Source organism: Mesorhizobium sp. C120A, from assembly GCF_030323105.1.
In the GTDB taxonomy this organism is placed as follows: Bacteria; Pseudomonadota; Alphaproteobacteria; order Rhizobiales; family Rhizobiaceae; genus Mesorhizobium.
Genome location: NZ_CP100476.1, coordinates 6290098 through 6347768 on the forward strand (window position 1 = coordinate 6290098; position 57671 = coordinate 6347768).

38 protein-coding genes and 9 pseudogenes (2 of these 47 only partly in view) are annotated in these 57671 nt (G+C 60.2%); 10 read left to right on the forward strand and 37 right to left on the reverse strand.

Features of this window, described 5'->3' with window-relative positions:
- Window positions 1-64, forward strand: a pseudogene (locus NL532_RS30520) (IS256 family transposase) (its annotated part extends 137 nt beyond the left edge of the window); the annotation flags it as partial.
- Between the two features lie 318 nt (window positions 65-382).
- A complete protein-coding gene (locus tag NL532_RS30525; RefSeq protein WP_031203655.1) occupies window positions 383-1675 on the forward strand; it encodes an ATP-grasp domain-containing protein in 1293 nt (430 codons plus the stop codon).
- A gap of 91 nt (window positions 1676-1766) precedes the next feature.
- Here the strand turns inward: NL532_RS30525 and NL532_RS30530 are convergent.
- Both NL532_RS30530 and NL532_RS30535 read right to left on the reverse strand, forming a co-directional pair.
- Window positions 1767-2964: pseudogene (locus NL532_RS30530) on the reverse strand (IS256 family transposase).
- Between the two features lie 444 nt (window positions 2965-3408).
- The gene (locus NL532_RS30535) at window positions 3409-4053 is read right to left on the reverse strand and encodes a hypothetical protein (protein WP_286487855.1); all 645 of its coding nucleotides are present in this window, start codon (window positions 4051-4053) and stop codon (window positions 3409-3411) included.
- 590 nt (window positions 4054-4643) lie between these two features.
- Between NL532_RS30535 and NL532_RS30540 the strand changes: the two are divergent.
- Window positions 4644-5551, forward strand: a pseudogene (locus NL532_RS30540) (IS110 family RNA-guided transposase).
- Window positions 5552-5840: 289 nt separating this feature from the next.
- Complete coding sequence (locus NL532_RS30545) at window positions 5841-6011, forward strand: hypothetical protein (RefSeq protein WP_155923865.1); 171 nt, start codon at window positions 5841-5843, stop codon at window positions 6009-6011.
- A gap of 508 nt (window positions 6012-6519) precedes the next feature.
- Here NL532_RS30545 and NL532_RS30550 read toward each other — a convergent pair.
- From NL532_RS30550 to NL532_RS30660, 22 genes and pseudogenes are all read right to left on the reverse strand, one after another.
- Window positions 6520-6801 carry an exopolysaccharide production repressor protein gene (locus NL532_RS30550; RefSeq protein ID WP_245270374.1) on the reverse strand — a complete coding sequence of 94 codons (282 nt, stop codon included), beginning with the start codon at window positions 6799-6801 and terminating at the stop codon, window positions 6520-6522.
- A gap of 65 nt (window positions 6802-6866) precedes the next feature.
- Window positions 6867-7184 (reverse strand): ferredoxin III, nif-specific, encoded by a 318-nt coding sequence (gene fdxB / locus NL532_RS30555; protein WP_023829740.1) that lies wholly within the window; start codon window positions 7182-7184, stop codon window positions 6867-6869.
- A 10-nt stretch (window positions 7185-7194) separates the two neighbouring features.
- Complete coding sequence (locus NL532_RS32345; protein ID WP_502881991.1) at window positions 7195-7443, reverse strand: CCE_0567 family metalloprotein; 249 nt, start codon at window positions 7441-7443, stop codon at window positions 7195-7197.
- A 461-nt stretch (window positions 7444-7904) separates the two neighbouring features.
- Window positions 7905-8744, reverse strand: a complete 840-nt coding sequence (locus NL532_RS30570) for a response regulator transcription factor (RefSeq protein WP_050591004.1) — start codon at window positions 8742-8744, stop codon at window positions 7905-7907.
- Entirely contained in the window at window positions 8744-9223 is a 480-nt protein-coding gene (locus tag NL532_RS30575) for a NifX-associated nitrogen fixation protein (protein WP_023829742.1), read from the reverse strand. The genes NL532_RS30570 and NL532_RS30575 overlap by 1 nt, the downstream gene beginning before the upstream one ends.
- Before the next feature lie 17 nt (window positions 9224-9240).
- The gene (gene nifX / locus NL532_RS30580; protein ID WP_023829743.1) at window positions 9241-9738 is read right to left on the reverse strand and encodes a nitrogen fixation protein NifX; all 498 of its coding nucleotides are present in this window, start codon (window positions 9736-9738) and stop codon (window positions 9241-9243) included.
- Window positions 9704-11086, reverse strand: coding sequence for a nitrogenase iron-molybdenum cofactor biosynthesis protein NifN (nifN, locus tag NL532_RS30585; protein WP_023829744.1), 1383 nt, complete (start codon window positions 11084-11086; stop codon window positions 9704-9706). The genes nifX and nifN overlap by 35 nt, the downstream gene beginning before the upstream one ends.
- A gap of 7 nt (window positions 11087-11093) precedes the next feature.
- Window positions 11094-12584, reverse strand: coding sequence for a nitrogenase iron-molybdenum cofactor biosynthesis protein NifE (gene nifE / locus NL532_RS30590; protein ID WP_023829745.1), 1491 nt, complete (start codon window positions 12582-12584; stop codon window positions 11094-11096).
- 56 nt (window positions 12585-12640) lie between these two features.
- The gene (nifK, locus tag NL532_RS30595) at window positions 12641-14182 is read right to left on the reverse strand and encodes a nitrogenase molybdenum-iron protein subunit beta (protein WP_023829746.1); all 1542 of its coding nucleotides are present in this window, start codon (window positions 14180-14182) and stop codon (window positions 12641-12643) included.
- Window positions 14183-14308: 126 nt separating this feature from the next.
- Window positions 14309-15811: a nitrogenase molybdenum-iron protein alpha chain gene (gene nifD, locus NL532_RS30600; protein WP_023829747.1), complete on the reverse strand. Its 1503-nt coding sequence runs from the start codon at window positions 15809-15811 to the stop codon at window positions 14309-14311.
- Window positions 15812-15909: 98 nt separating this feature from the next.
- Window positions 15910-16803, reverse strand: a complete 894-nt coding sequence (nifH, locus tag NL532_RS30605) for a nitrogenase iron protein (RefSeq protein ID WP_023706403.1) — start codon at window positions 16801-16803, stop codon at window positions 15910-15912.
- Window positions 16804-17275: 472 nt separating this feature from the next.
- On the reverse strand, window positions 17276-18532 hold the full coding sequence (locus NL532_RS30610; RefSeq protein WP_023829748.1) for a type II toxin-antitoxin system HipA family toxin: 1257 nt from the start codon (window positions 18530-18532) through the stop codon (window positions 17276-17278).
- Window positions 18507-18833 (reverse strand): helix-turn-helix domain-containing protein, encoded by a 327-nt coding sequence (locus tag NL532_RS30615; RefSeq protein ID WP_023829749.1) that lies wholly within the window; start codon window positions 18831-18833, stop codon window positions 18507-18509. The genes NL532_RS30610 and NL532_RS30615 overlap by 26 nt, the downstream gene beginning before the upstream one ends.
- A 580-nt stretch (window positions 18834-19413) precedes the next feature.
- Window positions 19414-20490 (reverse strand): type 2 isopentenyl-diphosphate Delta-isomerase, encoded by a 1077-nt coding sequence (gene fni / locus NL532_RS30620; RefSeq protein WP_286488173.1) that lies wholly within the window; start codon window positions 20488-20490, stop codon window positions 19414-19416.
- A gap of 55 nt (window positions 20491-20545) precedes the next feature.
- On the reverse strand, window positions 20546-21448 hold the full coding sequence (locus NL532_RS30625) for a terpene synthase family protein (protein ID WP_023829751.1): 903 nt from the start codon (window positions 21446-21448) through the stop codon (window positions 20546-20548).
- On the reverse strand, window positions 21445-22995 hold the full coding sequence (locus tag NL532_RS30630) for a prenyltransferase/squalene oxidase repeat-containing protein (protein WP_023829752.1): 1551 nt from the start codon (window positions 22993-22995) through the stop codon (window positions 21445-21447). The genes NL532_RS30625 and NL532_RS30630 overlap by 4 nt, the downstream gene beginning before the upstream one ends.
- Window positions 22996-23140: 145 nt before the next feature.
- Window positions 23141-24142, reverse strand: a complete 1002-nt coding sequence (locus tag NL532_RS30635) for a polyprenyl synthetase family protein (RefSeq protein ID WP_196813883.1) — start codon at window positions 24140-24142, stop codon at window positions 23141-23143.
- Between the two features lie 121 nt (window positions 24143-24263).
- Window positions 24264-25606, reverse strand: a pseudogene (locus NL532_RS30640) (cytochrome P450).
- Window positions 25606-26447: pseudogene (locus NL532_RS30645) on the reverse strand (SDR family oxidoreductase). Before NL532_RS30645 ends, NL532_RS30640 begins: the two co-directional pseudogenes overlap by 1 nt.
- 168 nt (window positions 26448-26615) lie before the next feature.
- Window positions 26616-26741, reverse strand: a pseudogene (locus tag NL532_RS32485) (ferredoxin); the annotation flags it as partial.
- A gap of 1 nt (window position 26742) precedes the next feature.
- A pseudogene (locus NL532_RS30655) lies at window positions 26743-28031 on the reverse strand (cytochrome P450).
- Window positions 28032-28122: 91 nt separating this feature from the next.
- On the reverse strand, window positions 28123-29325 hold the full coding sequence (locus NL532_RS30660) for a cytochrome P450 (RefSeq protein ID WP_023829756.1): 1203 nt from the start codon (window positions 29323-29325) through the stop codon (window positions 28123-28125).
- A 1649-nt stretch (window positions 29326-30974) separates the two neighbouring features.
- Here NL532_RS30660 and NL532_RS30665 point away from each other — a divergent pair.
- The 3 genes from NL532_RS30665 to NL532_RS30675 all read left to right on the forward strand — a co-directional run bounded on the left by NL532_RS30665 (window position 30975) and on the right by NL532_RS30675 (window position 34289).
- The gene (locus NL532_RS30665; protein ID WP_023829757.1) at window positions 30975-31508 is read left to right on the forward strand and encodes a peroxiredoxin; all 534 of its coding nucleotides are present in this window, start codon (window positions 30975-30977) and stop codon (window positions 31506-31508) included.
- A gap of 69 nt (window positions 31509-31577) precedes the next feature.
- Window positions 31578-33014, forward strand: coding sequence for an RNA polymerase factor sigma-54 (rpoN, locus tag NL532_RS30670; RefSeq protein WP_023829758.1), 1437 nt, complete (start codon window positions 31578-31580; stop codon window positions 33012-33014).
- Between the two features lie 57 nt (window positions 33015-33071).
- Window positions 33072-34289 carry an MFS transporter gene (locus tag NL532_RS30675; protein ID WP_286440891.1) on the forward strand — a complete coding sequence of 406 codons (1218 nt, stop codon included), beginning with the start codon at window positions 33072-33074 and terminating at the stop codon, window positions 34287-34289.
- 632 nt (window positions 34290-34921) lie between these two features.
- On the opposite strand, the gene NL532_RS30680 is transcribed toward NL532_RS30675, so the two are convergent.
- The 3 genes from NL532_RS30680 to NL532_RS30690 all read right to left on the reverse strand — a co-directional run bounded on the left by NL532_RS30680 (window position 34922) and on the right by NL532_RS30690 (window position 45308).
- Complete coding sequence (locus NL532_RS30680; RefSeq protein WP_286487857.1) at window positions 34922-38392, reverse strand: ATP-binding protein; 3471 nt, start codon at window positions 38390-38392, stop codon at window positions 34922-34924.
- Window positions 38389-39648, reverse strand: a complete 1260-nt coding sequence (locus tag NL532_RS30685) for a metallophosphoesterase family protein (RefSeq protein ID WP_023687333.1) — start codon at window positions 39646-39648, stop codon at window positions 38389-38391. The genes NL532_RS30680 and NL532_RS30685 overlap by 4 nt, the downstream gene beginning before the upstream one ends.
- Window positions 39649-39719: 71 nt before the next feature.
- Window positions 39720-45308 (reverse strand): DUF3320 domain-containing protein, encoded by a 5589-nt coding sequence (locus NL532_RS30690; RefSeq protein WP_031203475.1) that lies wholly within the window; start codon window positions 45306-45308, stop codon window positions 39720-39722.
- A 476-nt stretch (window positions 45309-45784) separates the two neighbouring features.
- Between NL532_RS30690 and NL532_RS30695 the strand changes: the two genes are divergently transcribed.
- The gene (locus tag NL532_RS30695; protein ID WP_081731062.1) at window positions 45785-46672 is read left to right on the forward strand and encodes a thermonuclease family protein; all 888 of its coding nucleotides are present in this window, start codon (window positions 45785-45787) and stop codon (window positions 46670-46672) included.
- Between the two features lie 40 nt (window positions 46673-46712).
- On the opposite strand, the gene NL532_RS30700 is transcribed toward NL532_RS30695, so the two are convergent.
- The 6 genes and pseudogenes from NL532_RS30700 to NL532_RS30725 form a co-directional block, all read right to left on the reverse strand.
- Complete coding sequence (locus tag NL532_RS30700) at window positions 46713-47852, reverse strand: DUF4236 domain-containing protein (protein WP_023829762.1); 1140 nt, start codon at window positions 47850-47852, stop codon at window positions 46713-46715.
- Between the two features lie 59 nt (window positions 47853-47911).
- Window positions 47912-48952 (reverse strand): OmpA family protein, encoded by a 1041-nt coding sequence (locus NL532_RS30705; RefSeq protein WP_031198374.1) that lies wholly within the window; start codon window positions 48950-48952, stop codon window positions 47912-47914.
- On the reverse strand, window positions 48949-50262 hold the full coding sequence (locus NL532_RS30710; RefSeq protein WP_023829763.1) for a membrane protein: 1314 nt from the start codon (window positions 50260-50262) through the stop codon (window positions 48949-48951). The genes NL532_RS30705 and NL532_RS30710 overlap by 4 nt, the downstream gene beginning before the upstream one ends.
- The gene (locus tag NL532_RS30715) at window positions 50262-51080 is read right to left on the reverse strand and encodes a hypothetical protein (protein ID WP_023829764.1); all 819 of its coding nucleotides are present in this window, start codon (window positions 51078-51080) and stop codon (window positions 50262-50264) included. The genes NL532_RS30710 and NL532_RS30715 overlap by 1 nt, the downstream gene beginning before the upstream one ends.
- Complete coding sequence (locus NL532_RS30720; protein WP_023829765.1) at window positions 51073-52506, reverse strand: hypothetical protein; 1434 nt, start codon at window positions 52504-52506, stop codon at window positions 51073-51075. Before NL532_RS30720 ends, NL532_RS30715 begins: the two co-directional genes overlap by 8 nt.
- Window positions 52507-52790: 284 nt before the next feature.
- Window positions 52791-53270, reverse strand: a pseudogene (locus NL532_RS30725) (transposase); the annotation flags it as partial.
- 90 nt (window positions 53271-53360) lie between these two features.
- On the opposite strand from NL532_RS30725, the gene NL532_RS30730 reads away from it, so the two are divergent.
- Window positions 53361-53564, forward strand: coding sequence for a DUF6471 domain-containing protein (locus NL532_RS30730; protein ID WP_245270363.1), 204 nt, complete (start codon window positions 53361-53363; stop codon window positions 53562-53564).
- Window positions 53565-53852: 288 nt separating this feature from the next.
- Window positions 53853-54446 (forward strand): hypothetical protein, encoded by a 594-nt coding sequence (locus NL532_RS30735; protein WP_155923866.1) that lies wholly within the window; start codon window positions 53853-53855, stop codon window positions 54444-54446.
- 374 nt (window positions 54447-54820) lie between these two features.
- On the opposite strand, the gene NL532_RS30740 is transcribed toward NL532_RS30735, so the two are convergent.
- The 4 genes and pseudogenes from NL532_RS30740 to NL532_RS30755 all read right to left on the reverse strand — a co-directional run.
- Window positions 54821-55318 (reverse strand): hypothetical protein, encoded by a 498-nt coding sequence (locus tag NL532_RS30740; RefSeq protein WP_031203477.1) that lies wholly within the window; start codon window positions 55316-55318, stop codon window positions 54821-54823.
- 938 nt (window positions 55319-56256) lie between these two features.
- Complete coding sequence (locus tag NL532_RS30745) at window positions 56257-56868, reverse strand: nitrogen fixation protein NifQ (protein WP_023687343.1); 612 nt, start codon at window positions 56866-56868, stop codon at window positions 56257-56259.
- 333 nt (window positions 56869-57201) lie between these two features.
- On the reverse strand, window positions 57202-57393 hold the full coding sequence (locus tag NL532_RS30750; protein ID WP_081725572.1) for a ferredoxin: 192 nt from the start codon (window positions 57391-57393) through the stop codon (window positions 57202-57204).
- Between the two features lie 40 nt (window positions 57394-57433).
- Window positions 57434-57671 (reverse strand): annotated as a pseudogene (locus NL532_RS30755) (cytochrome P450) (it continues 979 nt past the right edge of the window).

The following is a 57671-nucleotide window of genomic DNA, read 5'->3' on the forward strand; positions in this document are numbered from 1 at the left end:
CGAGTGGTTTGAGGCAAAGACCCAGTTCGCCGTCGTCTTCGGCAACAGGTTCGTCAGCCAATGACAAAACCGGCCTTGCGCACAGAATTCCTGACAGTCCCGCCATCTCTTCTCAAAATCGTTCGGGCACAAAACTGTAAACTGGACAATTTAGGCTGATGCGAAAGCAAGGTCCTTTCTGATGTTGGTCGAAAGGCGGCGTGCTACACGGCTCGCAAAAAAAACCGCAACAAAACATTAAAATACATTTTACAAAATTTTTCCTACGACCGACTGCTGCTAATGTTACTTTCAGCCGGAGTGTGTGGCCAGGCACGGACAAACAGCTAGTGCCGATCCACGCTCGGACCGAAGCACAGCCCAACGTCGGACTCGGCAGCCAATGGCAAGAAGAGCACTTATCCTTGTTGAAGGTCACAGCGGCATGGGTCTGCAATATGTCGAAGCAGCCCGACGTCTTGGGGTTTATCCAATTACCTTGTCGGCTGACCCAGCTCAGTACGACTATCTTGCGGCGGAACGCATCCAGGCAATCCAAGTAGATACGGACAATTTTAATTCGCTGATCCGGGAATGTTCCCGATTATGGGAGACCTATACCATCGCTGGCATTACTGGGTTTTCGCGCGCTGATGAGTTGGCCTGTGTGATGGCTGGCAAGCTCTGCCTGCACTTCGGTCTACCTGGACCTAACCCGAGAGCTGTTGAACAATGCTGCGATAAGTACACCCAGCGTCAACTTCTCGCGGCCTCAGGCGTTCCGATACCTGCTTATCGCTTAGCGGCCAATACAGCGGAGGCAGAGGATGCTGCCAGGGAGATCGGACTGCCCGTGATAGTTAAGCCTGCGGTGGGCAGCGGCAGCGCCGGTGTCCGACTGTGCCGCACTGCCGATGAGGTAGTCGAACACACGATCCATCTGCTGAGCGGGAAGCCCATAGGGCGGTCGTCAAAGATGCTTGTCGAGGAATTCGCGCAAGGGCCATACTATACCGCTGAGATAATGGGAAATGAAGTCGTTGCAATTGGTACCGGTGACTTCGCTTGCCCCCCGCATTTTGTCTGTCGTGGGTTCACCTTTCCGGCCGCGCTGACTCACGACGAGTATAATCGTATCGCCGGTGTTTCGCTGAGTTGCTTGAGTGCTCTCGGCCTTGGCTGGGGGCCAACGAACGTTGAGCTCCGGTGGACTAAGCGCGGCCCGCTCGTCATTGAAGTCAATCCGCGCCTTGCTGGCACGCCGTTTCCTCAACTCGTTCGTCTGGCTTACGGTGTCGATCTCATCACCGAGCATATAAACCTTCTCATCGGCAATGATTGGGATTTGCGCAGAAAGCATTCGAACATTGCGGCCGCTCGGCACCTGATTGCTGATCGCGATGGCACCCTTGACTGGGTCGACGGGCATAGTCAAGCGGTCGCGTTATCAGATGTTGCCGAGGTCAAGTTCTATATTGAGCCCAAGACGCCGATTGTCAGAAACGGCGATTTTCGAGACTGTCTGGGACATGTCATCGCAGCTTCATCCAGTCTGCCTCGCACCGAGGCGATACTTCAGCGTGCCGTCGACTTGATCAGTTGGTCAATCACGCCATTTCCAACCATTGACGATGAAAACGAGTCTGCGGCCCCTCCCGGACTGTCGCACAGGATGAGCTCCGACCGTGAATTATAAGCTCGATCGTTTCAGCCACAGGATCATCACTCACTTTGGCTGTATTGGTGTGTGCGTCAAGTTCTGCAAAATGGGGCGGCCATGATGCTGGTCATGCGGCTTGGCGAAGAGCGAGCTTCTTGTGCTCGCGCAGATCGTCCATGTTGATGTATCGGTTGGCCTCCATCCAGTTTTCGTTGGTCTCGACGGCGAGCGCCCTGACGAGGCGCAGGCAGCTTTCGGCATTTGGAAAGATGCGCACGACATAAGTGCGCCGGCGGATTTCCTCGTTGAGCCGCTCCAGCATGTTAGTGGACTTCAGGTGCTTATGGTGCTGACGCGGCAGGCGAAAGAAGGTCAGCGTGTATTCGATGGTCTCCTCCACCCACGTCGTCAGTCGTGGATAGCGGCCCGACCATTTGGCAAGCCATGCAGCCAGATCGGCCTTGGCTTCGGCGAGATCGCGCCGGTCGTAGAGCCAAGCGCAGTTCCTGCAGGCAGTCGTCGCCGTGCTTTCGCGGCAGGTGATCGAGCGCATTCCTGAGGAAGTGCACGTAGCAGCGCTGCCATGCCGCTTCCGGGATCACCTCGCCGATCGCCGCCACCAGGCCGGCATGGTCGTCGGACACGACCAGTTCGACGCCCTTGAGGCCACGCCCCTTAAGGGCGACGAGGAAGTCCCTCCAAGCCGAGCGGCTCTCGCGATTAGCCATTTCCACGGCCAGGATCTGGCGCCTTCCGTCCCAGTCGATGCCGACCGCGATCAGCACCGCCTGGCTCATGACGATGCCGGCTTCGCGCACCTTCTCGTAGCGGGCGTCGAGGATGAGGTAGGCAAAGGGCTCCTGAAGCGGACGCTCGGCAAACGCCTTCAGGCTCTCGTCCAGGCGTTTGTTGATGGCCGAGATCGACGAGGCCGAGAAGGCATGGCCGCACAGCTCTTCGGTGATCGCCTTCACCTTCCGGGTCGACACGCCCTGCACATACATCTCCGCAAGCGTTGCCACCAAAGCCCGCTCCGAACGCTGATAGCGCTCGAACAGCTCGGTGGAGAAGCGGCCGGCCCGGTCCTGCGGAACCCGCAGCTCAAGCTTGCCGACACGGGTGACAAGCGTGCGGCCATAATAGCCTGAGCGGTAGCCAAGCCGCTCCGGCGTGCGTTCGCTCTTCGAAGCACCCAGCGCCTCGTCCATCTCCGCCTCGAGCACCTCTTGCATCACCGCACAGATCACTTCGTGCAATCCATCCGGGTTCGAAAGCAGAATGTCTTTGACGGCAGCGCTGGCGGTCTTACTTTCAGTCTTGGTCATGGTGGCGTTCCTTCGCGGGAATCAGGTGACGTGAACAATCACCAGCCTGCCATGACCGCCCCCTCTCAGCGAATTTGCAGAACTCTCAGCACACTACCCTGTATTTCCGATTACCACTGAGCTGCGATGGTCAGAGATGCTACTGGAACCCTGCGTCGTTGTTCCCATAAGCCGATCAGCCGATGCGACCGGAATATGCGCTGGCCATCCATATGGCCGCCTAAAGACCTTGGCGGAATGAAAACCGTGATCGGAATGTGGGCCCAGTTGGGGGGTAGCTCCACTGCTCAATGCTGATCCTGAGTCGAGCAAGAATTTGGCAGCACCGCAGCAGGAGATCACCCAGCGCGTGGAGCTGCCTTTCTGGCAGCTAGGACCAAGAACTCAGGTGAGGTGCCGCGAGCAGTCCACCTCTCCTGCAGATGTATCCGTCGATGACAAGGCCTAGAGCGCTTCGCCTGGCGGCGCGGAAATGTAGCAGGACGCATAGATATAGCCCGTCGTGCGCTCTAGGCGATCCTCTATGCCGAGTTTGCCCATAGTCTTCAGGATCGCCTGCCGTTCCGTCGATGTGGAGAAGCGGCGCTGGCGCTGCCTGAACCGTTCTACGAGCCTTGTTTCCAATGAGAAAGCCCGAAGGGCCGCTGCGATGTCGTCATAACTGAAAGGGTGCATTACGAAGGCTACTACCCATGGGCGTGACGTCGCCGACGCCTCATACACGCGTGCAAAGGTTGCCGCAGTGGCGTAACCCACACAGCCCGTGCTGATAAGAATGTCGGCATCCGCGAGTGCGCTCCGTTCCTTGATGGTTAAATCCCGAGTTTCGAGATCAGCCGTGACGCCAGCCTCCAACAGGCCCAGATCGAGCGCATAGCGAACAGCCCGGAACGATGGATCCACGCCGACGAACTGGATGTCGTCACGGAGGCCCTGATTGCGAAAAAAGGCACGATGCTCGATCGCCTCCTGGCGCGACAGCGATCCACTGGGTTCCAGGTAGGCAGCATACAGATCGTCCAGGTCGAGATTGGTTCGCAGCAAGGCAGCGTTGACACCATACGAGCAACCGACATCGACTATCTTCAACTTCGTCTTGTTTCGGACACGCCGATAATCGGCGAAGATGCTTTCGAAGACCGGCTTGGCCCGATCTGGAATCATATAGTCTAGGGCCTGATGCGCCCGAAAATAGACGTGCGGCCACCTGCGATTGTAGGTTGCCGTGAAATCGTGCTTCGCCCCTGAATTCTGCCGCGTTCCGCATTTGCTGATTGACTTGACATCCTGCTCCCTTCTTCGCTCCAGTGATCGCCGTCGCCCCAAGAACTAAATATCGCTCGCGGGCGCCTGCCGCCTCACGAGAGGCGGTTCAAAAATCATGCCAGGCTGAGCAGAGGCCAAAAGCGATTTCTGCGCATCGCGCCTAGCAATCGAGCCTGAGGGGTGAGGCGATGAACGCGCCGGGTTGAAGGAGGCTCCAACTCCTGAGAAAGCGGAGCCATACCGAGCAAGACGACCACCAACCTTGTAACTTGGAAGTTGCCGACTCTGCTATTGATGCAGGTGCGGTGGCGGACGCAAGACCGAACCATCTTTGGGCCACTGAGCCCGCGGGAGAGCTTGGGTCTTCGTCACTGGGCCGCAAGCGAAGCCCGATTAGGCAAGGATGGGACAGGATGGAAATCATCGTTGGTATCGATGTTTCGAAGGATCGGCTGGACGTGCATGTCGCGCCTTCCGGAGAGCCATTCTGGCTGGGCAGCATGCCGGGGTGGGATCTGTTTCGACAACTGACAGCGCTTTCTGCGAGCGTCGTGGCTTTGGAGCGACAGGCGGTTTTGAGACTATGGCGGTTGCTGCGCTAGCGGGCGCGGGCTTGGCGGTGTCGTGCTTAATCCGGCGCAGGTGCGAGCCTACGCCAATGCGCTTGGCAAGCGAGCCAAGACCGACCCCATCGATGCCGCCGTGATCGCAGCCTTGGTTGCTGCAACCAAGCCGGAACTGCGGCCGTTGCGCGATGGCGAAGCCAAGGCCCTCGCCGAGCTCATCGCCCGCCGGCGCCATGCAGATGATCGTGGCTGAAGAGAATCGTGCACGCACAGTCACCGCCAGACAGGGGCATCATGCGGCTGCTGACCGTGCTCAGGTGCGAACTCGCAAGTCTCGATGCCGACATGGATGATCATATCCGTAAGTCGCCAGTCTGGCGGGCAAAGGGAAAGTTGCTTTCTTCGGTGCCAGGCATTGGTCCTGTTGTTGCCCGCACCACGATCGCTGAATGCCGGAACTGGGGAGCCTGGATCATCGCTAGATCGCCGCGCTCGCCGGCCTCGCGCCATGGACGACGCAATCAGGCAGATGGCGCGGCAAGAGCTTCATCGGCGGCGGCAGAAGCCGCGTGCGCCGCAGTCCTCTTCATGGCTGCCCTGGTTGCCATCAGGCACAATCCCGTCCTCAAAGCCCTTCGGGACCGCCTCGTCGCAGCCGGCAATCCAAAGATCGTCGCCGTCGTTGCCACAATGCGAAAGCTCCTCACCATCCTCCACGCAATCGTCCGAGACCAAAACCGTGGCAAACAACTTGACAGCCAAGACAGTCGCTCTCTCCTCAGTCCAAACCCGTGGTTCGGCTGGTCCTTACGAAGGCGAGCATGCCTCGCTGTGGGCGGCGGTCTCGTCGACCACACCAAGATCGGCTGCACGGCGCGGACGCTCAATGAGTGGGTGAAAAAGGCCGAGCGCGACAGCGGCTGCGTTCCGGTGTGCCTGCCGATGTAGCGACAAAGCTGAGGACTCTGGAACGCGAGAACCGTGTGATTCGGCAGGCCAACGACATCAAGGCGAGCGCGGGCAGGCGGAATCGATCGTCGAGCCATGATCGTCTTCATTGACGATCAGCGCGAGGCGCATGGGATCGAGGTGATCTGCAAAGTGCTGCCGATCGCGCGGCGATCTACCACAACACCGTTCCCGACCTGCTGTCGGGATGAGGTACGCGCCGTGTTGGATGCGGATTTCCGCGTCTACAGCGTTCGCAACGTCTAGCGGCAGTTGGAGGCAGCGGCGATGGTTCATCAGCGGACTCAGGCAATTCAATGCGCTGCGCGCTCATTTATCGAAAATGGGCATCATCGCTGCGCTTGGCATAGACTTCCCACCTTTACCGCTAGATGCTTGCCGAGGCGGTCGAGCTTCTCGATGGCGTTGGTCCAAATGTGAGCGGATAGCGTTCGAAATTTTGCAGCATGTTTTTCCAGCAACACGTGATCGAGCCGAAATGAGCTATGCACCCAGCCCGTCCACAAGGTGTGTTTAATTTGATGCCGGCTGCGCTCTGAGATGTTGCAGAAGAGCTTTAGCGCCGCGCTCGTCATCGAGACGAAGCAACCCGCCGGCGTACTGCGACGGCTATCACACCTACGGAACCCCAGCTACATCTCCCGCCATTAGATGTCTCGGGATGCGGTTACCTCCGCCCGTCTCAAGCGCACGATCAGCCCCAAGTCCATGGTTTACCGAAAGTGGCGGGAATCCGAGCTGATCTTGTTTTGCCTCAAGGGAGCAGCAGCGATGCGGCTAGCATTTGACTTTGGAGCAACTCTGCAGATTCGTTCGTCACCTCATGAAGGTCTGGCTCTGATTCGACTTCCTTGCACTTGTCGAAATGCTCAGCCCTTTGGCCAGCTCGGCTAACGCAGTCAGACCGCCAGATTAGAAAGGGCACGCTTGCGAAATACGCCAGCTGAAGGAGCAGCGAACAAGCCAGCGTCGTGACGACTACTGTGCCGATGGAATGAGAAGCGAAGTAGACAGTCAGTGCGGTGCTGCACAGCACCAGCCCCAGGACGCGACAAAAGATTTTTAAGGGCAACGCCGTTCTCCTGGTTTTGTCTCCTCAGATCATGCTGCGACCTGGTCGGCCGCAACATGGGTCTGGCAGTTCTTCGGGCAGACACGGGCGCAGGCTCCGCAGCCAATGCAGCTGCCGGCATTGTCGACGACCATGATCATGCGATTGAGCTCGCCATCGAAATCGTCGTCTTCGCCGTCGCAGGCGCCGAGGATTTCACCCGCGTCATCGACGCCGTAAAGACGCATGACCTCGCGCGAGCAGACTTTGAAACAGCGGCCGCAGCCGATGCAGGTCGTGCCGTCTATGGCGGTGAGATATTCCGGCACCCATCCGGAGCCGTCGCGAGTCGTGAATGTGCGCGTCATCGTAACTTCTTCATTGCAGCGAGCTCTCTCCTGGCACCATCCAACTCGGCGAAAACGGCGACGTTTCCTCGGCAACTTCCTCTATCTCCGTCCATTTTCCCGGGAGATTCTCTGCAAGGTCGCGCAATTTCATCTTGGCAACTGCCGCGCGCAGCTGAAGCTTTCGGACTTTATTCCCCATCTCATCTAGCTTTGACATAGGCGATATCATCAAGCCGGAGCGCTCCTCGATCGCGAGCTCGACGGCGGTGTAGAACATGTCGAGCCTCCACAGCACGTCCGGCTCGGGATCCCGATGACAGGCATCGCACGGCGCTGTTTTCTGGTGACAATGAAGTCGGCGAACTGGGTCCCAATCTAAACCGTTTGCCCAGTCTGGCGATGGCCTGTGCGCTTTGTCCAGGCCACTCGGGGATGCCATGGCCGAGCAGCGGAGAAGGCAAAATGAGCGGCGGAGGCGACATCACCAGTACGGAAAGGTACGCGCCGAATTCGGCACACAAGCTGGCAGCTGTCCTGACATCCTGATCGGAGTGGTCAACTCCCGTCACACTGAGTACGCTTTTGAAGGCCATCTGGCTGCTTCTTTCTAAGTATGTCGTATCTGTAGGCGCGTTTCGAAGCCGCAAGACTTGCCCTCAGCACGACGGAGATGGGGTGGCACTACATCTTCGCGGTCCAGCCGTCCGGCCACTCGAGCGAGTGGCACCGCACCGATGCCTATCCGCCATCAGCTTCAGGCTCAAGGTCCGCCTCCTCCAGCGAGTAGCCGTCGGACCTGATGGTTCGAATGACGCTCCCGGCCGACGTCCTCTCCAGCTCCTTTCTGATCCGGCTGATATGGACATCGACGGTGCGTTCACCGACATGTATCTTTTCCCCCCAAGCTGCGTTCTTTAACTCGACTCGGCTGAACACCATGCCGGGAGTCTCGAGCAAATGCCGCAGCAGCTTAAACTGGATCGGTCCAAGGTGGATGTCGTGGCCGTTACCATGGACTCGGCGGGCATCGACGTTCATCTCTAGCTTGCCACAGCGGAGCCAGCTGCCGTTTTCGATCCCGTTTGAACCCGGCTTTGGCAGCGCCAGCTTCGTGCGTAGACAGTCGAGCAGCATCGCCGGCGCGAAGGGCCGCACAAAGCTCTCGTCAATACCTGCCTTCAAGAGATCGAGGTGCTGGTTTTCGGCGCCGGGCGCGATCAGCGCAATAACCAGCAGGCCTCTGTTCCGGAACTCCGCCTTGAGCTGGGCACAGATGGTGGACCCTGTCGAGCTTGCCGGCTGGCAGTCCAGCACCACGGCCTGCGGCTCCCGTTCACTGGCTAATGCGAGCGCTTCCTCCACGCTTCTGGCCAGTTCAATCCTGAAGCCATCCACCCCCAGAATGTGGCTGTAGTACAGATACAACTCCGCACCTTGCGAACAGATCAGGACCAGTGGCTTCATCAGCGCCACCCCAAGAACCACATCGGCCTCCACCGCCTCGATTGAGAGGGCTGGCGGTCGCATGTCCTCGAGCCTGACATGATCCCCTTGATCGAAAATCGAAATCGGTTCCATCACGCCCGCGCCACCTCGGGATAAGCCTCAATGGCTGCGGTGGCATCGCCGGCCAGTTGGGTACCGGCCGCCGCGAGTTTCCAGAATGTCTCGAAGCCGAACCGATGGACGTCGCGCAGGGTCTTTGACAGAACGACCAACCGCCCGGCCGTGAAGAGCACGCGCCCGAAGCCCTCATGGCTTATCTCAATCATCGGCGATGCCATCAGGCCGGAGCGTTCCTCAATCGCAAGCCCGACGGCGGTGTAGAACTTATCGAGCCTCCACAGCACGTCCGGATCGGGATCGCCGATGATTGGAATTGCACGACGCTGTTCCCTGGTGATGATGAAGTCGCCCAGCAGCTCGGCGTCCGATTTGCCTTCCCATGACCCGTGGGAATCATTGGCACGGATCAGCCGCACGAGGCATTTGACGAGCGGGGTGGCAAGGGCCGCCTCGTCCTCGGTGGCGGCAGGGCTAACAGCGGCTTCAAACATTTCGCTCACTCCTCATTTCAGCCCTCGTCCTCGAAGGAGGGTTTCTGTTCAGCGACACCTGCCTGCGCCAGCACCTTGCGCAGCCAAGGGGGAGGACACGTCCTGAGCATCATCTGCGTGCGCAACAGCACCTCTTGGATGGTCTGGGGCTGCGGCACTTTGATCGGATGAATCTTTGCGGAAACAAGTTTGGCTGCCGAAGGTCCGCCGATCGCCAGACAAAACAGCAAGTGGCAGCCCTTTAGCGCCTCCACCTTCGGGGTGATACAGTCATCGCCCTCGGTTCGGTGCTTCCCGCTCTCGTCGGAAACGTCGTCAAAGGCCACGGCTTCCACGAGATTCCACTCCTCGCGCATCACGTCGTAGACAGCAAAGCGCCTGGCCGACCCGAAATGGGCGTTGAGGTTCTTCATGTCCTGCGTGGCGATGGCCACGCGCAATGCGCCGGCTTGGCGTTCCGGCTTCGGTGAGTGAACCTCGTCAGTGACGAGCGAGAGGCGACGAACGGAGCTCATCTGGCATTTCCCGCTTACGGAGTGGATCAAGCGCCTCAGGCGTCGGCGCGTGCCCCTTGGCTTCGAAAATGTTGGCGACCTCGAAGATCAGGTCGCGGGTCCCTTGGTAGAGGATTGTGAGCTTGTGCTGGGCCCCGAGCCGGTCGAAGATCGGGAAGCCGACCCGCATGAGCGGAATGCCGAGGCGCTGGGCCGCCTGGCGGCCGTGGGAATGAGTAACGAGAAGATCAGCGCCGGCGCCAAGCGCTTCCAAATCGCCGAGATCGCCGATTTGAACCGACTGCGCCGGCACTTCCTCCAGAATTTTCGACATAGCGGCCGTTGTGACCGCCGCCGCGATTTCGGAGCCCATGCCGATGAAGAAGCTCGCGAGTTGGTAGAGTTGGTCTGGTTCAGCAGCGATCGCAATTTTCTTGCCTCCAAAGTGGAAATGTCCGTCGAGCAACGCGTCCTGCAACTGCGCCCGCCGACGGCGCACCCCAGCCGGCGCCGCCTCGCCCGAAACTGCGGACAGCAGCGATACGAACCGATCGGCGTCCCTCAATCCAGTCAACGACCGGAACAGCACGTAAGGCACCCCGGTCAACCTATGCAGCACGTCGGCCGGGCGGCGCATATGCTCACCGATGACGATGCATTGCCCTGCCGTGCCAAGCTCGCGAATATCCTCTACGCTGGTGCCGCCATAGGTGGTCGTGACCCAACGGTCGGGCACCGTACCGTCGAGCGAGCCGGAGACGTCCGGCAAAATCACCGGTTTCAGTCCAAAGCTCTCAACCATCTCACGCAAATGCTCGATGTCAGCCACAGTGAGGTTCCAGCCAGGCAGGATCACGATTTTCTTCGATTGCCGCGCCTGCTCGCCGGGCCGTGTAATCCCTTCGATCATCGCGGTGACAGCTTTGGCCCAGCCCTCTTCGATCGCACCATCGAAATCTGGCGTGTTGGCCAGCACCACCTCCGTACCCGCGAGCTCTTTGGTGCGCTTCAGCCTGATATTGGCGATATCTCCTGCGCAGTCTTCGCCCCGGGTTTCCACCAGCGCGGTCGTGCAAACCCCGATCAGCGTTGGCTTTGTGCGGGCCTTGAGGTTGAGGATCGCCTCTTCCAGATGGTCTGCCCCGCCGAGGATCGTTGCCACCTCGTCCATCGCGGTTGTCTGCAAGGGAATGGCTTCCTTGAAATGTCGCACGAAGAGCACGAGCGCGAAGCTGGTGCACCCCTGGCTGCCGTGGAACAATGGCATCGCGCCGTCGACGCCAAGAAAGGCCAAGGCGGCACCCAGCGGCTGCGATGACTTCAGCGGATTGACCGCCGCCGCTTTGGTCTGGGGAAGGATGCGGCCCATTGGCTTCTCAACACTCGCCGAAATCAGCGGCCGTCGTGCCGGAGAATTCCTGGACAGCATGCAAGGTCACGTTCTCGCTTTTCGTGCGCGGCAGTTCCTCCCCCACCGCAGGCTGGCAATCCCATGGTGCCGGCTCCCGTACCTGGCACCAGATGGGGTTTTGAATGGCCAGGTCGATCTGGCGTACGAGTTCCACCATGCCGTCATAGCCGGCGTAAGGGTGTTGGCGCTCCTGGTTGATGTCGAGCCAGGGTGTCTTGGCCTTCAGAGCGACGAATTGCGTGCGCCCGCCTGATAGCAGGATATCGGCCTTGTGTTCGGAGAGCATGGCGTAAAGCTCGCGCGCTGCCATCTGCTCGAATATATGGTTGTCGTCCTTGAGGATCTGCTTGATCCGCTCCTTGTCTTCGACGGTCGACTTCTTGACAGAGGTGCCGACGATCTCGATCCCGATCTCCATCAGCGCATGGACGACCGACCAGGACTTCACGCCGCCGGTGTTGAGCAGCACGCGCTTGCCTGCGAGCCTCGGCCGGTAGGCCGCTAGCTTCTTCCAGGCGATCGCCTCTTCCTCTGCAATCAATACCTCGGTGCGGCCGAGGATCTCCGGATCAGCACCCTGCTTCACGAGCAGCTCAGCTATGTTCCGGAGTGCATCCGAGGTATCGGTGATGCCGTAGAAGGAGCCCTCGAAAAACGGGATGCCCCAGCGCTCGTCCATTTTGCGGGCGAGATTGATGAGCGCGGTCGAGCACACCACCATAGCCGCCCGGGCGCGGTGCGCGCAGGCAATGTCGAAGTAACGCGCGTCAGCCGGAATGCAGGCGCGCACCCGGATCCCGAGCCGATCCAGCAGCGGCTTCACCAGCCAGAATTCGCCTGAGAGGTTGAATTCGCCAAGGATGTTGATGTCGTAAGGGCCGGGATCGTCGGGCTCGGCCGTGCCGATGACATGATCGAGCAATGCCTCGCCGGCAAGCTTGTTGCCAAGATTCTTGGAGCCGGCGAAGCCCGGCGCATTGACCGGCACAACGGCCAAGCCGAACTTTTCCGCCGCGCGCTTGCAGACAGCCTCGATGTCGTCGCCGATCAGCGCCGTCACGCAGGTCGAATAGACGAAGATCGCCGGCGGCCCATACGCTTCCTTGATCTCGCGGATCCCTTTGAAGAGCTTCCGCTCGCCCTGCCCCATGACAACATCGAGTTCGGTGAGGTCGGTCGTGAAGCTCGTGCGCCACAGCGTTGGCCCGGACGAAGCCGCACCGCGGTTGTCCCAGGAATTGCCCTCGCAGGCGAGCGGCCCATGGACCAGGTGTGCGACGTCGGTGATCGGCTGCAGTACGATCTTGGCGCCATCGAAGACACAGCCGCCGGCCGCCGCCCCGGGGGTCAGTGGCCTCGAACAGCCCACCTTGCGCGCCTTGGCATCCTTGCAGCGGTTCTTTTCGCAGCCAGGCTCGTTGAAGACATCCTGGATTTTGGCTCTGAGCAAGGACATTGCGTCGGTCTCCAAAGTCCCTCGGGAAGACGACCGGCCAAAGCCGACCGTCAAGCTTAGCGGGTGAGGTCATACGAATAGTCCGTCACGCCCGTCTCGCTTGTCTTGCGATCGAGTTTGTCGAAGATCTTGTCGAGGATCGTCGTCAGCACGCGCAACCCGCCTTGGTAGCCCATCAGCGCGAACCGGTGGTGATGGTGGCGATCGAAGATCGGAAACGTCAGCCGGATCAGCGGCGTGCCCGTGTCGCGCTCCAGATACTTGCCATAGGAGTTGCCGATCAGCAGGTCCACCGGCTCGGTGAAGAGCAGGGAGCGCATCGCCCAGAGGTCCTTGCCCGCCCAGACTTGAGCATCCTTGCCGAAGGGCGATGATGCAAGCAGTTCCTTCAACTCCGCTTCCCATGCCGACGTGCCGTTGGTGGCGAGGCAATGGGTCGGCTCGCCGCCCGTCTCCATGATGAAGCGGGCCATGGCGTAGACAAAGTCCGGATCGCCGTAGATGGCGTATTTCTTACCGTGCAGCCAGGATTGGCTGTCGGCCATGGCGTCGACAAGTCGGCCGCGCTCCAGGCGGATTGCCTCGGGGATTTGCTTGCCGGAAATCGCGGAGACCTCCACGAGGAAGTCGTCGGTTGCCTGGACTCCGAGCGGGTAATGGAACGAGGACGTCGCCTGCCCCACCCCCTCGCAATACTCCAGTGTTTTTCGGGTGTTGTAATGCTGCAGCGACAGCGTCGCCTCGGCGTTGAGTGCCTTCCTCACGTCTTCGATCTTCGTGCCGCCGTCATACATGCGGTATTCGCCGTCGGACGGCGTGTCGAACTGGTCAGAGGCGTCTTGGATGAAGGTGTAGGATACGCCTATCAGGTCGAGCAGGCGCTTGAGTTCCCGGTTGTTGCCAACACAGAATCCGTCGAAGCCCGGAATGACGTTGATGGTCCCCTCGGCTTCCGTTCGCTCCTCCCCTTTCCAGAAATGCTCCAAAATGCCCTTGACCGTAACGTCATAGCCGTCGACATGGCTGCCGACGAAGGCCGGCGTATGGGCGAAAGGCACGTCGAAGTCGCGCGGGACCGAGCCTTCGTCCTTGGCGTTCTCGATGAAGCTGTGCAGATCGTCGCCAATGACCTCCGCCATACAAGTGGTCGAGACGGCGATCATCTTCGGGTCGTAGAGTTGGTACGTGTTGGCGAGCCCATCGACCAGGTTCTTCAGGCCGCCGAACACTGCCGCGTCCTCGGTCATCGAGGAGGAAACCGCCGAAGCAGGCTCCTTGAAATGGCGCGACAGGTGCGAGCGGTAATAGGCCACGCAGCCCTGGCTGCCATGGACGAAGGACATGGTTCGCTCGAAGCCTGCGGCCGCGAACACCGCGCCGAGCGGCTGGCAGGCCTTGGCGGGGTTCACGACCAGGGCTTGGCGAGCAAGGTTCTTTTCGCGGTATTCCCACGTCTTGGTGAATTCGCCTTGGTCGGTAACGATCTGGTCCGGGTGAGGACATTCGAAATTCAGCCTCTTCTCGGCGAGCATCTGCCTGTATTCCGGCTCGCGGAACAGGGGCGCGTGGTCGAGAACTTTTTCAGCCGACTGCGGCATGGGTGGTTACCTCTTTCCATCTGGCCCGCCATACGGCGGCACAGGGACGTCGAAACGTTTTCAGGTCTCCCGCGGACAAGCGGCCACAGGCGTTCGCGGCCTCCCGGCTTCCGGGAGGCCAGGGTTTCATTCGGCTGCGATCGCCGCCGACGGCTCGGCTTTTTTCTTCCAGGGGGCGTCGTAGAGATTCCAGACAGGGTTGTTGATGGCCAGGTCCATATCGCGCGCGAAGATGGCGAAGCCGTCGTAGCCATGATACGGGCCGGAATAATCCCAGGAATGCATTTGACGGAACGGTATGCCCATCTTCTGGACCGGGTACTTTTCTTTGATGCCGGAGCCCACGAGATCGGGACGGATCCCCTCGATGAACTTCTCCAGCTCGTAACCAGTTACGTCGTCATAGATCAGCGTGCCCTTTTTCACGTAGTGGCCGGTGCGCTGATAGTCGTCGTTATGGCCAAATTCATAGCCGGTGCCGACGATCACCATGCCCAGGTCCTCATATGCGGTGACGACGTGACGGGGGCGCAGCCCGCCGACATAGAGCATCACCGTCCTGCCTTCGAGGCGCGGCCGGTACTTGGCTATGACCGCCTCGACCAGCGGCCGGTATTTGGCGATGACCGCCTCGGCCTTTGCCTCGATTTCCGGCCCGAAGTGCTTGGCTATCTTGCGCAGAGAGGCTTCGGTCTGGGAGGGCCCGAAGAAATTGTACTCCATCCAGGCGATGCCATACTTTTCCTCCATGTGCCGGCAGATGTAGTTCATCGACCTATAGCAATGGATGAGATTGAGTTTCGCCTTTGGCGCTCGCTCTATTTCGGCCAGCGTAGCGTCGCCCGACCAGTTGCCGACCACGCGCAAACCCATCTCCTCGAGCAGGATGCGCGAAGCCCAGGCGTCGCCGCCGATATTATAGTCGCCGACCACATTGACATCGTACGGGCCGGCCTCGAGCTCGAGGTCCTTCTTCTCGAACACCCAGTCGCGGATCGCGTCGTTGGCGATGTGGTGGCCGAGGGATTGCGAGACGCCGCGGAAGCCCTCGCAGCGCACCGGCACGATTGTCTTTTCGTGCTCCTTGGCCTTGTTGCGGGACACAGCTTCGGTGTCGTCGCCAATCAGGCCAATCGGGCATTCGGATTGCACAGTCATGCCCTTGTTCAGCGGAAACAGTTCCTCGATCTCGTCGATGATCCGTTCGAGCTTCTTGTCGCCGCCGAAAACAATGTCCTTCTCCTGGAAATCGGAGGTGAACTGCATGGTGACGAACGTGTCAATGCCGGTCGTGCCGATGTAGTAGTTGCGGCGCTGAGACCAGGAATATTGCCCGCAGCCTACCGGCCCGTGCGAGATATGGACCATATCCTTGACTGGACCCCACACCACGCCTTTCGAGCCGGCATAGGCGCAGCCGCGAATTGTCATCACGCCGGGGATGGACTTGATGTTCGATTTGACCTCGCATTCGGAAAGGACCTCGCTTTCCTCGCCAGCCTCGTCGCCGCTTTTTGCGACGCTGAGGTGCTTTTTGCGGCGCTTCGCCGACTTGTCAGGATATTGCGACAGCACTTCCTCGATTAGCCTCGCATGGAGGCCACCGTCATTCTCGTATTCCAGGCTCATGGGACCCCTTTCAAGGTTCAGGGTGACGCCTCACCGACGAGGCGCCGTTCTTTGAAAGACGCACCAGGTCAGGCGGCGCCTCATGTCGGCAGTGGTCGCTACTGTGCGGCCGCCTTAGCCGCTTCCTTGACCTGAAGCTCGGCAAGCATCTGCTCGTCCGTCTTCATGATGCCGAAGTCGAGCAGCATGTCCTCGAGCTCCTCCATGGTGATCGGGGTCGGGATGGTGCCCTGGCCCGAATTCCCATGGATCTTCTCGGCCAGCGCCCTGTATTCGCCGGCCTGCTTGGAGTCCGGCGCATACTGGATCACAGACATCTTCCTGAGCTCGGCGTGCTGGACGATGTTGTCGCGCGGCACGAAGTGGATAAGTTTGGAATTGAGCCTGGAAGCAAGCGCCTCGGCGAGGTCGAGTTCGCGGTCGGTTTGGCGCTCGTTGCAGATCAGGCCGCCGAGCCGCACGCCGCCCGAATGGGCGTATTTCAGGATACCCTTGGCGATGTTGTTGGCGGCATAGAGCGCCATCATCTCGCCGGACATGACGATATAGATTTCCTGGGCCTTGTTCTCTCGGATCGGCATCGCGAAACCGCCACACACCACATCCCCGAGCACGTCGTAGGAGACATAGTCGACGTCGTCGTAGGCGCCGTTCTCCTCGAGGAAGTTGATCGAGGTGATCACGCCGCGGCCGGCGCAGCCGACACCCGGCTCAGGGCCGCCCGACTCCACGCATTTGATTCCTTTGTAGCCGACCTTGAGCACGTCCGCGAGTTCCAGGTCTTCCACCGAACCTTCCTCTGCCGCGAGGTGCAGGACCGTATCCTGCGCCTTCGCGTTCAGGATCAGGCGGGTGGAGTCGGCTTTGGGATCGCAGCCGACGATGAGGATTCTCTGCCCGAGATCGACAAGGGCGGCGAGCGTATTCTGGGAGGTGGTGGACTTGCCGATGCCGCCCTTGCCGTAAAAGGCGATCTGACGCAAACCTGACATGTAGCTTTCCTTCCTTCGTTCCATTCATCGCGGCTGCCGCGACATGAATGCCGGTCGGGCAGCTCTAGCCGCCTCGCACCTAAGGATCTCAAGACTCATGCCAATTTGCCTGATCCAACCGAAGAATAATTTCGGGTTGCTTTTCAGGGGTTTAGCTTGAGTTCCAAGAAAGATCGTCGGAACAGCCCGTGTAGCGGACGCGACATTGGCGACACAAAGCGTCGGATCGCGATCCTCAGTCACCGCATTCGGTTGAACCGCATCGTTGTATTGAGGTGGAGGAACAGCATCTCGACCCTCTGCGGCATGCTGCGAACTCTTCTGTTCCGGCGAGCTGACGTGCTTCGTCTCTCGTGTCCTCGTCGACACTGCGTAGAATCTTGCGCGCGACGGCATACCATCGGTCCGCGGCCACTCATCCGGTCCCACAGGCGGATAGTCCCGCTATATCAGCAACCCGAGGGGTCTCGGCTCACTTGTCGGCACAGGAGTTCAGTACCGGCGTCATCGCCTTCACATGTTCGTCGATCCGCTCGAGCACTTTCGCAGCGACAAGGTCGCGCTCAGGCAGATGCCACCAGTGTTCGTTGACGAGTTTGACCGTCTCGACCACTGCCTTTAGGACTGCTGGCTCCGGAAGCCGTGCACGGTTCGCAAATGCTTTCCATCGCGGTGCTGCTAGCGCCTTAAACGAGCGCTCTCCTCCAAGCGACAGCGCCAAGGCGTCGGCGGGAATGTATGGCACGGTGGACAGGACGTCGTAGATTGGTGCAAGCGCCGGCTTGTCGCCGTTACCCGGATAGATCAAAGACCAATTCTTCAGGTGCATGTCGCCATTTCCGGTGATGACGGTCAGTGCCAGGCGGCGGACGAACTCGAGAGCCGCCGTAGGCGAGACGGCGACACCAAGAGCCAAGGCTATGTCGTGATAAGCAGCCCCCTCATATTTGCGCGACGGGTAGACACCGAAGACCTGAGCGAAATCCTCGATGTGTATCCTCCCGCCACCGGCGCCGCGATCGAAGCGTTTGACGAGAAGGACCTTGCCTTCCGACAGCGTATTGAATTCTTCGGGAACGCCCTCAAAATCGGACTTCTCGACCAGTTCGCATTCAGGAACCTGCATGCCGATTGCTGCTGCCAGCGCCAGGTTGGCGAATTCGTTCTCGGAAACGTCCGGAAAGGCCGTCGACGGGAACTTGGCGATGTACCGGCCCTGCTCGTCGTCCATCGGCAAGGTAAGGCCGCCGCCTTTTCCAGTGTTCTTGATGACCGACAGTTTCATCTGCACGCCGGCAAGCGAGAACCGTGCCTTGGGCTTATCCTTTGAAGCATCCTGCGACACCGCTATCGCGCCGTCACTGGGCAACGCCCGTACGGCTCCCGGCAGATCGGCGCCCAGCGCCGCTAAAAGGTCGAAATCATTGCCTGGCCGCACATTGCCTTCGTGGTGCCTTTCCATCGCCTCGCGCAATTTCTCCTCCGGCAGGAGGTTCGCGAAGAAAGCGGGCAAGGCGCCCGCCATAGGCTTCGGATCTTTCCGCAATCCTCCCGTCGCTGCCCGGAACGACAGGCTGAGAACCGGAAAGCCGCCCGTCGCGCGGTAGGCCTCATCGAAGTTGAATGCATTGAAATCACCCGGCGTCCTGACGATTGTGCCGATCTTCACTGCGTTCAAGAGCACGTCCAGGGACGGGATCGTCTTAGGTGCGCGAAAGACTGGGGCCATGATCGTCATCGTCAGGTTGAGAAACAAAGGCGGGTCGATCGTCATCATCATGCGGACGCAATAGAGCCTGGACAGCCGGAACCATGGCTTGCGGAACCAGCATCATTTCCAGACCGAGCGCGCGAGCGATATTCATGAGCGTCGTCGCACGCCCGGCTGCGGCTCCCTTTTCGATGTCGCGATATCGGGGACGGGATATACCCGCCAAATCAGCGACCTGCTCCTGCGTCATGGCAGCGGCCAGCCTCGCCTGCCTGAAAAACCCACCGATTTCGCGCAGAATTTCCGATTGAGAGTCCATATGATACGTAAACGATCCATTCCAATGCTAGATGATATGGCAGAGTACCTTATCCAGCGATCGAGTCAACCCGATATGATCTGTTCGCGTATCATGCATCAGCTTTATGATACGAAAAGAGATCAACTATCCTGCATTTAGCGCCGCCCGACGATGGCGCCGTCCGAAACGGACGCCCGATCAGCGCTCCGAAATCATCGGACGTTAAATCAAGGCGGTCCGGCAGCTGAAATCGCTCGTCTCTTCTCGTTCATACGGCCGGCCGCGCTGACTGGGGGTCAATGTGGATCGCCACTCCTTCATTGTAATGGATTTGCACCATCTGCTCATGCCGGTCTCCGCCGCAGCTGGTGTTCCGACGCTTTTAGGGACTCATCTTCGGCGTGACCGGTCACCCTGATCGAGCATCGAGATAGCCGTCGAATACGCTTTACTCGCGGCTGTCCATATGGCGGAACGCCTCCTTGATCACGAAGCAGCACCCGAAAAACCCCGCGACGAGCGCGAATGGCCCGGCGGTCCGCGATCTTCTCACTCGGCAAGGCTAGGCGCCCGCCGCCACGTGCGGGCTACGCCGGCATCAACCGGCGGGCAGATGCGTCGAGGGCAACAAGCGCGCCTGACGCAACGCCGCCAGATCAGCCGAGCCGGTGCAGAAGCAGGCGACGGCCAACTGGCGGATGACGATCTCGAAATGCGCGACAACCGCCTCGGTGGATACCGTAGCCGCGCGCAGCACGCCGGCTGCCTGCCCGGCGATGTCCGCGCCCAGGCGGATAGCCTTGGCCGCGTCGACGCCGTCGCTGATCCCGCCCGACGCGATCAGCTTCACCGCTGGCAGCGCCCGACGTACCGCCTGCACGCTGGCCGGGGTCGCAATCCCCCAATCCGCGAATGCCATTGCCACTGCGCGGTCGGCGGCATCGGGGGCGCGCTCGCCCTCCACCGCGGCCCAGTTGGTGCCGCCGGCGCCGGCGACATCGATCACCGCCACGCCCGCCTCGACGAGCGCACAGGCCACCGAGGCGGACAGGCCCGACCCCACTTCCTTGGCCACGATCGGCACGCCGACGCTGCGCGCGGCGCGAGCGATCTGCGCCAGGACGCCGCGCCAGTCGCGGTCGCCCTCCGGCTGTACTGCTTCCTGCAGCGGATTGAGATGGACGATGAGTCCATCGGCCTCCAGTGCATCCACCGCCCCGCGCGCGAGGTCCAGGCCGTCGGCCTCGCGCAGTTGCGCGGCGCCGATATTGGCCAGCAAGGGAACGTCTGGGGCGAGGCGGCGTAGCGCGCGCGTCAGCCCCTGGGAGTTGCGGGATTGCAGGCTCACGCGCTGCGAACCGACGCACATGGCGATCCCCAAGGCTTGCGCTGCCTCGCTCAGATGCCGGTTAATGGCCTCAGCGCGTGGCATGCCGCCGGTCATGGAGCTGATCAGCAGAGGCGCGCGCATGGTCTTGCCCAGCAGCGAGGCGCTGAGGTCGATCTGCGTCAGGTCCAACTCGGGCAATGCGCAGTGTTCGAAACGAATGTACTCCCAGCCGGCGGCCTTGGCCCGTGCCGTTCGACGATCCAGCACGATGTCCAGGTGGTCGTCCTTGCGCCGGCTCAGGTTGGTGTCGCTGGTGCTCGGTCTATCCGCCGCATCGGGCGACAGCGTTGCGTCGGATCGGACCGGCGGCAGCGCGCGCACGCCGCCGATTCCCGCGCGTTCAGGCCCGCGCACGTTGGCCTCCCGCCGCAGCGTCGCTGCGGTAGCGGCTGGTCGAGGTCTCGTAGTACTGCGCGCGGACTGCCGCCATGGCCTCGATCAACGGCCCCCACGGCGCGGGAAAACGTTCTTCCGCCATCACCCGGTGCAGCATGCGCGTATGGCCGGCCAGCTCATCCTTGAGGAACTCCACCACAGGCATGGCCGGATAGCGGTGCAGCAGCAGGATCGCCGCGTTGTCTCCCTCGCCGGCCGACCTGTCCTTTTCGCGTCCATGCAGATCGTTCTGCAAGCGCCCTATTGCGGATATGAGCCGCAGGGCTTGGCGAAACGCCGGATGCGCGCGCAAGGTCGCCATGTCCAGCCCCCACAGCAAGGACAGGCAACAGAACACGTTCGTGTACGCGATCGAATCCACGCCGTTCTGCAAGTACTCGGCGTAGGACCAGCGCTCCGCCCCTGCCGCCTGCGCGTGTCCGGCGCGCAGCGCCGCGCAGTAGCACCGGGTATCGTGGAGAAGCTGAGCATAGTCGCGACGATCGTAGGCGAGCGCGGCGAGCGAAGCGCGCAGCACAGCACAGCCCTCGAATCCGGGAAGCGCGCACGGCACACCTTGCCCCAGCGCCTGCTCCACCGCGGCGAGCTGCTCCGGCGCGATCAGGCCAAGGTCGTTGCAATCGTCGAGCCAGAAGAGCAGCGCCAGTTCGCGATAGAACGCCACGATCAGCGTTTCGTCGAGCGGATCGCGGCCGGTGCGGGCGCTGGCGTCGCGCAGGCTCGGATGGATGCGCTGCAGGATATACTGGCCGCCCCGGACTGCTTCCACGCCATGCTCGTCGGCGAACCCGGTCAGGGAACGCCCCCACTCCAGCACCTGCTGCAGGGCGCGATCGGTCGGGATCATGGCCCCGCTCCTGCTCCCTCGGCCGAGACGCGCCGCCCCCAACGAAGCGCCAGCCACAACCCGGCGAGTTCGGCCACGCGCACCACCCGAGTGGGGCAATACAGTTCCTTTCCGATCCACAGCGGCGTCTGGGGCAATTCATGCGCCGCGTGGCCGGCGAGCATCCACTTCAGCGCACGCCCTACCGCCTGCGCGATGCGACGGCGCCCTGCCGGCTCTTCGCTCCCGTCCATCACGTGCAACGCGAACAGCGCATAGGCGGTTTCCTCGAATGTGGACGGGCAACCGGCGCCCCAGCCGCCGTCGTCGCGCTGCGTCCGCAGCAGCCCCGCCAGCGCGCGCTCGTCGCGCCACTGAGGCTTGCCTTGCGCGAGCGCAGCGACCGCATGCGCGGTGGGATAAAGCCACGAAACGTGCCATTTTTCGTTGTCCCATAGACCGTGCGGGTTGCGATTGGCCTCGACGTAGGCGCTGGTGCCGGCGGCGGGTTTTCCCAACATTCGCAACGCATGCAGGGCATGGATGTTGGTCGACACCGAGGCATTGCGCTCGCCGGGGAAGGTGACGAACAGCTCGCCGGTTTCGAAATGGCGCAATGCATCGACCGCCGGGTCGCGGCCTGCAAGGCGAAGGACGCACAATGCAACGGCGGTGTCGTCCGCATCGGCCGCGAAGTGCAAGGCCGGGCCCAGACCGCGCACGCCGAGGCGGGCGTCAAGCTGCGCGATGATCACTTGCACCGCCTCGGCGAGCGCGGGATGCGCGAACAGACCGGCCAGATGCAGGGTGTACAGCGACCAGCATGGCTCGAACACATTGATCGGCCAGACGTTGGGAACGACACCTTCGATGCCGGTGCGCGTTGCCCGCGATGCCGCCTGCAGATACCCGTCGGTGCGCCCGACCTGCGGCGTTCTTCCCTGTGTCACGGCGTGCGCACGCCACGCGGCGGTGGCCGCCGGACTGATGCCGATGCTGCCGTCGTCGTCCGGGCATGCGGTGGCCGGCGACGCCCCCCAGGCTTCCCAGGAGTGCAGCAACGGATGGCCGCTCGGCAAGGTCGCCACAGCCCCCAGCTTGACCAGGCGTGCTTGCCGCAACGGCAACAGCGCCGGGTGGCGCGGAAACGCCAAGGCGCCCAGCAAGGATGCGGCCTCGTCGCACAACTGCGGCAGGATCAGCTCCGCGCCGATGGGCGCGTCTTCCGGCACCGCATGCGCGTAGGGATCGGGCTGGCGCTCGAGGAACCGGATTGCAGCCTGGACTGCGTCGGCGGCGCCGGGAAGAGGATCGGCACGCTGCAATGCCAGCAGCGCCGCCCAGGTGGGCGCATGGCGAAACAGCGGGAAGTCCGCACCTCCCCATCCGCCATCGGCCTGTTGCTGCGCGATGAGCCACGCATATGCCTCGTGCCGACCGGTGACTTTGCCGTCGAACTGCAGAGCTCGCGCCGTGTCGTATACGGACGGACCGACGCTGCCGCCGTCGCTCATCTCGCTCAGCAGGTGGCGCAATTCGGAAAGGATCTGTTCGGACAGCGCGTTCACGCGGGATTTTCCTTCTGCAGAGGGCTATGAGAACAGAAACGGGCAGACGCCGCGCACGTCGCCGCCGACACGGACACAGTGCAGCATGCAGCGCCCGCCGGCCGATCGCAGCAGCACAGCGGCAAGTCCTTATGGATGGGCGCGCTCATGCGTATGGCGCGGACAGATAGACGTTGGCCCGCTGCAGCATCTGCGCCAACCCTTCCGCACGCGCCCCCAGAGGGGCGATGGCCTCCCCGGCGTCGTGCAACAAAAACAGCGCGAACTGGCGCGCTGCCTGCAACCCCATGATCGACGCGCAGGTCGGCTTCTGCGCGGCCGCGTCCTTGCCGGGGGTCTTGCCAAGAGTCGCGGTATTCGCCGTCGCGTCGAGAATGTCGTCGGCCACCTGCAACGCCAGGCCATAACAGGCGGTGTAGCGATCGAGTGCACTGTACAGCGTAGTGTGCGCGGCATCCTCCGCGATGGAGTATAGCGCGCCCATGCGAACCGACGCGCGCACTAGCGCTCCGGTTTTCATCCGGTGCATCGCCAGGATCCTGTCCAGCCCGGCGTGCTTTCCGACCAGCGACAAATCCATGGCCTGCCCGCCTGCGGCACCCTCGGCGGACACCGCCTGCGCCAGTTCACGCACGAGCGCGATACGATTGTCGCCCGGCGCATCCAGGCTCGCCAGGGTCAGGAAGGCGTGGGCCTGCAGCGCATCGCCGACCAGGATCGCAGTGGCTTCGCCGAACTTTACGTGCACGGTCGGAAGGCCGCGGCGAAGCACGTCGTCGTCCATCGCGGGCAGGTCGTCGTGGACCAGGGTACAGGCGTGCATCATCTCGATGGCGGCACCGACGTCGTCGAGCATGTGCGCCGGCGTGCCCGCCAGTGCGCCGGCAGCCAGACAGAGCAAGGCTCTGGTGCGCTTCCCGCCATGCAAGGTGGCGTAGCGCATGGCTGCCATCAGCTCTGTCTTACCGTCGTCTTCGGCGCAGAGCAGACGCGCCAGCGCCTGTTCGACCCGCTTTGCGCCGTCCTGCATCCAGATCTCCGGGAGCAGCCCGCCAGATGCGCCGCGCGCCTGCGCGCCCAACCCGCCGAATGCGGAAACGCCAGTTCGGTCGTCGTGTATTGTGGAACCGGTTTGCATGTTGTTCATGTCCTTGTAGCTGAGACGGCCACGGCGAGCGCAAGTCGTCACACGAGTGCGTGCGCTGAGTGCAGCAATGCCGCGCCCCGCCGGCGCCGCTGCCTTGCCACACAGGGCGTGCGACGCCAGCTCATGAGAAGCCTATGCGGATTGCCATGGACGGATGTGCGGTCGGGTAATAGCGCCGGCCTTTTTCGACGTCGCTCAGCAACTGCGGCCGCACCCCGGCCTTGTGCATGGTCAGCGCCAAGGCGATGCAGAACTGCACCATTTCCAGCCATACCAGGTGGTAGCCGATGCAGACGTGTGGGCCGGTACCGAACTGCAGCATGTCCACGGGCCGGACCGGTTCTGTGCGTAGCAGCCACCGCGCCAGGCGGAACTGATCAGGCGCCTCGTGCAGCAGCGCCGAGGTCGAGAAATGCAGCAGCGGGATGCATAGGTGGGTGCCCGCGGGAATACGCCGTTGGCCGAGTTGCAATTCCTGCAGCGCGCGACGCGGCAGGAGCGTGGTCGCCGGATGCAGGCGCAGTGTCTCGCGGAACAGGGCCTCGGCGACCGGACACTGCGCCAGGTCCGCGTGCCGGGTCGGCACCGCGCCCACGCGTTGCGCCTCCTCGACCAGGGCGTCCCACAGCACAGGCTGCCTCGCCAGCTCGATCACGATCCAGGCCATCGTCGAGGCAGTGGTGTCGTGACCGGCAAGCAGCAGCAAGCGAATGTTCGCGACCAGGACGTCATCGGAGAGCGGACCGTCGCTGCTGTCAAAAGCGCTCACCATGTCGTTGATGAACCCGGTGCGCGCGGCATGCGCGCGCGCATCGCGGACGAACCGGCGCAACTGCGCGTCGATCCAGTCGCGGGCGGAGCGGCCGCGCCGCAAAGGCAATCCGGGCAGGTCGACCGGTGGCGCGATGATCAACTGCAGCAATTGCCGGTACTTGCGATGCCATCCCGGCAGGTCCTGCGCGGGGATTCCCATGAGGCTGAAGATGAGCTTCAGCATCAGGTTGCCGGTCTCGCGCAGGATAGGTACCTCGCCGCGGGCGCGCCACGCCTGCACCCGCGCCTGGATGACCGGCGCGAACAGGTCGCCGATCCCGGCCTGGGTCAGCCCCTTGGGCAAGAACGCTGCCTTGATGGCATCGCGCGCCTGCCGGTGCGCGCCGCCGTCCAGGGCAACCAACGTTCCGCCAAGCAATTCGGGCGCGATCTCTTCGATCAGCGCCGAGGACACGTCCTTGTGCTTGAGCAGAGAGAATGCGTCCGGATCCACACAGGTCATCAGATGTCCGGCAGGGCCGAAATCCAGCCAGAAGTGGCTGCCCAGCGTCCGTTCTGCGCGTTGCAGCAGGCGCGGCAGGTCGCAGACAATGGCGGGAAGATGCCCGACCAGGGGAAAGCGCCGGGCATGACCGGGATGTCGGATCGCAGCCGGTGCCGACGGTTGAGTGGGTTGAGCAGTATGTCCATCAGCAGCGCGCCGCCGTCGCCGATTCGGTGTCGCCGGCAGGGCGCGCGGCGCAGCTGTTGCCACCGTCGGCGTATGTCGGCACATGCGCCAGCATGCCGCCATCGATGCACACGACCTGGCCGGTGATGAACGCAGCATCGGCGGAGAGCAGGAACGCCACGAGCGCGGCCACGTCCTCGGGGCGGCCGACGCGCTGCAGGAGCTGGTGCCGGCGCAGATGCCGTTGCATGCACTCGTCCAGCTTGGCGAGGAGACGCTCGGTCATGATAAGACCCGGCGCAACCGCGTTGCAGCGAATCTGCGCATGACCGTACTGGGTGGCGAGCGAAGCCGAGAGCATGTTCATCGCCGCCTTCGACGCGCCGTAGGACGTCTGCCCCTTGTCACCGCTGAGCCCTTGGCACGACGACATGTTGACGATCGCGCCACCGCCGCGGTCGATCATCCGTGGGATGGCCTGCCGGCAGCAGAGCAGCGTGCCGCGCAGATTGGTCGCCATGGTCTGGTCCCAGACTGCCAGGTCCAGGTCGAGGATCGCGCAGTCGCGCGGGGTCAGATGCATGGCGCTCGCATTGTTCACCAGCAGGTCGACCCCCCCGAAGTGCCGCTCCGCCGTCTCGAACAGCGCTGCCACCGCCTGCTCATCGGCGATATCCATGGCTATGGGCAGCGCGTGGCCTGCTTCGGCCGCGATCTGCGCGGTGCAGGCGATGGCCGCCGAGCCATCAATGTCGGCCACCACCACTCTGCCGCCCCGCGCGCGATGGCGAGAGCGCATGCCTTGCCGATGCCGGCGCCGGCGCCGGTCACCACGGCCACCTTGCCTTCAAACCTTGCCATCGTGTCTCCTGAATTGCATTGGTCTTTCGCAGCATGCCGCTCGGCCTGCGCCGGAGAAGGCGCAGGGTCCGCGCTGGCGCGCTCGTCATGGCCAGCATCGCTTTCGATGACCCGAATGGCGGCGACCGGGCACTGGTTGGCCGCAAGCCGCACGGCGGCGTGCAGCGCCTGCGGGACCGTCGCCACGCACACTTCGGCCACCCCGTCCGGTTCGCGCTGGCGAAAGGCGCCCGGCAGCGTCAGCACGCACTGCCCGGTAGTTCCGCACAGATCCTGATCGACCACGACGCGCATCTCAGCCCTCCTGCCGATGCAGCCGCACCGGCAGCGCGCGGAACGTCCTAAGGAACGCGGAGGGCTCCCGGGTCGGCTGCTCGGCCAATGCCAGCGTGGGGAAGCGCGCCTGGATCCGCGGCAGGCTCTCGGCCAACTGCACCCGGGCCAGTTGCGCACCAAGGCAGAAGTGGATGCCGTGGCCGAAGGCCAGCATGATCTTCCCGTCGATCGATATGCCAGGACTGGTGCCGTAGAACCGCACGGGATCGAAGCGGTCCGGATCGGCGAAGGCGTCCGGGTCACGATTGCCGGCCGCGATCAGAACGCGCACGTCCGCGTTCTTCGGGATCACCACGCCGCCCAGTTCGATGTCGCGCTGGGCGATACGCGGAATGGAGCTGAACATGGCGGGCGCGTCGTAGCGCAGGGCTTCTTCGACGAATGCCTTTACCCCCATGGCATCTCCTTTCAGCCAGTGCCGCTGTTCGGGATACGCCAGCATCGCCAGGACAGCATGGCCGATGGCCGCGGCAGTGGTGGCGAAGCCGCCCAGCAACATGCCCCAGAGCATGCTGATCAATTCCGTATCCGACAGCATCTCGGCATCGCCGTCGTGTGCGCCGACCAGCATTGACACGATGTCGTGGCTGGAATCGGAGCGCTTGCGCTGTATGAGGTCGCCGAAGTAGGCCTGAACCCTGGCGCTGGCCGAGTCCGCCGCGGCGAGCTGGGGATCGCTGGCGTGCGGGCTCAGGCCTTCCAGAATGGCGCTGATGCCGGTGACGAGCCCGAGAATGTCGTCCGGGGCATGCCGAACAGTTCGCCGAAAACCAGCATGGGCAAGGCCAGCGCGAATTCCTGATGCAGGTCCACTGCCTCCCCGCGCTCCAGTGCGGGCGCCATGCCGTCCAGGCGCGCTGCGACAATGCGAGCGATGGCCGGCCTCAGCTTGTCGATCTGGCCGATGGTGAAATCGCGCGAGATCAGCCGGCGCAGACGCGTATGCGTTGGAGGTTCCTTCATCGCCAAAGTGGACGCCAGCAGACTTAGCGACAGGCTGGTCGCCGCACGCGGGAAATAGCGCGCCAGTTCGCCTGGTGCCGGCCCCCGAAAAGCATCGCCAGTGGCTTTAAGCGCCCAGTAGATGTCGGCGTGGCGGCTCAACAGAAAGAGGCCCGACGCCGCGCGATGTACCGGATCGTGCTCGCGCAACCACCGCATGAATGGGTACGGGTCCTGAATGCACGCTGGCGACGCGAGTTCGGCGAAGGCGTCCCGGCATGCTGCCGTGGTTTCTTGCACGTCCATCTTGGTCACCTGTTGGTTGGCTGATCTGATCGGCGCGCGGCAGGGGCGCCGGCAATCCGAGGACATCGCGATTCCTCGTGGCGTCCGCGCATCACCAGAGCACCGGGAACTCCACGAACCCGCCAGTGATGATCTCCTTGCGCAACTCCAGTTCTTCGGGCGCCACCGCCAGGCGCAGCGCGGGAAAGCACTGGAAGATCGAACCGAACACCGCTTTTAGTTCCAGCCTGGCCAGCGCCAAGCCGATGCAGCTGTGCGGCCCGTAGGAGAACGCCAGGTGCGGGTTTTCGTCACGTCCGATGTTGAAGATTTCCGGGTCGTCGAAATGGCGCGGATCGAACGACGTCGCCGGCAGGCCGACCAGCACCTTGCTCTCTGCGGGAACATGCACGCCCGCGATGGTCACGTCGGTCCTCGGATAGCGCATGATGCCGTCCCAGCCGGCGCCCGGCGGGTACATGCGCAGGATTTCCTCCACGGCCTTGTCCACCAGGGATGGATCGCCCACCAGGCGTTCGCGCTGTTGCGGATGGCGGAACATGGCCAGCAGGCCAAATTCGATCTGTGCCACGGTGCTCTCGTGCCCCGCCACCAGCATGCCTGCCGCCAGGCCGATCGCCTCTTCCTCGGTCGCCCTGCCCTGGTCGACCGCCGCGAGCAGATCCGTCAGCACGTTGTCGCCCGGATCCTGGCGCTTGTCCCGCATCTTGCCGCGAATGTAGGCGCGGAGTTCTTCCCAGGCCAAGCGCGACGCGCTTCGCGGGCCGCTTTCATGCTGGTGCGTCATCACCTCGTCGGACAGCCCTGCAAAGAAAGCGTGATCCTCGTAGAGCACGCCCATCAGCGCGCCAATTACCATCGCAGGAAGCGGAAAGGAGAGGTGGCGCCGCAGATCGGCGGGCTGGGGCTGGGCCGCCAGCGTCTCGAACAACTGCGCGGCGATCGCCTCCACCTGCTGCGCGAGCTGCTTCACCCTGCCGTTGCTGAAGGCCGGCGCCACGATCGTGCGTAGCCGCGTATGCTCGCCCCCCTCGTGCGAGACCAGCCATCCTGGCGAACCGAGAATCACCGAATCCGGGGTGAATGCCGCCGGCGGCATTCCCGCGGGCCGGAACGCCGCGTCGGTCAACACCGCCTTGGCCTCGTCATAGCCTGTGACCCACCAGCCTTCGTGCCCGGACGGGAAGCGCACGTGGTGGATCGGACCATTGGTGCGTAGCGCCAACATCTCGGGCGATGGCTCAATGTGATCGAGGCGCCACATCGGCAGCGTCGGCAAGGGTTGTTCGGACATGGTGGCACTTCACTCAATAGCGAGGGCGGAAGGTGACCGGCGGGCGCTGCGGCAGCGAAGACCTAAGACGGCATATAGATGACGTCCTCCGAAGGCAGACCGATTATCAAGAACGGCTAACGCGTAACTGTCTAGGCACATCGCGCGGCGAGATGCGGAACGTTATCTTGCACCTTCTAGGTCAGGACAAAGTCGGCGCGGTGGGCATTTGAGCCGCCGCCGGCCAAGCTTTCCTGCGCAAGGGTCGACAAGGGCGGCGAGCTGTTGGGTAAGGGCGGTTTCGCCGAGCACACCATGCCCATAGACGCTATCCGACGCGGATTTGACATTTTGCTTTTCTTTCTTCGTTCCATTCGTGCCATCCACGAAATGAAAGTCGGTCGGCGGCTCCCGGCCCGCAACGAAGAGGCTTCAAAACTCGTGCCAATTTGGCCGACCGAAGAAAAAAATCTGTGATGCTTTTAGGGGCTTAGCCTGAGGCCAGAGAAGAGCTAGGCGAAATAGGCCGGTGTCGCGGGCCAACAAAGGCGACCGAACAGTGTCGGACAGAACGCCTCGGCGACCTTTAGGTCGGGCTTGCGACATTCTGGTCCAGTTTCGAACATAAGAGGGCGGCAAACAGACACGATTGGGGAATTCGATCCTCACGGGGGCAAGGCGCTTGCCCAAGAGCGCGCGCTCGTGTTGCCGCGACAGGCGCGTGTTCGCGGTGCCTGCGCACCCATGAATGCTAGCGGCACACGCTACGCAATGACTGGAGTGCCCGCCAGCCTCAGGTAGTGCATCGGCTCGGCTTCCGGTCTTCTTTGCCCAGCCGGGGCCGAAGCGCCGAATATCCGCACCACACAGCATCGTTGTTGCCTGTGTGACGAGGCGGTTAAAGCGCGCGCCCGATCTTCCAAGACACGGCCTCCGAGAAGGAGGGCGGTCCAACGGCACCTCTATTCCAAATGGCACGCCGCTTGCTGCTCCTGGTTAGAGCACCATCAAATCACGATGAAAGCGACTTGTGCCATGCCCGATACGCGAAGCTCTAGACCGTGGCCTGAGGAGACGGTGCCCCTTGCAGCTGAACATCGGGGCATCGTCTCCTCCGGAAGTCCGTTCTGGATGGCCGCTTTGCGCATGGCTGGTCCGATGCCGGCACGCCAACACGGGCCGCGCGCGCAAATGCGGTTTGCCGGTTCTGTTCAGCATGTGAGTGCCGAAAAGCCTTGTCAAAGGGTCGTCACCCAAGCCAAAGCCGGCGGGTCACTGCCACATATCGACAACATGCTGAACCAGTCCAGTGACGCGGAATCCAGTGAAGCGGGTCTGTTGCGTGAAGTGACATTTCAGGCCCCCACATGCTTTGCGATATTGGCTCCTTCCGGCCGCTATCCCTTTTCCAAACGCACTATCGCTAGTGACCGATCCCGCTTCCGGCGCCATAGCCGTGGAAAGCAACCGGCTCGACGGTGTCCAGCTCGCTCAGATCGATTGCGTTCGGGTGGCCAAGACCAACCGCCAAGACGTTCCCATACGTCGGGAGGGAAAAAAAGGAGGTTGCGAGCCGCGAGGCCCTCATCCGTGCCGGGGATACGAGCCTTTGCCCGGTATTGCGCCAGCCTCTGCCAGAATTCAGCGCAGTCTTCTTCAGGAGCAACTTGATGACAGTTCGAAACAAAGTTCCCTTCGTCACCTTTCTCACGCGTGTTCACGATAAGTCAGTCCAGGGGCCAAATCCATATCGCTGGCAAGAAAAAAAATCTGACGACTACTTTGCCGGCAAGCGGGTCATCCTGTTCTCGCTGCCGGGCGCCTTCACCCCGACCTGCTCGACCTACCAATTGCCCAAGTTCGAAGAGCTCTATGATGAGTTTGCGAAGCAGGGAATTGACGCGATTTACTGCCTCTCAGTCAACGATGCCTTTGTCATGAATGCGTGGGGGAAGTCCTTGGGCCTGAAGCAGGTCCAGCTCATCCCCGATGGCTCAGGCGAGTTCACACGCAAGATGGGCATGCTGGTTGCCAAGGACAATCTCGGATTCGGGATGCGCTCATGGCGCTACGCCGCCCTGATCAACAATGGCGTGGTGGAGCACTGGTTCGAGGAGGAAGGTTTCTCCGACAACTGCGAGGCCGACCCGTATGGCGTCTCATCCCCGCAAAACGTTCTCGAAACGATGAAAGCCGCCGCATGACCTAGAAAACGTCTCACTGGCGCCATTGCAGGCCCCAAGAGGCTCCTCGACGGGATTATCGCACACACCATGCAATCTTCAGCAAGCCTGTTTCAGCGCCAGAAGCAATCCATCGTCGCATCGCCTCAACTCATTGAGTCGATTCGCTTGCTGCAACTGGCGCATACCGAACTGCATCAGTTCGTGGAGGGGGAAATCGAGAAGAACCCGCTCTTGGAATCTGCGTCAAACGATGGCGGGCCTTTTGACGATGCTTCGATTTCGGGAGCGGATCAGCCTGTCGGCTTTGGGGCAAACGCCGTTGGAGGTCCGACCGGGGCAGGGTCGCCTGAACGGCTCGGGCAATGGAAATCACTTCGCAACACGACCAACAACCCGCCGGGCAATGGCCCTTCCCTCGACGAGTTTGCCACACTCGCCGAAACATTGCACGACCATGTCGCTCGTCAGATCGCCCTCACTGCGTTCACACCACAGGAGCGGCTGATCGCTGGCCAGCTTGCCGCCGATCTGGAAGACACTGGCTACCTTCGGGCAAACCTTTTGGAGCTGGCCGAGAGCCTAAATGTCCATGAGGCTGTTGTGGAACGGGTTCTCGGAACCTTGCAACAATTTGATCCACCGGGAGTTTTTGCGCGAAGTCTCAGAGAATGCCTCGAGATTCAGTTGCGCCAGCGAAACCGGCTCGACCCAGCAATGGCAGCTTTGGTTGCCCATCTTGAAATGCTTGCGCGACGCGATTTTGAGGCGCTGAAGCAGCATTGCGGCGTCGATGAAGAAGACCTTCTCGACATGATGCATGAGGTTCGTGCGCTCGATCCAAAGCCTGGGAACAGATTCCAATCCGGTGCCTCTGAATCAATCATACCCGACGTCTGGGTCACACCCTCGCCGCAAGGCGGGTGGCAGATCGAACTTGATCCCGCCACGCTGCCGAAGCTGCTGATCAACCAAACCTACTATGCCGAAGTCACGCGTCAGACTGCCCAAAATTCGAAAGATCAAGCATTTCTCGAAGAATGCTTGCAAAACGCGAACTGGCTAATCCGCAGCCTCGATCAGCGCGCCAAGACGATTGTTAAGGTTGCGGCTGAAATCGTGCGTCAGCAGGATGCCTTTTTGGAACATGGCGTCGCCCACCTGCGGCCTCTCAATCTTAGAACCGTCGCTGACGCGATCGGCGTGCACGAGTCGACGGTAAGCCGGGTGACCTCGAACAAGTACATGCTTACCCCGCGCGGCGTTTTTGAACTGAAGTATTTTTTCACCGTCGCGATCGCGTCCTGCCAAGGCGGCGATGCGCACTCCGCCGAAGCTGTCCGGCATCGGATCAAAGCGATCATTGCCGCAGAATCTCCCGGCGACGTGCTTTCCGACGAGGACATCGCTGTCCGGCTGAAGGAAACCGGCATTGATGTTGCGCGCCGCACCGTCACAAAGTATCGCGAAGCAATGAACATCCCCTCCTCAGTGCAACGCCGCCGGGAAATGCGCTTGTGTTTTTAGATTTGGGTCAAGGCAGCCTACATCACCTTGCATTGCATCAAAATGGAGGCTTCGTTCATGACCCGATCCGCAGCAGGCGTCATGAACGCTGTTCTGCACGACCCAGAAAAGCCTGTCCCACCGTCTGGTCCCGCATGGGGTGCCATCATTTCGCTTTCCTTGGGCACCTTCGGGCTGGTCACGGCAGAGTTTCTGCCTGTCAGCCTGCTCACGCCCCTCGCGCATGATCTCGCTATCAGCGAGGGAGCGGCTGGACAGGCGATGACGGCGACAGCTATCGTCGGGGCGATCTCGGCGCCGACGGTGGCCATCATCACAAAGCGCCTGGACCGCAGGACCGTCATGTGGAGCATGACGCTGCTGCTGATCCTGTCGGACGTTCTGGCGGCCGGCGCGTGGTCGCTGGCGGTTCTCCTGACTGCACGCGTCGTGCTCGGCATAGCGCTCGGAGGCTTCTGGTCGATGTCGGCAGCACTGGCGATGCGGCTCGTTCCAAGCCACCTCCTGCCTCGCGCTATGTCGATCATCCTCACCGGCGTTTCCGTAGCTACCGTCTGCGCAGCTCCAATCGGCGCTTATGTCAGCGATATCTGGGGATGGCGAAGCGCCTTCATGCTCGCCGCAGCCGGCGGTGTCGCTACACTGCTCGTGCAGCTCATAACCATTCCGAGACTGCCTCCGATTGGAGTGACTAGCGTCCGCAGCCTGCTGGATGTGGCAAAGATTCCGATGGTCAAGGTTGCGCTTTTTGTCATCCTGCTGGTCGCTTCCGGCCACTTCGCCGGAATCACCTATATCCGCGCCTTCCTCGAAAAGATACCCGCGCTTGACGTCGAGACGATCTCGCTTGTGTTGCTTGCTTTTGGCATCGGCGGATTCTTCGGCAATTTGGCCGGCGGGCTTCTGGCCGAGTACAGTCTCAAGGCAGTCGCGGCCCTTGCACCGCTGCTCATAGGGATAGCGGCTGTTTCGCTACTGACGGCGGGAGCATCGGCCTTCGCCTCGGGGATTGCGGTTGGCGCGTGGGGCTTTGCCTTCGGCGCGGTGCCGGTGGGATTACAGACGTGGATGGTGCGGCGGGCCGTTCCCGAGCAGGCCGAAAGCGCCGGTGTGCTGATGGTCGTAGCATTCCAAGTGGCAATCGCAGCCGGCGCGATTTTCGGCGGGCTATTGGTGGAGAATGCGGGGATCGCCAGCGCCATTGCCTACAGCGCTGTTGCCACGTTCGTCGCTGCCCTCATAGTTTTCCTGCTCGGCCCGAAGCGCGGAACCTAGATCGCCTGACAGGAGAGATCTCAGCAGCGCAGCGGGACGAGAGGTCCAATCGCATGCACGGCGCGGCGCGATCCTCCGCTCGCGGGCGATGCCCCGACGGGAGCGACTGGCTCGCCTTCGATAATGCCTTTACTCTCTTGACGAATGCTCTGGCGGATCGATCTGTCGTATCGTTCGCATACCATCAGCTTGCCTAGCCACTCACCCTTTGACACGGTGCCTATCCCTCCGGGGCAGCACGAATGCATTTTCGGCGAGCGTCCTAGCCCTGAACGACCTGATCTTATCCTTGTAGTGCTGGGCGGGTTACGCCCCTTGAACTGAACCCATATTGTGGGCGCACCTGCCGATCCAATTCGCCCTTAATCGTCTCGAAGCGACGTAAACGTACCCGTCATTGGCTGCAACAAAGTTGCATTCTTCGGCGCAATAAGCCTGCTTACTCGAAATGCCCCGCCACCGAGAGGCGGGTCATCCGCGCTCCGCCCGGAGTAGTCGTTCATCCACGCAACATTGCAAAACAAAATAGGCATTTCTCAGCCTCTATGGGACGTCATGATGGATTCGATCGAAGGTTCCTATGTCAGCCGAGTTGGTTAGTTGAACCGTTTTGACGCGAATTCTAATCGAGCCTAATCCAGCTGGTGAATGGTAGATTGTGGCACAACAGCCTTGGCGATTTCACATAGGTGCTTGTGGTGCGTGAGATAGATGACCTGACCTGTGTTCGCCATCTCCCCAAACAATCTAAAAACTTCCTCCGAGCGAATATGGTCAAAGGTTTCCATGATGTCGTCGGCGATGAAGGGAACCGAGGGCCGGAATTGGGCGAACTCGTAATAACCGGCGAGCCTCAGTGCTAGGTAGAGCTGAAAGCGCGCGCCCTTCGAAAGCGCTTCAGCGAGCTTGGATTGCCCGTCGCGCTGCACCGCGATGAGAACCTCCTCGCCTTTGACGGGCTGGGTTGTAAGGCCTGAATACTGGCCACGGGTCATTAGCTTGAATGCGTCTGATGCACGCGCCATCATCCCCGAACGGTGGTTCTCACGGTAGATCCGCAAAGCATTTCCAGCCGACATGATACCAAGTTTCAGCTCAATGTAGCGAACGGCCTTCTCCTCGATTTCCAACAGGGTTGTGCGCCGTTCGGCATCCAGGCGGGCAACCGCGCTGTCACCGCCGATGGCGTCCAACTTGTCTGCCGCGCGGGTCTGTCGGATCAGCTGTTGCTGGATGATTTCATCGAACTGGCGAAGCCGCTGCTCGCCCTCAGCCTTCTCGACCGCGAGGCTGTCGAAATCGATCGCGTCCAGGATCGAGCGTGCCTGGTCGAATCCATCGACTGCGAGTTCCGCCACTACCCGTTCCTCAAGTTCGGCGACGGTAGTGCGCAAGCCGTCGCGCTCACGCAGCAGCTCGTCGCGTTCGACTACCTCGGACAGAGTGGCGACGCCAAAGACGCCCAGCACTTCATTCTTGCGGCGTTCGTGTGCCGAAATCTCGGTGTCGAGGATTTCGCGCGCCTCCTTGAGGCGCTTCAGCTCGTTGCCGAGGCTTGCCTTCGTTTCACGTGTCCGCTCGGCACGCTCCAGGCGCTCGGCAAGGCGGGTGGCCAACTGCTCCGGCTCGCCATCCTTCGTCGGCTCGTCGGCTTCGACCGCAACGGCGATGACCTCGACCAGAAAATTGGCCCTGTCGGCCTCCATCTTGTCGATACGCAGCTGCAGATCCTCCCGTTCCTGCAGGCTTCTTGACAGTTCGGCCAATTGATCGAGCACAGCGCCAACGCCTGACGCGGACAGACCGCTTTCGAGCCACGTTCCCTTGAGCGCTTCGGTAATGCCGGCCAGCCATTCCTCCTCGCGACGCTCCGCCACCCCTACCGCAACCCGTCGGGCAGCTAGATCCTCTTCTTTGGAACTCACCATCCTGAGCGCCTCGGCATACTCGGCGTCCACCTTGCGCTGCCGGTCCAGAAACAGCTCCGCGATGGCCATGATTGCTTCGAGAGTGTCGCCGGGCTCTGATACTATGCCGACACTTTCCAGCGCCGCTCTCATTTCCAAGTGTATCTGCTCGCCGGCGTCAGCGGCTCGCTCGGCTTTCAAGCGAGCAAGTTCGATCTGCTCCCAGGCAGCGAGCGCATCGCTGCGCGCCTCGATCTGATCCTCGATCCTTTCGATCAGGCGCTCAGACGAAGGTTCCAGGGCTTCTCCGAGGAGGTCGCTGGCGGCCACACGGATTTCCAACAATTGGGTATCCGCATCCTTGACGAGCTGTTGGCTTTGGATGCCGTTTCGTGACAGGTTGGCCGTGGCCTCGGCCAGGGCACGCGTCATTGCCCGGATCTCGGCCAGATCCGCCGCGCCGGCCAGCCGGCCTGCGCTGGCAACGTCATCGCGCGTCAGTGCCACGGCGAAATCGTCAGCGGTGTCACCAGTCAACACTGCGCGGTGCGTTGCCCACGCATCATCGCGGAGACGGCGGATGGCGGCAGCCGCTTCATCGTCGACAACGTCGACCGAGGCTCGAAGGGCATCCAATCGTGCGGCGAGCATTGCATGGTGGCCCTCGTATTCGGCGAGGCGTTCGGCAAGCACCGCGGTGTTCCTTGCCAGTACTGACGCTACTGTCTTCCAAGCGGCAATCTGCCCGGCGCTCGGAACCGCAACGTTGACGAGAGCGAGGGCATCTCCGTTCCATGGACGCAAGCGAGCCAGCGATGCCTTCCATCGGATTGTTCCCGCATCTCCCGCCTCGCGAGCCGTCTTGATCTCTGCCTTGTGTCCGCTTGCTCGCGCTTTCGACAAAGCCGAGCCCAGCCTTGCCCTGGCGGGTTCGGGCACCGCCCTTTCCTCGCCGACCCGCTGCCTTGCCACCTGCAACGCATCGAGTGCTGCCGCCGCCTCGTCGCGGGCGGCGCGCGCGCCCGTAGCAATACCGGACCTCTGCTCGACCATAGCGCGAACGACGCCAACTGTGACGGCAGGCAGAAGCAGTGCGGCAGGATCCGGCTCGGAAGACCGGCCCAAGGCGGCAAGGCAGCTTGCCACGGTGTTGTTGAGGATTTGCAGCCCCATCCTGCGAGTGGGCAAGTCAAAGCCAGCCGCGGTATGGCGCACCTTGCCCTCCGCAAGGCTGCGAATGCGTTCGGAAATCGACAGGATCCGTTCGTCCTCGTCGACCGCAGTGACTTTTGCCGACAGCCGCTCGACCTCATCGATGTTTGCCGACAGTCGCGTTCTGAAGCTGGCATCGTCATCGATTAGTTCGGTGACACTTCCCGTCCATGTCCGGGCTGGGGAGGTGATGTCCGGCAGCTGATCCAGCCGGGCAATCTTGCGGCGCATATCCGCCAGCATCGGCGCAGCACGTACGTAACGAGCAATGGTATCCAGCCTGGCCACCAGCACCGCCCGATCGCTGATGGTTCGGCCGTACTGCTGCGATGCATCGAGACGTTCGGCCTCCAGCCCCTCATAGGTCGATGCAAGTGTGTCGATCGCATCCCTGCGCGACTTCACGTCAACAAGGCGCTTCTTCAGCAGCGCCAGTTCGGTGCCATGCGCCTGCTTCCGATACAGCGCGTCTGCTTCGGCCTCGAGGGCGTTCAACGTATCGCTTGCGTTCCCAAGACCGGCGCTGGCCGTCAAGAGGAGCTTGCCGAGGTCGCCCCGCGATTCCAGGATCGATTTTCCGCCGGCTTCCAGCGTCTCGTCATCGAGTGAAAACATAGTCGTGTAAGCGTCACGCGACAGTCCGGCGAGATGCGCCGTGATCGCCACCTCGCTCATCGATTGGCCCGTCGCGTTCAATAGCGAATTAGTACGCTGTTTCGTACGCGTGAACGTGTGCTCGGAGCCGGCCAGTTCCAGAACCCCACCGATGCGCATGGCGCTGTACTCATGCAGGAAGTTGTAGCGGCTCCGTTCCTCGATGCCGAACAGCAAATCTAGATAGGCGGAAAGCGCTGTCGATTTGCCGGCCTCATTCAGGCCAAACACGATATGCAGATCAGGTCCGGATTCCGGTTTGGGTCCGAAGTCGATCGTACCATCGGTGAACTTTCCATAGCGAATGAGGTCAAGGCGCTGCAGCCTCATGACGCTCCACCGGACTTAAGGCGGGAAGTCACCAAGTCTGCGCCCTTGGAAAGCACCTGATCGAGGAACCGTTCCAGCCCGGCTTCGTCCTTCCCAGCAAAATCCCGTCCGTCGGCCGGAAGGTCGGCGACCATCCTTTGGACGAACGCCCTCGCCTCGGCGCGGAAGGCATCCGAGGTGGCATCGGCGCGCATGGATTGCTCGAGTTCGAAAATCGGATCAGCAATATCCTCGGCCGTCTCCGCCCGAGGTGGCGCGAGGTCAAGCTCGAGCTTCTCCACCCACGTATGGCCTAGCTGTTCCGCAGCCTGTTCGGCTTCGGCAAGAAGGAGATCTCTGTCGCGGATCAGCGCCCATAACAATGGTGATGTTCCTGTTAGGCCAACGCGGGCCACAGCATGACGCGACCGGACGGCGGCCCGCATCTCTTCGAGTGCGTTTCGAACACGCGCGACGGCCTCGGACCACTCCACTGCTCCCGTAAGGTCGACGCTGACCCTTTCGAACTGCGCAACGCAGGTCAGCCTTTCCTCGATCTCCACCGAACGGTCGTCTCGCACCGTCACAAGGGTGACTGATTTCTCGCCGGCCTCGTTGATATCCCTCCCCTGCGGTATTCCCGGCATCACCACCGTGCTTGCGCCGGAATGGACTTGGCGAAGATGAATGTGGCCAAGCCCCCAATAGTCGAAACCGTGGGCGTGCAGGTCAGCGATGCTGCAGGGCGCGTAAACGTCGTGACCGGGCGATCCGGCCAGACTGGTATGCATGATGCCAATATTGACGGCTCCTTCGCGAGCAGCCGGATATTTGGGCAGCAGGCTGTCCGGCGCCTTAGGGTTCGCAAAGCTCAAACCATGGAAAACGACGTCCACACCGCCGGCTGTCTGCAATACCGACTGAGCACGACCGCCAAAAATGGTCACGGTGTCAGGAAACACCAGCTGTTTGGAAATCCGCGACAGGGCGTCATGATTGCCGCGGATCTTGAAAACCCTGATGCCGGCCTGGTGCAGGCGTGTCATCTGCGCTGCCAGGAACCGCGCCGTCTTCATCGAGGTTTGATCACCATCGTATAGGTCGCCGGCTATTACCAACGCATCCACGCGTTCCTCTAGGCAGAGATCCACTATCGAAACGAATGCCTGGCGGCTGGCGTCGCCCACGAGCCCGGCAAGATCGGGATTACGCATCGCGAGCGAACGCAGCGGCGAGTCGAGATGAATATCGGCCGTGTGTACGAATCGAAATGCCATTCGGCCTCCGCCAGCAAAAGAGGTGTTCCGAGCTTCAACAGAGATTGCAACGAGGGCTCTACAATGCCCGGTCACACTTCAGCTAATGCCTCGCTCGCGGACTCGCCGGCCACCAACAAACCGTCTTGGGGCCGCAGCAAGCCTTTGGCAATCAAATCGGCGACCCCAGCTGAAATCAACTGCCGCAATTGTGCACTTGTGGCTTTGAAGCCCAGCATTCTCGCAACGGTTATTGCGATTTCTTCCTCCGTCGCACCGAGGTTGGATTTCACGACTTCCATGGCGCCTTGGGCGACTTCGTCCTGCGCAATCATTTCGGGCTTGCGCAATCCAGCGGACACGACGCCGCTGCGATCCCTGAGACGAACAGGAGCACCTGGCTTGAAGCAGAAGCTGCCTCGACGGGCTACTGCACCACCTCTCTGCGCTAGGCCTACCCCTCGCTCGATTGCATCCTGAATCCTGCCACCGGCCCGCTGCAGACCCCACGCGCCCCGAATACGCGAAACTATTTCGTCGACATGGATTGGTGTTTCTATAGCCACCACCTGCTCGACCAGTCCGGCCATGATTCCGCTGGGCGTCTCGTGGAGTTCGAACGATCCCGGTCGGTTTAGTTCGGCCTCTTCGTAGGCTCGATTGGGTATCTCGGATCCCTTTGTGCTTTCGAGACCGAGTTCCGTCACGTTGCCTCTGTCGACCGTAACAACCTGCACGGCTACAGCACGATTTCTCTGGACCCCCAATTCGGCCCGCTCATCGAGCTCTTTTCTCGCAGCCTCAATCGCTAATATGGTTCGCTCCAGCTGCTCGCGTGGCCTCTGAAACCAGTCAGCGTTCCAGATGCGATGGATTATCCAACCATGGTCTTCCAGAACAGACTGCCGTAGCCGGTCTCGATCTCGGGCCGAGCGCGATGAATGATATTCTGCGCCATCACATTCGATGCCAAGAATATAGCGGCCTGGCCTCTCCGGATCAGCAACCGCGAGATCGATGAAGAAGCCTGCAATGCCAACCTGAGCATGAACCTGGTAACCCTTTCCGATCAGCGCGTTGGCTACCTGCTCTTCAAAGATTGAATCCATTTCGCGAACCGTGGCCTGGGCAAGCGAAATTCGCCCTGTTCTCGCGTAGTGCAAGAAGAGCTTGAAGGCGAAGATGCCTTTCCCTTTGCCACGCTCCAGGTCTATGTCCTCGTCTGTGATGGACGCGAATACTTCGCAGCTGCGCTTGGCGCGGCTTATGAGGACGTTGAGCCGACGCTCGCCGCCTTCCGCACCAAGAGGGCCGAAACGCATGGCCATGTACCCCTGCGCATTCTTGGCATACCCCACTGAGATCATGATCACGTCGCGCTCATCGCCTTGAACATTTTCAAGGCTCTTGACGAAGAATGGCTCGCTGGGGTGCGCGTGAAAGAACTCCTCCGTATCGGGATTTAGTCGCCGCAGCCCTTCGAGTTCATCCTGGATCGCGCGGCGTTGGCTAACCGAAAATGTTGCAACGCCTAGAGTCTCTCGCGGGTTCACCTTCGCATGACGGATGATCGCTTCGGCTACTGCTCTCGCCTCTACCGGATTGGTTCCTGTGCCACCGGAATCGAAGACCCCCTCTGGCACATGATGAAACCGCAACCCCATGCCTGCCTCTTGAGTATAGGGGCTTGGCACGATGAAAAGCCGGTTCTCGTAGAACTGGCTGTTCGATACGGCGATCAGAGATTGGTGACGGCTACGGTAGTGCCAGCGGAGCATACGCTGCGGCAAGCCGCGGGCCGTGAACAGGCCGAGGATGCTTTCGATGTCGGCGACCTGCGCGCCCTCACCCTCGTCATCTTCAGACTGCGAGCCTGTCACCTTGGCGAAGAATGTCGTGGGTGGCAGTTGGCGTTCGTCGCCAACAACGACCACCTGATTGGCCCTGGCGATCGAGCCGAGCGCGTCCACAGGCTGTATCTGAGACGCCTCGTCCATCACAAGAAGATCGAAGGACATCCTGCCGGGCGACAGGAATTGGGCCACCGAAAGCGGGCTCATCATGAACACTGGCTTGAGTGCCTGGATGGCAGGCCCTGCCTTCTGCATCAACTGCCGGATAGGCATGTGGCCCCGTCTGCGCGCCATCTCAGAACGAAGCAATCCGACTGGTCCAGCTCCGCCGTCTCTTGAAGGAATTTTTCGGTGATGAGCCGTCACAACTTCGATGGCACCGGCCTTGATCCTCTGTCGGTCCAGATCCGCGAAGTCACGTACAGCCCTGGAATGCAATTCCCCGTCGAACCTTGCCAGCTCCGGCTCATCGGTCGCCATCGCTAGAAACATTCGTTCGTAGTAGGCCATATCGAAGACTGATCGCGCCGATCCTGTTGTAATCTGGCCGTCGGCCAGGCCGTCTATCAACTGTCCCAGTCCAGCCTTTCGGGCTGTTTCGGATCGCTCTCCATAGGCAACCCATTTTGAGAGCTGTTCCTGATGATCAAGCCACCCCTCCAGTCGAGAAACAACCTCGACTATCGCGACGTCTGGAAAATCGTCTACTCCAAACAAGGAGGGAGCATCGGCTTTCAAATCCCCTGCAAGCGCCTTCAATTCCCGCGCTGCCGCTTGGGCCGCTTCACGCGCTGAACGCGCCAAGTTTGCGATCTCTTTTCTTTCAGGCAACCGCGCAGCCAAATGCCGGATTGAGCCATTTTCTCTCAGCCAAAGTTCGGCTTGCGCGAGAGCGGCCCAATCGGATCCTCGACCGAGCCACGACGAGCCGAATGCGAGGTTGCCAAGGCTTTCCCCGTCCTCGATCTCTTGATCAAGCGCTTGTAGTCTGCCTAGTCGGCGTAGTATCTCCACCCGCTCACTGATCAGATCTGGAACGTCAGTCAGAACCTGTCGTGACGCGTCATCGGCTTGAGCTACAGTGCTTGCCTTCGCTTCCATCATTTGCAGCGAGGCCCGCTCGGCGGAAGCCACGTCACCTTGCAGGGATGACGCAAGGTGGCCTAAATCGTTCCAAAACCCCTCGATAATCGGCTGACCGATGTCGATCACCTTACGAACTCGGACCGCACGCGCGCCCGCTTCAGAGCGCTCCGCCATCCGCCCTGCTATAATTCGCGGTTCCGAGCCAAGTCCCCTCAGCGTGCGCATCCACTCCACTAAGGCCTGGAGTGGTGCCGAAGACGATCTCTCACCGCGCCAATCGGCTCCGAAGGCGGAACCGCCAAAGGCGTCGCCTTCGCGCACTTTTGCTGCGGCCGCCTGGCCCTTCATTAGAATGTCGAGGAGACCCACTATCTCCGCCGCAGGCGCGCTAGGGGCCACCAAAATAGTCCGCACAAGTGCAGTGGCACGACGGTAATCGCCATTCAATGCTTTCAATATTCCCGTGTGCTCGGCGAGCGCTTGCCGCGCCGCGGCCACGTTGGTACTCCAAGCGGCATCAACAACTTTGCCCTGAAGCTCGGCTCTAGCAGTCTCTAGCTTTGCTACGCTGTCGGCAAGGTCACCAGCCTGTTCCAGCCCGGAGTCCCAAACTGTGGCTGCGAATGCCTCAGGGCTCGCATCGGGGGCTGCCGCAACTCTCTCGCCGGTCATCACTAACCTGAGGAGTCCTGCAAGCGTGTCCGGTAAAACCGTAGACCCCAGTTCTTGATTTAGCCGCTCAGCTTCTTCTCTTAAGCGTGGGAGCAACACGGTTAGCTGGCGCGCACGAACGAAACCATCTTTCGGAAAGTCTGAAGGAAGCTTAGCAAGCTCTGTCTCGAGACCTTCAATTGGCGTGTCGATAGCCGTCGCCACCAACTGCTCCGACAGTTCCTCGGATTTGCGGTTGAAATCTGTTCCTGTCCAGAGAAGCGATGCAATGTCCTTTGGACGCTCATCCCAAACCGGCGAGACTAGCGCCTCGGCAGGAAGTCCAGGTGCGGACGCGAGAAGCTCAGCGCGATCTTCTACCTCGCCGCTGTCGCTGAGGATTTGCGGAGGCTTCGCCTCGATCCGCTCAGCAATATCGGCCAGTTTGGCGTGCAGAGCCTTTGCTTGATCCAGCGACGACGCAATGCGTGGGACGAGCCTCTCAATGGTCGTTGGTAGGACGACATCCAGGCCAACTCCCCGCCATGGGTGGTGGATCGGCAAGCCGATCTCGTTGATCCGCTGAGACACGTCATCGAGAAGTTTGCGACGTTGCGAGACACCGTCATTCGTCCAAGCGGTGGCATCCTCAAGTTCAATATCAACTGTCTTTTGCCCGTTCTGCCTTAGTCGGGTTAGCTGGCCAAGAACCTGGTATGGAGTGAGTTCGGACGTTCCAAATGGAACATGCATCCTTGTAGCATGTGCATTGAGTTTATCCCTAGCCTCCAGCAGGCGTTCAGTAAGGGAAGAAGCAAGCTGTCCGCGAGGCGATCCGAGTTGCCAGGTGCGCCGCAACTCCTCCAGCATCATGCGCTTGTTTGCCTTGTTGCTATGGAGCTCAAGGCAGGCGTCCCCCACCCCCGCAGTGTCAAGCCGTCGCTTTACGACCTCAAGTGCGGCCATTTTTTCCGCAACGAACAACACGGTCTTTCCATCGGCAACGGCCGACCCGATAATGTTTGCGATCGTCTGCGATTTTCCTGTCCCGGGAGGACCTTGGATAACGAGGTCGCGACCCTTTCTTGCATCATGGATCGCCAGCGTCTGAGAACTGTCACTGTCGACGATATGCAACATTTCGGCAGGCGCGATATGCGGATCAATCGCAATGTCGTCCGACATCAGCGGTTCGCGTGTTTCGAAACCATCTGAAAGAAGCGAGCGGATCTTCGGTTGTTCGATAATCTTTGCGCCATCCGGCCAGAGATCCGGATCCAGGTCACGGTACATCAAGAACTTAGCGAACGAGAAGAAGCCGAGCACCATATCATCGGCAAGAACCTGCCAACCCTCTTTGGTCGACACTGCTTCGGCAACGGCTTCGAGATAGGCCGAGACGTCGAAGTCGTCTCCTACTTCAAAACGCGGCAGGGCGAGCTTGTGAATGCGGTCGAGATAGAGTTCCAAGGAGAGGTTTGCGGTAAGATCTTCCGTACGAGCTCGCAGCCGAAACTTTTCTCCAGCGGCCCCTCGCTCCAGCCGTACCGGGACCAAAATGAGAGGAGCCTGACGGATGTTTTCTTTGTTGCTCGGGTCAATCCACTTCAGCATGCCAAGGGCCAGAAAGAGGATATTGACGCCCTGCTCTTCCTCAAGTGTGCGGGCATCGTGGTAGAGATCAAGGAGCCGGCGCTGCAGCCCCGTTGGGGTCATCCTCGTCTGAAGCTTGGTGTCAGAATGTCGCGCAGATACCCCTCTGTCGTCGAATCCTTCGTCCTCAGGCTGAGCAAGAGCAACGGGGGAATAGTCGATTTCCTCGTCTGGAGGGCTGCTTTCAACCTGGCCTGCCTTCGGCCGATCCGGCTTGCCGGCCAGGAAGGTAAAAGCCTTTCCTTCGCTCACCAGCAATCGATAGATCTCAGACGACCTCTCGTCGACAATATCGATCGTCTTCGCGCTCTTTGAAAACCGTGGCACATTCAAAAGTCGGTTGCGAGCAGAAAGGTCGAGCAATTCCATCCTGGCTCGCTCGAGCTTTTCCTTTAAAGGCAGATCGCTTTGGAAGACCGATTTTTCAACTTCCGACACTCACACCCCCCTGATAGGCTGGACACATAGAGCCTAGACAAGGGCAGTCCGCAACATAAAATGCTGGTTTTTCAACCTCGAATCGCTGCCACCAACACTTCAATCGTTTAGTATTGTGAGCACTGCGGCTTGGTGGAAAAATTGCGGATGTTTGTTTAATGTTCCGGACACTTCGCATCCCCACCTTGATCTCGAGGTTCCCTTTCAGACAAAATGCCATCATACGTGTGGACGAGGTGTTGGCAGCTCTGGCATCCGCCTCGCCGGCCACGACCAACTGGCGCACAAGCCGACTTCTTTTTGAATCGGCCTCCTAATTTCATTCCGAGAAAACTTGTAGGCTCCAGCGCGGAAAGATGGTCGTGTTTACGGAAAAGGTAACTACAAAGTCGTGACTTCGGGCTGATCTGCGAAGGCACCATGGTGTTCAAAGCGCCGAACTACAAGGCAAACCAGCGCCAGCGAAAAAGGCGCCTATGAATGGTGCAGAGGCACGTTACAAATCATGCAGCTTGCGTTTCGCAAAGGATCGGAAATTGAATAACAATCGCTATTCTCATCGTCGCCGCGCGCGACCAAGGCGCGGCGCTGAACCAATCGTCCGCAGACGTTTCTCTCCAGATGTGCGCTTGCCTCTGATCCTGGTGATCGTGGTGGCCTTGGCTGCTTACGCGACCCACTATTTTACAGGCTCGGGTGACCAGTTACGTGGTCTCGATATAGCAAACTCGGCCGGGTCGAGACGGGCGCCGATAGTAGGCATAGCATCGGTGATTGATGGAGACACGATAGAGATCCACGGGCAGCGCGTCCGCTTCAACGGCATCGATGCACCCGAAAGCCGCCAATACTGCAATGACGCTAGCGCACATCAATACCCCTGCGGGCGCCGGGCGGCCGAAGCATTGGCGAATTTCCTTGCGGCTTCGCAGCCTGTCCAATGCACATTTGTTTCATGGGATCGGTACCGTCGCTTCGTCGGTGATTGTCGGCGCGCGGACGGTGTCAGCGCCGCGTCCTGGATGGTCGAACATGGCCAAGCCTTGGACTGGCCCCGCTATAGCCACGGCGCCTATGCGCAACAGCAAACTAATGCTGAAACCGCAAAGGTTGGAATCTGGATTGGGACGTTTGACAACCCTTGGGATTGGCGCGAACAACATGCCGAATCTGCGAGCCCAACCAAAAGCCCCCTTGGGCTTGTCAGCCGTCGCCAAGTAGCACAGAGCTACTCATGCCAACCTCGCCGCTTGTGCACGCAGATTTCATCTTGCGAAGAAGCACGTTGGTATCTCGCCAACTGCTCATGGGGGAGCAAGTTGGATCGAGATAGCGACGGGATTCCGTGCGAAGGCGTTTGCTGACCTGGGCTCACGCTTTGAGCCCATCCCCAACCATCACTCCCTAGTGTGCGCATATGAATTGGCGGTCGGAGCTTCGATGCAATTGCGCGAGTGCCGATAGAGCCTGGCAAAAGGGCTGGCTGACGTTTGTCTTGGAAAATTCCACCAGCTCGTTAAGTCCGGACGGGCTAGAAAACCGCAACGCTTCGTAGCGGCATACAGGGATCTGCCGATTGTCTTTGAAGCGCTTGTCAGGCCCGCCGTTTTTGTTTGGGTGAGCCCAGGTGTAGCTCACGATCTCCGCATCAGATGGAACTTTGCCGGTCTCGATAAAATTACTCGGGGCGAATTGGGTCTGCAGATCGGCATATCCGACTGCGCCGTATCGGTTTCCGTCCTTCACCAGCACTAGGTCAGGCATGAAGAAGAGCACCTGCCGACCCACATGGATTGAAGGAGGAGTAACGTTGCTGCGTACAACCTTCGGCAAGGAGCTTGTAAGGGTCGTGGGCTTTTTGTCGACCAGCATGCTGGCCCCGGCATTTCGCTTCCAAGCAGTCAGATCCTCTATCTTGCCGCCGGCAGCGACATGCCATCTCCCTGCGCAGCCGGTGAGAGTTTCGAACGCGCCGACAAGTCGCCCGTAGGCGGCCTCCGCGTCTTTTTCCAGATCGTAATAGAGCACGCTCACCCGGCGGTAACTGTCAAACCATTTGCCAATGAGCATACCCGGCACAAAGGCACCGATGCCCAGCACCGGTGCGGCACCTCCGAGCTTGGTCCCCACAAGGAAACCTGCAATCCCGAACAAAACCGCGAGTGCTACGGACAGCCGCGTCTGCGATTGCCTGGCATTGATTTCATCGAGCACATTGGCGAATGTCTCGTCACGCATTTCCACCACATCGCGGGACTCGATTTCTCTCATCACGACGCCGTCAGAGACGTATTCCGGGCGCGAGGATTGTGGACGGGGTTGCGGCGCAGATGGGGTCTGAGAGAGCTGAACTACCTTCTTCGCGCTGGCCTTGCCTAAAGTGCCACGATAGTAGAGCCCACCCACGCCGGCGTGGATGTAGTGACCTCTTGGCCCAGTGCCGATGCGGAGGCCCTTCACGCCAACGGAAGCGCCAACCCCACCGGACGAAAAGTTAAAGCGGAATGGTCCCGCACTGATCGATTTTCGAACGTAAAACCCCATAGCCCAATCCCCCCAACTCAACTGCCGTACCGACTAAGGCGCCAGTCTCTCGTCCCCATTCATGGCTTGGCGCCACCAACCGGCGCCAATTTTGATCGCTGCCTCACCCTAATCTCGATGCGCCTTCGAGCCCGTACATCGCCAATCTGCGCTCCGTCGGTGAGATGATCGCCGGGCAGGATGAGCTGACCACCAGACATCGGCAAAATCGTAAACCCCTTTAATGCGGGCATGTCACTGAGCACACTTGTAACTGAAATCGCGCGGGCCAGCCCAAGACCGGCATTGTCGGCGGGATGGAGTGAGCCGATTTCCACTTTCCCTGACAGGACCGGTTGGAGCCCCTTGTCCATGTTGGAGGATTCGCCCGCCATTGCCTGTTCGTCCGTGTGTCCAATTACCTCAATCACGTCGACACCGTACGAGGTCGCAGTCCCGGCGATGGTCTTCGCAAGATCGCGCAACTTTGTTTTGAAGGCATTCGAAAGCTCTGCGCTTCCGGTATCGAAATTATAGCCATCCAGTTCGCTGAGACTGATGATCGGCGGCCAATCGTGAGGTTTTGCTGCTTGCGTCGGCTCTGCAGCCTCCTTGAGCACATCAGCCAGATCCTGCAGCCCTTTGTCGGTGCCGGCGTAACCAAATTCTCTCAAGACCTTCGCCGCATCTATCATGGCCTTGGTCTGATCAATGCTTATGTCGTTGTCCGCAAGGACTTTCGCGACAGGGGCATTTCGCACGACCTCCTCCAGAGAAATACCTGCTTCCTTGACCGACTTAACAGCATCCTTGGCCAGGACCAGCTCGCGCCATTGTTCGTCGGGAACGGTTCCTCCCCTCGTGGGCTGAAACACCGCTTTTATCTGAGCCAGAAGCCGCTTGTTCTCGGCTTCGAGCCTCTGCACGTTTTCCTTGTTTGATTGAGTGGCTCGCAGTGCCTCATCGGTCTCTTTCTGCTTTTTCGTGATGATAGCACCGGCTGCTAGCAACAGGCAGAACACCAAAAGCAGCATCGTCTCGGCCATGGTCAGGCCCAGTATCAAACCGCGGCCAAAACCCTTGCGCTCGAAGGCGACCGAAGTCCCGCCAGCGTCACTCACCTGCCCCACCAACTGGTTCGCTTAGGCGGTTCCGTTCGTTCGGCGGGAGGCTCGCTTCCCAGAGTTTGGAAAGCGTCTGGTTGGGGCTCAGGCTCGACCCGAATTGGTGCGCTCTCGACGGTGTCATTTGCGGCCAGATCTGCCAGTGGCTGTTCAATCGCGATAGGAGCGTTGAGAGGGGGAACATGCCTCGGCGCGTGAAGGGTTCTTCCTGCCAAGGTTGCGACAAGGTCTCCGGTGTCCTTGCTTTGCTTTTGCACCACTGCGGCAAGCGCCTGGGTCAAGCGTTGTTGCGCTTGGACGCTCTCCGCTGTTTGCTCTGCGGCTGCCACAGCCTTTTCCACACCTGCGGCCACTTTAGCCACAGCATCAACGATGCCCGCCATGCGGGCTTCTTGTTCCTGCGAAGCCGTCTCTGTTTTGACAGCATACTGAGCGACCGCGCTGCCAAGAAGTTTCACCATCGGCGCCAGATCGTTCTTAAGGACCTCATCAGGGACGACAACCTTCTCCAACTTGGTGGCTACGCTTTCGGCCTGTTCACCCAGTCTGCCAACTGAAGAGGACATTGAGCTGTTGGCTTTGTCGAGCAGATCGGCTGCCGCCTCGACGCGCTGTGCGATCGACGAGAACTGACTTTCGATCTGCCCAAAATTGTGGCTCAAAGCATTGCTGAGCTTTCCCGAGGCCTCTTGAACTGGTCTGATCGATTCCATCGCGATTTTATCCAGGGCCGATCTTATGTGCTCTCCGTTCCGCTCCGCTTGAACGGCGATTTCGGCAAAACCCTCCTCCAACATCTGATTGCTTACGCGGCGAAAGTCAGCGAATTCCCTGGTTACACTTTCCATCTCGGCTCTTACACGCCGCGTCATATCCGCGAGTTCGTGCCTGACCGTCCGTTCGATGTCGGCAGGATCGCGGCGCATCTGATTGTAAAAGATCCGCAAAGCAATGCCCGTGATCGTCGACGTCACCGCGATACCAAAGTTCCTCACGATTGTGTCGGTGGATCCTTCGGAACCAAACTGAAACAGCGATACGCCGAGACTCGTCAACGTAAACAGGAAACCCATGTAGTAGAGATTGTCGCCTGTTTGCTCATCGTGGAGCCGTAGCTTGCCGGTGAAGACGGACGCGGCAAGATAGATGAGCATCAGGCACACCGGTGCGCTCGCCGCCATTATAGGGTCTACGCCCGACAGCTTGGCTATTGCGATGAACACGCAGCCACCCAGGGTTAGCGTCGCAAAGACGAAAAGGGGCAGGCTCGGATGTCCTAAGAACGACTCCCCTCGCTTCTTGGCCATTAGTTTAACCCCTCCAACCCTACCAGCTTCTCAAAATCACCATGATGGCTTTGAACCCACCGGGTCCAGAACTCTGCATGTTCGAAAGAGCCAAATGGCTTCTTCGCCCTATCGACGTAGAGTATCGTAAACCCGACGCCATCGAGCGATGTCCCGTAAGTCCTGTCAGCCGCGCTATCAAGGTACTTCTGATAATCGAGACCCGAACGATATTGTGAGTACAGCGCCGTATGTTCGATCATATCTGACGCGACTATTATTCGCTTAGCGGTCTTCTCTTTCGCCAAACTGCTATCGAATAGCGACAGTTTGATTTTCTGAATTCCGGCCATGATCGGAGATTGGCTCGCGGATTCTCCATTGGGAATCTGGTCGGGAAGGTTCGTCAAAGGGTCCTCGAACGCATCTTCCCATTTCTTCTGCCGCCGAGACGGATTGTTCGTCCAGCTGTCGACCGTCGAGCCGTCGCCCGGATTGCATCCATCAAACATCACAGTCAGGTCGCCGGGCCTCGCGCCCAGCGTCAATATCTTGAGATAGCCGCCAGCCTCGACGCGCCCAATGGTCTTGCGGAATTCATTCTTCAGATCCGCCATGGTTATCGGCGAAATCGGGTCGGTGGCGTCGATCAAGACCGCTGTCAGGCTCACAGGTCCGTTCAGTGGGCAATTCGTGCTGATGTCGATTTGGTCCTTCCCGGATCTCGACCACATCCAAACAAAACCGGCCAGCATCACAGCCGACAGCACGGCCAATCCGGCTGCTGCGACAATTGTGCCGCCACTGCCTTTCTTTCTTCTGCGACCCCGCCTAGCCATTCACGCTATCCGGATGAAGCTTGTCGAGATCTCGGTACTGTTCGATCCCGCGCTCGCATTCCAGCCCGATGAGCCGCACCTGAGCGTTGAGTTCTTCCTGCGCGTCACGAATTGAGGCGCCCAGGTCCTTCTCGCTCCATTCATCGTCGGACGATATCAGGGGTTTTATGCGCTCAAGTTTGTAGGGTGTGGCAAAATGTTTTGGCGCTGGCTCTGTGCGGGCCTGGAAATTGGCCTCCCTGTACTTTGAGAGAAGCTGGTTGCAGGCTCGCTCCAGCTGGTCTTGATGCTGCGCAAAGAGCGTCAGCAGCCTCGACCGATGGTCGATGATCGCTCGATGCTCCCTGCGTCTGCTCCCCAGCCGCTTGACGATGTCCTCCACCTTCTCGTTGTGCTCATCGCGCACCTCTTGCAGAGCCTCGATGAGCTCGCTCTTGCGCTCGATGTAGTCTTCCCGGCGAGCCACCAATCTGTTTTCGACACCCGCATAGCCCGGGTATGGGTCGAGAACGAACCAGCCGTCGATAAACGCAAAGATCGAAAACATGAGACCAATGCCGAACAGAAGCCAGGATTTCACGTCCATAAGGCCAGCCGGATTGGCGAGCATGCTGCGCACGACCTCGACGCCGGCTCCGTCCACAAAGGACCCGCTAACCTCGCGGTAATGCGCAAGCGCTAGGTTTATGGTCAATGCCAAGCCGATATAGGCCACTATCGACAGCGCGCCGATCAACTTCACAAAAAGCGATCTGTGAGTCACCAGGCGTGCACAGAATATTGCGAACAGCAGAGCGGCGCCGATGTTCAAAAACGAGAAAGCGGCGGCTTCGAGGAGCCCGCCAAAGAATCCCTGTTCATTTCCCTTTGCGAGGAAATTTCCGTTCATCGCCGTTTCAATGAGGAACAGGAAGATTAGCAGGGACACTCGGAAACCATGGGCCGCTCCGTGTTGAACCCTCACAGCCCGGACAAGCCCGTGCTTCTGTTTGAACCAGTCGTGTTCTTTCTCCGCATCGTTGAGCGATTTGCGCAATCCGTGAAGTTCGTCCAGGCCCACCGCGATCGAGGCCTTGAAATCGGAAACACTGGCGGCGTTCGCCTGACGGATCAGACCAAACTGCTCTTCAAAGTCGAGGCCAGCCAATCGGCCGGAGAGTAGCTGTAGGCTGTCTTCGAGTGTGTGATGTGCGGCCTTCTTTTCGTCCTCGACCCTCTCGATAACTGTGTGCTCTATATCGTCGAAATTCTTGGCCGTTTTCGGGGGCTGGTTAGCCTCGCCTCGCTGCGTTCCACGACCTTCAAGATCCATTTCGCGATCAATTTTCGCGACATCCAAGCTATTGAACAATTGGGTGCTGGCGCGGAAATCGTGATTTGCCTCTAGTAGAGACTCCCGCAGTTTATTTAGCTTTTCGAATTTTATTCCCACAGCACCGCACCCATTTTTGTACCTCTGCCCGCACAAATGGCTTCTATGCACAGTAGAAGCAAAGGGCAACTGCGTCTTCGCAACTTTGCGGTCCACTGCTCACGAGACGATCGTCTGATGTAAAAATGACAACGATAGCTGCCGTGGCAAGCGGACTTGGGCCAATGAATAGGCCAGGCAGCATACTCTTCTCCGCCGGGCTTTGTGGCGAAGGAACTGAAGATCACGCCAATGAGCTGCTAAAAATCGACTCCAGAGGCGTTCGCGCAGTAGCAGAAGCGCGCGCCCTCGGCGCGCACCACGCCACCAAAGTAAGCGCCGTCAATCTCGACCTCGCCTTCAAGGGTTTCGTTCTTGGTTTCAGCCGACAGGCTTCGCGCAGCTTGTGAGCCAGCACAAAGGCGGTCTTGTACTGCACGTCCAGATCGCGAGAGAACTGGACCGCCGACATGCCCTTCGCGCCGTTAACAAACAGGCAGATCGCGGCGAGCAGATCGACAAACGACAGCTTGCGCCAAGGCGAAGATCGTGCCCTCGTAACCGAGAACTGCGCCCCCGCAAGCGGCGCACTTGAACTTGCGACGGGTCGGAATGTCGTAATGATCCAGGCACCCGCATTTCCCGCAAACAGGCTCGCCTTGAGTCGAAGCCCAGCGAAGGCGCTTGAACGCGTCGTAAGCCTTTTCCTCGCCACCCTTGTAAATCTCTTTCAGAGAAAGGGAGCGGCTTTCGGCGGAAAGGAGGAAGTGTGGGGCTATTGTCATCATATCCGGTTATATGCGGGGCTTGTATCGCCAAATACAGGGGCCTGTACCACCGACTGTGATGATATTTTTTGAGGCGAGGCTATGGCAGGCAAGGACGACCCGCAGACCGTCGAATACGAGACGAAAGCCAAGAACCTTTTGAAGTCAGAGTTGAAGCGGAAGGGCGTTACCTATGCCCAACTCGCCGAAAAATTGGCGACTATGGACATTCACGAAACCGAGCTTAATTTGAACAACAAAATAAGCCGGGGGGCTTTAGCGCTGCGTTCTTACTGCAATGCTTAGACGCTATCGGGGCATCCTCATTGCGGCTTTCGGAGTAGTTTTACTCGGGGCGGCCTTACCGCCAGACGAGCGCAAGAGCACTCAGCCCCAACATTCCGAACAGCATCAAGAGACCATAGGCAACCCTGTTGCGGCAAGCCTCCGCCAGTCCAACAGGCAAATGAACCCCCAAGTTACACTAACCCATGCCAAGCAGGTCACGATGATCGCAGTTCCGATCTGTGTGCCCAGTGGAACGCTGCCGACGCTGCCCAACAGTCGGCGAACTGGACCACCATTGGCGCTATCGTGGGTGCTTTCACGCTCGCCGCTGCTATGGCCGCTGCTTACTACGCCAAAGAGGCTGCTAGGCACACCCAGCGCAGCGCCGACATTGCCGAAAAGGCTTTGCTCGATATCGAGCGCCCGTATTTGTTCGTCACCGCCACCAAACCGTTGGTGGGGGTGACGCACGATTGGGCTGACAAGCCCGACAACAAAAGACCAATTCCGGAAGCGGCATACTCGATCAAGAATTTCGGACGCACTCCTGCCATCATAAACGAGATTCGGGCGAGCCTCCGGCTTTGCAACTTGCCGCCAACTCCGCATTACCATCCCGGAGAAATCAATGACGTTGAACGGGTGCTCGGGGCAGACGATGCTCTTAGCCCTGCAGCTTTTGATCGCGGCGGCCCTATCACAAACAATGTGCTGAATGAGCTTTTCCTGTCCGATACTCACATAGGGGCGGGTTCCCTTCCATATGTATCTGTATGGCGAGATCACTTATACGAGCGTCAACGGGATCACCGACCAATTCGGATTTATCTACCGCTACTCGCCTCCCGGCAATACGTTCCATTTGCAGGACATTCCCGGCTACACCTACCGCCACCGTGACGTGAAGAAACATAAGCAAAACGATGACTTATCGGCCTAGACTTGCTCCGAACGCGTAAAAGCGGCCTCGGGCGGTTGCAAGATCGCTACAATGTTTATTTTTGATATCCGCTCGGTAAGGCGCTTTTCGCTTAAGCAACTAGGCGTTCTCACATTTTTTGTTCAAGAACAAGGCGTTACACAACTTTCCTACGAGGCGAAAGCGCCTTAAGTGTCAACGTTTACATACGCGAAAGTGCCTAAACATCCTGCCTGCTGCGGATGGAAAAACGCTGACTGTAAAAGCCCGCCAACCTTTCGGCGGGCGGGCTTCCACTGCCGGAACTGGAGAGTGTCATGTCGACAGCCCCGACAGGTCGGAAAGGGGTCGCTGGTTAGCGGCGCGAGATCAGCAAGCAGAGCCGGCGCAGCTCACGATCATAGGTATCTTCGTTGCTAAGCACTTCGACGCAGCGCTTCTTCATCCGAGTGACCTGGGCGTTCGACATATCGCCGACAACGCTAGCCAGATTCGGGTTGCTCGAAGCGGTCGGGTTGCTGGGGTTGGCGGCTGGATTGGTTCCAACGCCGACATTTACGTCGGTACCGACCCCGGTGACGACACCGACATTGGCGCGGCCGGTGCCGATGGAAGCAGTCGCTCCGCCAGTGCCGCCGACGGAGGCTGCGGCATTTGCCCCAGAACCGCCTAGGGATACGCTAGCCGTAGCGCCGCTGTTGCCGCCCACATTAGCGCTGGCGCCTCCGCTGCCGACGGATACCCCGCCGACGCCTCCGACATCAATTCCAGCTGCAGTCGCTGGCATGCAAAGAATTACGAGAACACATCCGGCAGTCAGACTGCCCGTAAGAATTTCAAAAATTCTTGCCATAGTACGCCTCCTTGTTGCCCTGCAAAGGATGGGACATTTTTTGGGACCTACGGACCCCATAGTGACGCACTAGAGTTGAAAAACAACTTAACGGCCCGCGAAAGATTCGTTCTTGGATCATTACTTGGTAATTCTCAGGAGTCAGATATAATAAAATTTTACTTTGGCTCCTACGTGATTTTTCCATTTGTCAGATAATATCATTCCCTAAGCACTCCAGGTGCGGTGCAACAATGTTCAGGGATGACCGTCCGGCGATCAGTAAGCGGCTACTACCGCCGATCGGACATACAACGCTATATTAGCACCTTTTGACGAACCCGACCGGCGGGCCGAGCCAGAATCCCGTCAGCGCAAAACCTGCAAAATCGCTTCCGATGCTCACCATTGACTAGCACGGAGGAAGTTCTGAGCGCCAAACACGGTGACCATCAACCTACGGCCGCTGGTAACTGTCGACGTCGAGCATTTCGCCTGGTTGAAAGCTATGTGGCGCCGAAGCGGAAGAAAACACTGCAGACCCCGTTTCCTAAAATCGTATCAGTTATAAAGGAGCAAACACGCCAGAAGTGAGATGACGCTGCCTAGCAGTTGGTCTGCCGTCAGGCCGGAAAAATAGACGAGATCGAACGCCAGTACAGCCATCGCTCTAGCCACTCATGAATTGGAAAACCTAACGAGCTGGTCACCAAGTCCGGCCTGCTCAAGATCGCGCAACGTGTCCTTCAACTCCTTGCGCTTGTAGCGATTGATGATGCCGGCTTAGGTTGTGGCGGCATCTAACAAACATTCGACTCGCGCCTGCCATGACGACGACCTGCCGAAGCGAGCATCGCGAGCGCACAGTATTCAAATCCCCCAAGGCGTCCGTCGAGTTTTGACAACAGACAGATGGCGCGGCGCGAGCTCTGACGCTGTACGACTGACGCAAGCGGCTCTCAATCCTGGGCGTTGTCCTTGGTCCGTGTGAGGCGGCTTTCGCCTTCCTCCGGGCCGAAGCAGCTTTCGAAATCATTGCAGTCCCGGCAACTGGGGGAGCTGCACAGCGAAAAGCCTTCGGCCTCGCAGAGCTTTCGGTAAAAGTATTTTTTCCATTTCATGTTTTGGGTGTTGCCGGCCGCCAGCGTCGGAAAATGCGAGGCGAGCAGGCGGCCGAGGTCGCTTCGACTAAAAAGGCCAAGGTCTTGCCAGAGGTGGTCATTGCGCATGGCACGCCGGGCGATGATCTTGGCGAAGCGGGCGCTTGCCTTGTCGTCGGGCCGGGCATGCGCCAGCAGCAGTCCGCGCAGAAGTTCTTCTTCCAGATCCGGCTCAGGCTCGCTCCCCTCTTCCAAGGCAAACGCGTTGATAGGAAAAGCAGGGAAACAGCGGGACAGGACATCGCGCAACTCGGCGCGCGAAAGTCCGGTTGCCTCCGTCGCCGTCGCCTCGCCGGCCTCGATCTCCTCGAGCGCACGTGAAAGCACACAGGCAAGCACATGCTGGTCGAACCTTCTCTCCAGCTGCGGCCATTGGCCGGTGCTGAGCCGGGCATAATGTTGGGCAAATATGGTGCGTTCTCCTGGTTTCGCCCTATCAAACTATGCAGAGACCCGGCCTGCCGCAACATGGGTCGGGCAGTTCTTCGGTACGGCACTCCGGGTCGCCTCGCGTCGAGTAGTTCGGCAATTCTCGTCTGGTCCATCGGCTCTGGCGCAGAATTCTGTGATTCGAAGAGGTTCGCGAACCCCGGCCCTGCCGTTTGCGCCTCACGGGGAACACTGGCGCCGGAATTTGCCCCGCAGAGTTGGACGTGAACCGTGCGGGACAGAGGTCGCGTGCTGAGTGCGGCCACATGGTTCAAGCCGCCAGACTCACGGTTGAATGCCGTCTCATCCAGAGCGTCAGCGAGTGAGTTCCAGCGCACGTTCAGGACAGGATCGCGCGCCTCGTGATGCAGGCAGTTCCTCCCCTTCCGCAACTTCAATGTCACCAGGCAGGATGTAACCGTCATTATCGAGTTTAAAGATGTCCGGCGCTTGCGCCGCGCATCGCGCGTGGCCCTGGCATTTGGCCTTTTGGACGATGATGCGCATGGCGCTGCCTCCATTGTCTGTGCCCGGGCTCGGGGCGGGCCTAAGACCAGTCCAGGATCAAATTTTCGATCCCGAACACATGGCCGCCAGAAGTTATCGGCGCCGTACCCTGCTTGATCCTGAAAGCCGGGATGCGCGCCAGCCACTCCTCCAGGCCAATGACAATCTCGCGCCGGGCAAGGTGTGAGCCAAGGCAACGGTGGGGACCATAGCCAAACGCTGCGTGGCGGTTGTCCTCCCGCTCCAAATCAATCGTGTTGGGGCATTCGAATTCCGCC

What these genes read in the sequence shown, in the direction of transcription:
- NL532_RS30525 (WP_031203655.1), top strand. Translation starts at nt 383, where the DNA reads ATGGCAAGAAGAGCACTTATCCTTGTTGAAGGTCACAGCGGCATGGGT.
- NL532_RS30545 (WP_155923865.1), top strand. Translation starts at nt 5,841, where the DNA reads ATGATCGTCTTCATTGACGATCAGCGCGAGGCGCATGGGATCGAGGTG.
- fdxB (WP_023829740.1), bottom strand. Translation starts at nt 7,184, where the DNA reads ATGACGCGCACATTCACGACTCGCGACGGCTCCGGATGGGTGCCGGAA.
- NL532_RS32345 (WP_502881991.1), bottom strand. Translation starts at nt 7,443, where the DNA reads ATGTTCTACACCGCCGTCGAGCTCGCGATCGAGGAGCGCTCCGGCTTG.
- NL532_RS30570 (WP_050591004.1), bottom strand. Translation starts at nt 8,744, where the DNA reads ATGGAACCGATTTCGATTTTCGATCAAGGGGATCATGTCAGGCTCGAG.
- NL532_RS30575 (WP_023829742.1), bottom strand. Translation starts at nt 9,223, where the DNA reads ATGTTTGAAGCCGCTGTTAGCCCTGCCGCCACCGAGGACGAGGCGGCC.
- nifX (WP_023829743.1), bottom strand. Translation starts at nt 9,738, where the DNA reads ATGAGCTCCGTTCGTCGCCTCTCGCTCGTCACTGACGAGGTTCACTCA.
- nifN (WP_023829744.1), bottom strand. Translation starts at nt 11,086, where the DNA reads ATGGGCCGCATCCTTCCCCAGACCAAAGCGGCGGCGGTCAATCCGCTG.
- nifE (WP_023829745.1), bottom strand. Translation starts at nt 12,584, where the DNA reads ATGTCCTTGCTCAGAGCCAAAATCCAGGATGTCTTCAACGAGCCTGGC.
- nifK (WP_023829746.1), bottom strand. Translation starts at nt 14,182, where the DNA reads ATGCCGCAGTCGGCTGAAAAAGTTCTCGACCACGCGCCCCTGTTCCGC.
- nifD (WP_023829747.1), bottom strand. Translation starts at nt 15,811, where the DNA reads ATGAGCCTGGAATACGAGAATGACGGTGGCCTCCATGCGAGGCTAATC.
- nifH (WP_023706403.1), bottom strand. Translation starts at nt 16,803, where the DNA reads ATGTCAGGTTTGCGTCAGATCGCCTTTTACGGCAAGGGCGGCATCGGC.
- NL532_RS30610 (WP_023829748.1), bottom strand. Translation starts at nt 18,532, where the DNA reads ATGGCCCCAGTCTTTCGCGCACCTAAGACGATCCCGTCCCTGGACGTG.
- NL532_RS30615 (WP_023829749.1), bottom strand. Translation starts at nt 18,833, where the DNA reads ATGGACTCTCAATCGGAAATTCTGCGCGAAATCGGTGGGTTTTTCAGG.
- NL532_RS30625 (WP_023829751.1), bottom strand. Translation starts at nt 21,448, where the DNA reads ATGATCCCGACCGATCGCGCCCTGCAGCAGGTGCTGGAGTGGGGGCGT.
- NL532_RS30635 (WP_196813883.1), bottom strand. Translation starts at nt 24,142, where the DNA reads ATGAACAACATGCAAACCGGTTCCACAATACACGACGACCGAACTGGC.
- NL532_RS30660 (WP_023829756.1), bottom strand. Translation starts at nt 29,325, where the DNA reads ATGTCCGAACAACCCTTGCCGACGCTGCCGATGTGGCGCCTCGATCAC.
- NL532_RS30665 (WP_023829757.1), top strand. Translation starts at nt 30,975, where the DNA reads ATGACAGTTCGAAACAAAGTTCCCTTCGTCACCTTTCTCACGCGTGTT.
- rpoN (WP_023829758.1), top strand. Translation starts at nt 31,578, where the DNA reads ATGCAATCTTCAGCAAGCCTGTTTCAGCGCCAGAAGCAATCCATCGTC.
- NL532_RS30675 (WP_286440891.1), top strand. Translation starts at nt 33,072, where the DNA reads ATGACCCGATCCGCAGCAGGCGTCATGAACGCTGTTCTGCACGACCCA.
- NL532_RS30680 (WP_286487857.1), bottom strand. Translation starts at nt 38,392, where the DNA reads ATGAGGCTGCAGCGCCTTGACCTCATTCGCTATGGAAAGTTCACCGAT.
- NL532_RS30685 (WP_023687333.1), bottom strand. Translation starts at nt 39,648, where the DNA reads ATGGCATTTCGATTCGTACACACGGCCGATATTCATCTCGACTCGCCG.
- NL532_RS30695 (WP_081731062.1), top strand. Translation starts at nt 45,785, where the DNA reads ATGAATGGTGCAGAGGCACGTTACAAATCATGCAGCTTGCGTTTCGCA.
- NL532_RS30700 (WP_023829762.1), bottom strand. Translation starts at nt 47,852, where the DNA reads ATGGGGTTTTACGTTCGAAAATCGATCAGTGCGGGACCATTCCGCTTT.
- NL532_RS30710 (WP_023829763.1), bottom strand. Translation starts at nt 50,262, where the DNA reads ATGGCCAAGAAGCGAGGGGAGTCGTTCTTAGGACATCCGAGCCTGCCC.
- NL532_RS30715 (WP_023829764.1), bottom strand. Translation starts at nt 51,080, where the DNA reads ATGGCTAGGCGGGGTCGCAGAAGAAAGAAAGGCAGTGGCGGCACAATT.
- NL532_RS30730 (WP_245270363.1), top strand. Translation starts at nt 53,361, where the DNA reads ATGGCAGGCAAGGACGACCCGCAGACCGTCGAATACGAGACGAAAGCC.
- NL532_RS30740 (WP_031203477.1), bottom strand. Translation starts at nt 55,318, where the DNA reads ATGGCAAGAATTTTTGAAATTCTTACGGGCAGTCTGACTGCCGGATGT.
- NL532_RS30750 (WP_081725572.1), bottom strand. Translation starts at nt 57,393, where the DNA reads ATGCGCATCATCGTCCAAAAGGCCAAATGCCAGGGCCACGCGCGATGC.